The 57,671-nt window shown below is 68.5% G+C and carries 24 protein-coding genes, 1 tRNA gene and 1 pseudogene (1 of these 26 running past the window's edge); 10 read left to right on the top strand and 16 right to left on the bottom strand.

Annotation, left to right across the window (positions count from 1 at the left end; genetic code table 11):
• From ACFWO8_RS21310 to ACFWO8_RS21275, 8 genes and pseudogenes are all read right to left on the bottom strand, one after another.
• Positions 1-20, bottom strand: partial view of a TetR/AcrR family transcriptional regulator gene (locus tag ACFWO8_RS21310; protein WP_378953620.1) — the start only. 1,219 nt of this gene lie to the left of the window's left edge; only the first 20 of its 1,239 coding nucleotides appear in the window; its start codon is at positions 18-20; its stop codon lies off the left edge, out of view.
• 145 nt (positions 21-165) lie between these two features.
• The gene (locus ACFWO8_RS21305) at positions 166-1,188 is read right to left on the bottom strand and encodes an alpha/beta hydrolase (RefSeq protein ID WP_378954243.1); all 1,023 of its coding nucleotides are present in this window, start codon (positions 1,186-1,188) and stop codon (positions 166-168) included.
• 244 nt (positions 1,189-1,432) lie between these two features.
• Positions 1,433-18,586, bottom strand: coding sequence for an amino acid adenylation domain-containing protein (locus ACFWO8_RS21300; protein WP_378953618.1), 17,154 nt, complete (start codon positions 18,584-18,586; stop codon positions 1,433-1,435).
• Positions 18,583-18,708, bottom strand: a complete 126-nt coding sequence (locus tag ACFWO8_RS21295) for a hypothetical protein (protein ID WP_378953616.1) — start codon at positions 18,706-18,708, stop codon at positions 18,583-18,585. The genes ACFWO8_RS21300 and ACFWO8_RS21295 overlap by 4 nt, the downstream gene beginning before the upstream one ends.
• Positions 18,709-26,223 carry an amino acid adenylation domain-containing protein gene (locus tag ACFWO8_RS21290; protein WP_378953614.1) on the bottom strand — a complete coding sequence of 2,505 codons (7,515 nt, stop codon included), beginning with the start codon at positions 26,221-26,223 and terminating at the stop codon, positions 18,709-18,711.
• A gap of 141 nt (positions 26,224-26,364) precedes the next feature.
• A pseudogene (locus ACFWO8_RS21285) lies at positions 26,365-32,268 on the bottom strand (amino acid adenylation domain-containing protein); the annotation flags it as partial.
• A gap of 68 nt (positions 32,269-32,336) precedes the next feature.
• A complete protein-coding gene (locus ACFWO8_RS21280; protein ID WP_378953612.1) occupies positions 32,337-39,992 on the bottom strand; it encodes an amino acid adenylation domain-containing protein in 7,656 nt (2,551 codons plus the stop codon).
• 235 nt (positions 39,993-40,227) lie between these two features.
• A complete protein-coding gene (locus tag ACFWO8_RS21275) occupies positions 40,228-41,094 on the bottom strand; it encodes a M23 family metallopeptidase (RefSeq protein WP_378953610.1) in 867 nt (288 codons plus the stop codon).
• A gap of 266 nt (positions 41,095-41,360) precedes the next feature.
• Here ACFWO8_RS21275 and ACFWO8_RS21270 point away from each other — a divergent pair, with 266 nt between their 5' ends.
• Complete coding sequence (locus ACFWO8_RS21270; protein ID WP_378953608.1) at positions 41,361-42,407, top strand: NAD(P)H-dependent flavin oxidoreductase; 1,047 nt, start codon at positions 41,361-41,363, stop codon at positions 42,405-42,407.
• 71 nt (positions 42,408-42,478) lie between these two features.
• On the top strand, positions 42,479-42,871 hold the full coding sequence (locus tag ACFWO8_RS21265) for an SCO5389 family protein (RefSeq protein ID WP_378915780.1): 393 nt from the start codon (positions 42,479-42,481) through the stop codon (positions 42,869-42,871).
• Between the two features lie 175 nt (positions 42,872-43,046).
• Here the strand turns inward: ACFWO8_RS21265 and ACFWO8_RS21260 are convergent, their stop codons facing one another.
• The 3 genes from ACFWO8_RS21260 to ACFWO8_RS21250 form a co-directional block, all read right to left on the bottom strand.
• Complete coding sequence (locus ACFWO8_RS21260; RefSeq protein ID WP_378953606.1) at positions 43,047-44,681, bottom strand: long-chain fatty acid--CoA ligase; 1,635 nt, start codon at positions 44,679-44,681, stop codon at positions 43,047-43,049.
• Positions 44,682-44,792: 111 nt separating this feature from the next.
• Positions 44,793-45,173 carry an ArsR/SmtB family transcription factor gene (locus ACFWO8_RS21255; protein ID WP_378953604.1) on the bottom strand — a complete coding sequence of 127 codons (381 nt, stop codon included), beginning with the start codon at positions 45,171-45,173 and terminating at the stop codon, positions 44,793-44,795.
• A gap of 48 nt (positions 45,174-45,221) precedes the next feature.
• Positions 45,222-45,821, bottom strand: coding sequence for a TetR/AcrR family transcriptional regulator (locus ACFWO8_RS21250; RefSeq protein ID WP_378953601.1), 600 nt, complete (start codon positions 45,819-45,821; stop codon positions 45,222-45,224).
• 72 nt (positions 45,822-45,893) lie between these two features.
• On the opposite strand from ACFWO8_RS21250, the gene ACFWO8_RS21245 reads away from it, so the two are divergent.
• From ACFWO8_RS21245 to ACFWO8_RS21230, 4 genes are all read left to right on the top strand, one after another.
• Entirely contained in the window at positions 45,894-47,036 is a 1,143-nt protein-coding gene (locus tag ACFWO8_RS21245; RefSeq protein ID WP_378953599.1) for an acyl-CoA dehydrogenase family protein, read from the top strand.
• A gap of 94 nt (positions 47,037-47,130) precedes the next feature.
• Positions 47,131-47,895 (top strand): DUF1542 domain-containing protein, encoded by a 765-nt coding sequence (locus ACFWO8_RS21240; RefSeq protein WP_378953597.1) that lies wholly within the window; start codon positions 47,131-47,133, stop codon positions 47,893-47,895.
• A gap of 73 nt (positions 47,896-47,968) precedes the next feature.
• Positions 47,969-48,041 (top strand) — tRNA-Arg (locus ACFWO8_RS21235).
• A 562-nt stretch (positions 48,042-48,603) separates the two neighbouring features.
• A complete protein-coding gene (locus ACFWO8_RS21230) occupies positions 48,604-49,044 on the top strand; it encodes an NUDIX domain-containing protein (protein ID WP_378953595.1) in 441 nt (146 codons plus the stop codon).
• 59 nt (positions 49,045-49,103) lie between these two features.
• Here the strand turns inward: ACFWO8_RS21230 and ACFWO8_RS21225 are convergent, their stop codons facing one another.
• Genes ACFWO8_RS21225 through ACFWO8_RS21215 form a run of 3 tightly spaced genes read right to left on the bottom strand, consistent with a single transcriptional unit; the run spans position 49,104 to position 51,595 of the window.
• The gene (locus ACFWO8_RS21225; protein ID WP_378953593.1) at positions 49,104-49,757 is read right to left on the bottom strand and encodes a hypothetical protein; all 654 of its coding nucleotides are present in this window, start codon (positions 49,755-49,757) and stop codon (positions 49,104-49,106) included.
• A 9-nt stretch (positions 49,758-49,766) separates the two neighbouring features.
• Positions 49,767-50,912, bottom strand: a complete 1,146-nt coding sequence (locus ACFWO8_RS21220; protein WP_378953591.1) for a radical SAM protein — start codon at positions 50,910-50,912, stop codon at positions 49,767-49,769.
• Entirely contained in the window at positions 50,909-51,595 is a 687-nt protein-coding gene (locus ACFWO8_RS21215; protein ID WP_378953589.1) for a hypothetical protein, read from the bottom strand. The genes ACFWO8_RS21220 and ACFWO8_RS21215 overlap by 4 nt, the downstream gene beginning before the upstream one ends.
• 183 nt (positions 51,596-51,778) lie before the next feature.
• Here ACFWO8_RS21215 and ACFWO8_RS21210 point away from each other — a divergent pair, with 183 nt between their 5' ends.
• Both ACFWO8_RS21210 and ACFWO8_RS21205 read left to right on the top strand, forming a co-directional pair.
• Positions 51,779-53,260, top strand: a complete 1,482-nt coding sequence (locus ACFWO8_RS21210; RefSeq protein ID WP_378953587.1) for a helix-turn-helix domain-containing protein — start codon at positions 51,779-51,781, stop codon at positions 53,258-53,260.
• 38 nt (positions 53,261-53,298) lie between these two features.
• Entirely contained in the window at positions 53,299-53,793 is a 495-nt protein-coding gene (locus ACFWO8_RS21205) for a flavoprotein (protein WP_378953585.1), read from the top strand.
• Between the two features lie 675 nt (positions 53,794-54,468).
• Here ACFWO8_RS21205 and ACFWO8_RS21200 read toward each other — a convergent pair.
• The gene (locus tag ACFWO8_RS21200) at positions 54,469-54,888 is read right to left on the bottom strand and encodes a hypothetical protein (RefSeq protein ID WP_378953583.1); all 420 of its coding nucleotides are present in this window, start codon (positions 54,886-54,888) and stop codon (positions 54,469-54,471) included.
• Positions 54,889-55,045: 157 nt separating this feature from the next.
• Between ACFWO8_RS21200 and ACFWO8_RS21195 the strand changes: the two genes are divergently transcribed.
• The gene (locus ACFWO8_RS21195; protein WP_378953581.1) at positions 55,046-56,206 is read left to right on the top strand and encodes a hypothetical protein; all 1,161 of its coding nucleotides are present in this window, start codon (positions 55,046-55,048) and stop codon (positions 56,204-56,206) included.
• On the top strand, positions 56,199-56,705 hold the full coding sequence (locus tag ACFWO8_RS21190; RefSeq protein WP_378953579.1) for an endo-1,4-beta-xylanase: 507 nt from the start codon (positions 56,199-56,201) through the stop codon (positions 56,703-56,705). Before ACFWO8_RS21195 ends, ACFWO8_RS21190 begins: the two co-directional genes overlap by 8 nt.
• 205 nt (positions 56,706-56,910) lie before the next feature.
• Here the strand turns inward: ACFWO8_RS21190 and ACFWO8_RS21185 are convergent, their stop codons facing one another.
• Complete coding sequence (locus tag ACFWO8_RS21185) at positions 56,911-57,366, bottom strand: hypothetical protein (protein ID WP_378953577.1); 456 nt, start codon at positions 57,364-57,366, stop codon at positions 56,911-56,913.
• Positions 57,367-57,671 lie beyond the last annotated feature (305 nt).

Genomic DNA, 57,671 nt, shown 5'->3' with positions numbered 1-57,671 from the left:
TCACTGCGATCGGCGACCATGCACTCACTTTCCGTTGCGCGAACCGGATTGGACCAGTCAACCTAAGTTAACCACAATTCGCAAACGGTGAGGGCAGGTCGAGGAAATGGAACCGCCCCGGCAGCGAAGTGCTCGCTACCGGGGCGGTTCGGGAGAAACTGGTGTCTAGAGGCCGAGCCCGCGAGCCAACGTCGGCCACGACAGCTTCAGCTCGTCCTTCCAGTAGCCCCAGGAGTGGGTGCCGTTGGGGCGGAAGTTGAAGGTCGCCGGGATACCCAGCTCGTTGAGCCGGTTGGCCAGGTTGTGCGTGCAGTAGTTGGTGCCGGCCTCGATGATGCCACCGATGACGATCTGGTTGGCCAGGCCGAAGGCACCGGGCAGCGCGTACGGACCATCGAGGGTGTCGTACGGGCCGGGCAGGCCGTTGCCGGTGGAGACGTAGAGATCGACGCCCCGCAAACCTTCGGCATTGACGTAGGGGTCGTTCTTGACCCATTCCTCCGAGCCCTGCGGACCCCACATGTTCATGGTGTCGCCGCCGCCCCAGGTCTCGACCGTGACCTTCACGAACTCCGAACCGACGGGGTCGGAGGTCTGCGCGCAACCGCTGTACGCCGCGGCCGCCTGGTAGAGGCCGGGCTTGGCGATCGGCAGCGCGAGCACAGTGGTGCCCGAGGTGGACAGACCCGCGATGGCATTCACGCCGTTGGTGCCGAGCGCGCCGTCGACCAGCGGCGGCAGCTCCTCGGTGAAGAAGGTCTTCCACTTATTGCGCCCGAGGACCGGGTCGTCGGCGATCCAGTCGGTGTAGTAGCTCCACGAGCCACCGATCGGCTGGATGACGTTGACGTTCTTGTCGCCGAGGAACTCGAGTGCGTCGGTCTTGGCCACCCACGAGGCCGAATCCTCGCCGCCGCCCGCACCATTGAGCAGGTACAGGGTGGGGCGCGGGACCGAGGCGTCGGCGGGGCGCTGCACGTCGACGATGATGTTCTGGTCCATGGCCGCGGAGTACACGTGCAGTCGCAGACTGCGCGCGTCTTTCACCTCGGCCTTGACGATCTTGGAGCCGTCGTCGGAGACGGGGTTGGCGAGCAGGCTCTTGGAATCGATGATCGGGTCAGCTGACGCCGGGCTCGTGCCGATACCGGACATCAGTCCCGCCGCCACTGCCGTTGCCGCGATCATCGCCGCGGCCCTGGAGCCACGACGCCGGGTGGGCCGACGCATCAATTTCGCACCTTCGCTTCGTCTCGAATTCCGACTCGGTCCGTGCTCCCAACAGGGCACGAAGTTGCAACACGCCAGACCCTACGGGTTATCCGGTAGTTACAACAGGGGTAATCGTTACAACAGCGCGGTCACATCATGCCTCACCGGCACCGCTGATGTCATCGCGCCCCTGCGCAATGTGATTGCGCCCGTCGTGATGTCATCGCGCTCCGGCCGCACGGTCACCGGCGTCGAGCAACTCCGCCAGCCGTGGCCCGATCTCGGCCAGCGCCGACGGCGAAGTCATCTGATCATGCACCACCGCGACCGGCCGGTCGCGCACCGCGCCGTCGACATACGGGGCCCAATTCGCCGCCGCCGCCTCGTGTCCGAGCGCGCTGAAGTACTCGAGCCTGCCGCGGAACACCGCGGGCCGGTGCTCGGCGATCAACTCGGCCGAGCGCACCGCGCTGCGATAGATCCGGCGCACCCGTTCCGGAGTGAGCACGGCCATGTTGGCCGGGATGATCGCGTGCAGCGCGGCCAGTGCGTCCTCGCTGAGTTCGCGCACGCCCGCGGCGGGCAGCGCCGCGCTGATGTCGACGCCGAGTTCGGCGAGTGCGTCGCGGACCGCGGAGTGGAAATCGGGCACGTCGATATCGGGATGGGAATCGAGCATCGCCAGCAGCGACACCTGCTCCCCCGCCGCCTGGAGTTCGGTGGCGACGGCATGGGCGAGCACACCGCCGAGCGACCAGCCCATCAGCCGGTACGGCCCGTGCGGCTGCTGGGTCCTGATCTCGGCGGCGTAGCGGCGCGCCATCTCGGCGAGCGTGCCCGGCAGGTAGCCCGCCTCGCTCAGCGCGGGTGACTGCAGACCGAAGATCGGCCGCCGTGCCGGAATGTACTGCGCCAGACCGGCGTAGCACCAGGACAGCCCGTACATCGGGTGGATGCAGAACAGTGCGCCGCCCGCCTCGGTGCCGTGCGGTACCCGGTTGCGGATGGCCAGCAGGACACCGAGGGCGTCGTCGGATTCGAGGTCGGAGGTGAGGTCGTAGTCGCCGCCGGCGGACTGGGTGGCGTCGATCCGGGCGGCCAGCGCGGCGACGGTGGCGTCGGTGAAGAACCACTGCACCCGCACCTCCGCGCCGACCCTGGTGCGCAATCGGCTGATCGCCTTGGTGGCGACCAGGGAGTTGCCGCCGAGTTCGAAGAAGTCGTCGTCGAGGCCGACCTTGCCCGCGCCGAGCACCTCCGCGTAGACCTCGGCGACGGCACGTTGCAACGGCGTGGTCGGCGGGCGGTAGGCGCGAGTGGTGAAGGCGGGGACGGGTAGGGCCTTACGGTCGAGCTTGCCGCTGGCGTTGAGCGGCAAGGACTTCAGCGTCACCAGGCTCGCCGGAACCATGTACGACGGCAGCGCCGCCCTGGCATGGGCGAGCAATGCCGATTGATCGAAACCGGCAGTGGTGGCGCCGCTTTCGATCGAGTAGCCCTCGGGGCGAGCCGACGCTCGAGTTTCCTCGAGCGGCGCCTCGGCAGGCACCACATAGCCGACCAGACGGTCACCCGTCGGGCCGTGCACCAGCGCGACCGCGGCGTGCCGGACGCTGTGGTGGTCGCGCAGGACGGCCTCGACTTCACCGAGCTCGATGCGCTGACCGCGCAACTTCACCTGGAAGTCACTGCGGCCCAGGTATTCCAGGCTCTCGTCGGCTGTCCAGCGCACGACGTCGCCGGTGCGATAGAGCCTGCCGCCACCGGGATGGGCGACGAAGCGTTCGGCGGTGAGCGTGGGCGCACCGAGGTAGCCACGGGCCAGCTGCACGCCTTCCAGGTACAACTCCCCCACCGTGCCGGGCGGGACCGGCCGCAGTTGACGATCCAGCACATGGACGCGCGTATTGGCGACCGGTACGCCGATCGGAATACCCACGGCAGGCCCGGCTTCGACCGGCGCCGCGGTCACCACGGTGGCCTCGGCGGGCCCGTACCAGTTGACCAGCGACGCCGCGGGTAGCACCTGAGCGAACCGGCGGGCGGTCGAGGACGACAGCGCCTCGCCCGCCGCGAATACCCGCCGCAGCGAGGGGAATTCGCCGCTGCCGCGATCGGCGAGGAAAGCATCGAGCATCGACGGCACGAAATGCACGGTGGTGACGGCGCGTTCGGTGATCACCTCGGCCAGGTAGGCCGGGTCACGGTGACCGTCGGGGGCGGCGATCACCACGGTGGCGCCGGTGTGCAACGGCCACAACAACTCCCAGGTGGAGATGTCGAAGGTGACCGGGGTCTTGTGCAGGACCACGTCGCCGGGGCCGTGCGGGTAGGTGCGCTGTGCCCAGCGGAACTGGTTGACCAGCTGACGATGGGTGAGCATGACACCCTTGGGCGTTCCGGTGGACCCGGAGGTGTGGATGACGTAGGCGAGATTGTCCGCCTTCGGCATCGCGAGATCCGCCACTTCGCCACTGACAGCGTCGATCTCGATGATCGGCGGGCCCGAGGTGGAGGTGAATCCGGCGGTGGCGAGCACACAGATCGGGGCCGCCGCGGCCAGCACCCGCTCGGTCCGTTCGGCCGGATGGTCCGGGTCGACCGGAACGTACGCCGCCCCGGTCCGCAGCACCGCGTAGATCGCGGTCACCAGATCGATTCCGCGCCGCATGGCGACGGCGACCAGCGTCTCCGGCCCGGCGCCACGTGCGCGAAGACCGGCGGCGAGCTGGCGCACCCGTTCGTCGAATTCCGTGTAGGTGTAGTTGGTTTCACCGTCGACCAGCGCGGTGGCGTGCGGGGTGCGCTTGACCTGCGCGTCGAACAATGACAGCAGGGTGGCCTCGTCGAGCAGTTCGGGCGCGTCGGTGGCATTGACCGTCGCCAGGGTCGCGCGCTCCTCCGCGAGCAGCACATCTATCTCGGCGATCCTGGCCTGCGGGCTGGCGGTGAATCTCGCCAGCAACATCGAAAAGCGTTGCGCCATGGCATTCGCGGTGTCCTCGCCGAACACATCGCGCAGGTACTTCACCGATACCCGGAGCTGGCCGTCGGCGACAACCTGCACGGTGAGCGGGTAGTGGGTGCCGTTGGCGGCGTCCATCCCGGTGACAGCGGCCGATCCGGACGCGGCCTGCGCGAGCCCCGCGCGGTCGACCGGGAACGACTCGAAGACGACGAGCGAATCGAACAGCGCGTCGATACCGGCGATCTCCTGGATCTCACCGAGACCCAGATAGTGATGATCGAGCAGCGCGGCCTGCTCGTCTTGCAGCCTGCGCAGCAGCTCGGCGACGGTATCGCCGGGACGCAACCGCACCCGGACGGGAATCGCGTTGAGGAACAGCCCGACCATCCGCTCCACACCGTCGAGCTCGGCCGGCCTGCCCGAGACGGTGGCGCCGAACACCACGTCGTCGCGATCCACCAGCCGGGCGATGAGCAGACCCCACGCCGCCTGGACCACGGTGTTCACCGTGACGCCGAGGCTCGCGGCGAGCTCGCTCAGTGCGGTGGTGTCGGCGGGTGAGAGGGCGAAGCCGGTTTCACCTGTGCCCGTGGCGATCTCGCGGCCCTGATCGACGGGCGCGAGCGGAGTGGGCTCGGCCAGGCCGGTGAGCGCGGTGCGCCATGCCGTCCTGGCGGCTTCGAGATCCTGATCGACGAGCCAGGCCAGGTAGTCGCGGTAGGGCGCGACCTTCGGCAACCGCCTGCTCCGACCGCCGACCACGTACGCGGTGAGCAGTTCCTGCAGCAGCAGCGGCGTCGACCAGCCGTCGATCAGGATGTGGTGGCTGGTGACCAGCAGATGCGCGGTCCCGGCGGTGCGTACCAGGGTGAACCGCAGCAGCGGCGCGGCGGCCATGTCGAAGTGCGCGGCCAGATCGGCGGCGCGAATGCGCTGGTAGGCGGCGTCGTCCGCGTCCCGACCGGCGGGCTGGGACACGCTAGCGGAGCGTGACCACGCAGGGCCCTCGGGAGGGGCGCCATCGAGCACTGTGTCGATGACCTGCCACGGCACGTCGATGTCGTCGAGCACCACCTGCAGCGGGGTGCCCGCGGCGTCGGTGGCGAACGCGACGCGCAGGTTGTCGTGCCGGTCGAGCACGGCCTGCGCCGCCTCGTGCAGTCGCTCGGCGTCCACGGACAGGTCGAGGTCGAGGACGAACTGGGTGATGTAGGGGTCGACCGAGTTCTCCGCGAGCAGCGCGTGGAACAGCATCCCCGACTGCAGCGGGGTTACCGGCCACACGTCACCGATCAGCGGGTAGCGGCGGGCCAGTCGCGTCAGCTCGGTCTGACCGAGCCGCACGAGCGGGAAGTCCGACGGCGTGAATCCACCCGCACCGGGCCGTAATCCGTGTTCGGCGAGTCCGCCGAGCGCGCGGATCCAGTGTTCGGCAAAGGTTTTGACCGCGTCCGCGGTGAGTACGGCGGTGGCGTAATCGAATCGGGCGACCAGCCCGTCATCGGTGGCGTCGACGGTGAGTGCCAGCGCCAGGTCGTCGGCGGCGACATCGGTGTGCACCCGCGCCGGGCGCAGGTCGCGCAGGCGCACCGCGAATCGGCCGCGGTCCAGCGTGCGGACGCTGTCGGAGGTCTCGGCGTCGAGGTAGCGGAGCAGACCGAAACCGGCGCCGTGGGCGGGGACCGCGCGGCGCAGTTCCTTGATCTGGGCCAGGGCCGCCCCCGCGGCGGGACCGCCGACGAGCGCGTCGGCGACGTCGACCCCGTCCAGGCGCAGTGCCAGCGGGTAGTCGGTGGTGAACCCGCCGACCACGTTCTCGGCATCGGGCCGACCGAGCAGGCGCTGGTCGGCGCGCAGCCGCACCACCGTGCCGATCACCCGTGCCGCGGCGGTGTCGGCCGCGGTGTGCAGGGCCAGCGCGGCGGCGGTGAGCAGCACCTCGTCGACGGTGGCGCGGTAGGCCTCGGCGACCGTGCGCACCGCGGTGGTGCCCTCACCGGTGATGCTCAGTGAGACCCGGTTGCGCTGGTGCAGATCGGCGGATTCACCTGCCCTGGACCGGATCGCGCGGTGCCAGTACTCGCGTTCCCCGCGCGCCGCGGCCGTGGCCGGATACTCGGCGAGTCGACGGACCAGGTCGCCGAGTCCGGCATCGGGCGCGGCGGGTGCGGCGTGGCGGCCGCGGCTCCACGCCGTGGTGAGCTGGTCGACAACGGCGCGCCACGAATTCTCGTCGAGGACAAGGGCATTCGCGACGACGACCAGGGTGGTCGAGCTACCGGCGTCGCCGGTGAGCACGAAGTGGATATTGCGGCCCTCGTCCGGGTCGAGCGCCGCGGCGGCCGCGGCGACGATGTCGTCGACGGGCAGCGAGGACTCCCCGTCTTCGGAGTCGAGCCTGCGGAAGGCGCGGCCGGTGCGTTCGTCGACCGGCGGGATACGCAACACCGGGGTATCGCCGGTGCGGTCGAGCAGCGCCCACAGCATCGGATGCTGATTCATCACCGTGGCCGCGGCGGCCGCCACGGCCTCGTCCGGGCAGTCGGCAGGCACCTCGAGCACCACCGCCCGGGGTTCCACCGCGGTCTCGCCCGCTTCGATGAGCCCAGCGGCGGTCGCGGTGAGCGGGAGCGAGGCGGACGGGACGCTCGGTTCGACGGTGACTTCGGCGCGTTCGGCGAGCGCGGCGACGGTGCGCGCGTCGAACAGGTCACGCGGTCGCAGGGCGACTCCGGCCGAGGTGGCCCGTGATACCACCTGGATGGCGGTGATGCTGTCGCCGCCGAGGGCGAAGAAGTCGTCGTCGAGTCCGACCCGGTCGTGGCCGAGGACGTCGGCGATCACCCGTGCGATGGTCTTCTCGGCGAGGGTGCGTGGCGGGCGGTATTCGCCGCGGACGGCCGCCGGGTCCGGCAGCGCGCGCCGATCCAGCTTGCCGACGGGGGTCAGCGGAATCTCGTCGAGGACGACGATCGCGGCGGGCACCATGTAGTCGGGCAGCACCTGTGCGGCGAGCGCGGTGAGCTCGGCGGTGTCGAGGTCTCTGCCCTGCTCGGCCATGACGTAGGACACCAGCATGGTCGAGCCGGTGCCGTTGTCGCGGCCGAGCGTGGTGACCCAGGCGACGCCGGGTGCGGCGGCCAGCACCGCGTCGATCTCACCGAGTTCGATGCGCAGACCACGGATCTTGACCTGGAAGTCGTTGCGGCCCACGAACTCCAGGGTATCGCCACGTCGGCGAACGAGGTCGCCGGTGCGGTAGAGACGAGCGCCTGCGGGCCCGGCGGATAGTGACCCAGCGGCCACCGGACCGAAGGGGTCGGCGATGAAGCGTGACGCGGTGAGAGCGGGGCGCCGGTGGTAGCCACGGGCGAGCTGGATGCCGCCGAGGTAGAGCTCGCCGGTGACGCCTTCGGGGACCGGGCGCAGGCGTTCGTCGAGGATCAGGGCGCGGATGCCGCGGATCGGCCCGCCCATGTGGCCGGTGTCGCCGGGGTGCAGCGCGTCGCTGATGGCGGTCATGACGGTGGTTTCGGTGGGCCCGTAACCGTTGTGGAAGTGCCGCTGGGGCAGCGTATTCCAGCGCGCGACCAGCTCGGCGGGTACGTGTTCGCCGCCGACGATCAGGGCGCGCAGACCGGGGACGCCGTCGGGGTCGAGGGTGGCCAGTACCGAAGGCGTCAGGAAGGTATGGGTGACGCCCTCGGTGCGGATCAGCTCGGCGAGTTCGGTACCGCCGACGAATCCGGCGGGCGCTACCACGAGAGTGCCCGCGCCACCGATGGCGAGCAGCAGTTCCAGCATGGACGCGTCGAACGATGGTGAGGCGAAAGCCAGTGCGCGCGTAGCGGAGTCGAGGCGGTAGCGCTGCTTCTGCTCGGCGCAGAAGTTGGCGAGTCCGGCGTGGGTGACGACGACACCCTTGGGCAGTCCGGTCGAGCCGGAGGTGTAGATCATGTACGCGGCATTGCCGGTGTTCGACGGGGCGAATAGTTCGATTTCGCGCAGGCCGACGGTCGCGCACCCGGCGATCTCGGCGGTGAACGCCCGGTCGTCGAGCGCGACCCAGCCGCCGTCGCCGGGCAGCGCGGGCAATCCGGCGAGTTCGGCGGCCAGGGTGATGCCGAAGACAGCGCCAGAGTCGCTGACCATGTGACTGATCCGCTCGGCGGGGTAGCCGGGGTCGATCGGCACGATCACCGCGCCGGTGCGCGCGATCGCCCACACCGCGAGCACCGATTCGACCGATCGCCGAATCGCCACGGCGACAGCGACTTCCGGACCGGCGCCACGGGCGATGAGACCGCGGGCCAGCTGGTTGGCGGCGGCGTCGAGCTCGGTGTAGGTGAAGCCGCGACCGTCGCCGCGCAGGGCGATGCCGGTCGGATTCGCGCGTACCGCGTCGTCCATCAACTGCGCGAGCGTGCGTTCCGGCTCGGCCACCGGGCCCGCGAACGTGGTTTGCGCGAGGAATTCGGCGGGGTCGAGCAGGTCGATATCGCCGACGGCGAGGTCGGGGTCGGCGGCCACGGCGGTGAGCAGACGGACGAACCGCCGACCGAAGCTCCGCACGGTGTTCGCATCGAACAAGTCTGTCGCGTAACTGAATTCGGCGTGCATACCGCCGTTGTCCTGCTGTTCCCGCACGGTGAGCAACAGGTCGAACTTGGCCTCGGCGGTGCGGGCATCCAGTGCGCCGACCGTGATCCCCGGCAGTTCGAACGCGACCGGGGCGAGGTTCTCGAACGACAGGGCCACCTGGAACAGCGGATGCCTGCCCGCCGACCTCGCGGGCTGGATCGCGTCGACCACCCGCTCGAACGGGACGTCGGCGTGGGCGAAGGCGCGCAGATCGGTGTCGCGGGTCTGCGTCAGCAGCGCGGTGAACGGCTCGCTCTCGGTGATCCGGCTGCGCAGCACCAGGGTGTTGACGAACATGCCGACCAGATCGTCGAGTTCACGGGCACCGCGGCCCGCGATCGGGGTGCCGATGGCGACGTCGTCGGTGCCGCTGAGCCTGGCGAGCAGCACCGCGAGCGCGGCCTGCACGACCATGAACACCGTGACGCCCTGTGTGCGGGCCAGTCCGGCGAGCTCGGCGTGCAGTGCGGCATCGATCTCGAAGGTGCTGGTGGCACCGGCGAAGGACTGCATCGCCGGGCGTGGACGGTCGGCGGGCAGCGCGATTTCCTCGGGCAGACCGGCGAGCTCGTCGTGCCAGTAGGCCAGCTGTGCGGCCGCCGTGGAGGCTGGGTCGGCTTCGTCGCCGAGTGAGCCCCGTTGCCACACCGCGTAATCGGCGTATTGCAGCGGCAGCGGCGACCAAGCGGGCGGCGCGCCTGCCGTGCGCGCGGTGTAGGCGAGGACGAGGTCGCGGGTGAGCGGCCCCATGGAGAAGCCGTCCGCGCTGATGTGGTGGGCGACGAAGACAATGACGTGGTCGTCGGCGCCGACGCGCAGCAGTCGCACCCGGACGGGAGGTTCGGCGGTGACGTCGAATCCGATGGCGACGATGCCGCGCACCTCGTCGAGGATGTCCTCGGGGGCAAGGTCGACGGGCGTCAGGTCGACCCGCATCCCGTCGGGTGCCAGCACATCCTGGAACGGCATATCCGCACGAGCTCCGCGATCCGCGGAGCCCTCGAATTCTCGGTCATTCGAGCCGACGATCCCGGTCGACGAGGCGGAGCCCGCCGGGACCGCCGAACTCGCGCGCGACCGGGTAGCGGTCCCTGCGCCGCTGACCACCGGGTAGCGGGTGCGCAGTACCTCATGGCGGGCGAACAGGTCGGCGACGGCCAGGCGCAGAGCGCGCAGGTCGAGGGCGCCGGTGAGGCGGATCGCGGCCGGGATGTTGTAGACGGTGGCATCGGGATCGAGCCGGTTGAGCAACCACATCCGCTGCTGTGCCAGCGACAACGGCACCCGCTCCGGGCGCGGTCCGGCGAGCAGCCGCGGCGTGGTGGCCTCGTCCGATCGGTGCACGCGCAGTGCGAGATCGGCCACCGTCGGCGCCTCGAACAGCAACCGGACGCCGACCGCGCGATCGAGCGCCGTCCCGATCCGGGCCGCCGCCCTGGTGGCGAGCAGCGAGTTACCGCCGAGGGCGAAGAAGTCGTCATCGGCGCCGATGGAGGCGACACCGAGGATCTCACCGTAGACCTCCGCGACCAGCTGTTCGGTGGGGGTCGCCGGGGCACGGAAGGTAGCGGCCTCGAATACCGGCGCGGGCAACACCTTTCGATCCAGCTTGCCGTTGATGGTGTAGGGCAGCTCGTCGAGAACAACGAAGGCGTCGGGCACCAGATACGTCGGCAGCTTGTCGCGCAGCACGGACTTCAGCTGTGCGACATCGAGATCCGCGCCGACCACATAGGCGACGAGCCGATCACCGAAGTGAGCGTCGGTGCGGGCCAGCACCGCGGCCTGAGTCACCCCGGGCAACCCGAGAAGGACCGCTTCCACCTCACCGGGCTCGACCCGGAACCCACGGATCTTCACTTGGAAGTCACTGCGGCCCAGATAGATCAGCTCGCCCACGCCGCGCGCATGACCAGGCTCGCCCGGTATCGGAGCGACTGCGGCGAACCCTGTCGCTTCGATCGCGGGACCACCCGTGGTGCGGGCGACGAGGTCGCCCGTGCGGTACATGCGCGCGCCGGGCTCGAAGGGGTCGGCGACGAAGCGTTCGGCGGTCAGGGCCGCCTTGCGGAGGTAGCCGCGAGCCAGCTGGACGCCACCGAGGTAGAGCTCGCCCCTGATACCGGGAGCGACGGGACGTAGGCGCTCGTCGAGGACGTACACGCGGCTGTTCCACTCGGGTGCGCCGATCGGCACGGTCAGCACATCCGCGGTGGTGACACGGTGGTCGGTGATCGAGACGGCGGCCTCGGTGGGGCCGTACAGGTTGTCGATCCTGGTGCCGGGCAACGCCTTCAGCAGACGCTGAGCCAGTGCGGCGGGCAGGGATTCACCGATCGCGAGAATGCGGGTCAGCGGGGAGCCATGCGACTCCCAGTAGCCCGACAGTGCGTCGAGCAGGGACGGCACGGCGGTCAGGGTGGTCACGCCCGCATCGGTGATGAGAGCGTCCAGGTAGGCCGGGTCGCGGTGGCCGTCGGGGGCGGCGATCACCAGGCGACCACCACAGACGGCGGCGGACCAGAATTCCCATACCGACAGGTCGAAGGTGGCGGGTGTCTTGAGCAGGAAGACATCGGCCGCGGTCGTCCCGAATTCGCCACGTAGCCACTGCAACTGGTTGATCACCGCCGCGTGCGGTACCGCCACGCCCTTGGGGCGACCGGTGGAACCCGAGGTGAAGATGACGTAGGCGGTGTTCTCCGGGTGCAGCGGTGCGCGGCGGTCGGCATCGGTGATCGGGCTGGGGTCGGCGGAGGCGATCACCGGGTGGTCGACCCGCACCACGGGCGCGGCATCGGTGCGGAAGCCGTTGGTGAGTACACAGATCGGGGCGGCCGTGTGGAGGATGTAGTCGGTACGATCGGCGGGCTGATCGGGGTCGATGGGCACGTAGGCACCGCCCGACCTGGTCACCGCGTACATGGCGACCACGAGATCGATCGACCGCGGCAGGGCGAGCGCGACCAGCGACTCCGGGCCGACCCCGATCGAGATCAGGTGGCGCGCGAGCCTGTTCACCCGTGAATCGAACTCGGCGTAGGTGAGTTCGAGGCGACCCTCTGGCAGGTCGGCGACGAGCGCGACGGTCTCGGGGCGAGCGACCAGCGGCAGCTCGGCGAGTGTGCCACCGGGAACAGCGAGATCGGCCGCACCGCTGACATTTTCGGATGCTCGCTCGGCGGCGGTACGCAGGTCGACGTCGCCGACCACCACGGCGGGTTCGCGCACTACCGCGTCGAGCAGCAGCGTCAACCGGTCGGCGAAGGCCGTCACGGTCGCTGCGTCGAAGAGATCGGTGGCGTAGGTGAAGAAGCCCTCGATGCCGGTGGGCGCGCCGTCCGCGTCGTAACCGTCGCCGACAATCAGGTGCAGATCGAATTGCGACACCGCGAGTTCCGCGGTGACCGGCGCGATCCGCAAGCCGGGCAGCTCCAGTTCGGCACGGTCCACGTTCTGGAAGGACAGACCCACCTGGAACAGCGGATGTCGCGCGGTGGAGCGCGGCGGATCGAGCACCTCGACCAGCCGCTCGAACGGAATGTCAGCGGCGGCGAACGCGGCGAGATCGCTCGTGCGCTGGGCGGCGAGCAGATCGGCGAAGGTGGCGCCACCGTCGTAGCGGGTGCGCAAGACGACGGTGTTGACGAACATGCCGATCAGATCGTCGAGTTCGCGCTCACCACGCCCGGCGACGGGAGTACCCACCGCCACCTCGGTGGTGCCGGAGAGCCGAGCCAGCAGCACGGCGAAAGCGGTGTGCAACACCATGAATACGGTCGCGCCACCAGCACGCGCGATCCGGGCGAGCGCGGCGTGCGTATCGGCATCGATGCGCACCGGCACCCGCCCACCCGCGAGGGAGGCGACAGCGGGACGCGGGTAGTCGGCGGGCAGTTCCAGCAAGTCCGGCAGATCCGCGAGTTCGGCACGCCAGAACGAGAGCTGTCGGGCAGCCGCCGAATCCGTATCGTCCTCGGTGCCCAGCCGATCCAACTGCCACAGCGCGTAGTCGGCGTACTGCACCGGCAGCGCTGCCCAGTCCGGGGCATGACCGGCGGCCCGAGCGAGATAGGCGGTGGTCACATCGCGCACCAGCGGCGCCATCGAGGAGGCGTCGGCGGCGATGTGGTGCACCACCACGGCGAGCACGTACTCAGTGGGCGCGTCCGGCTCGATCCCGGTGACGTCGAGCAGCTGGACCCGCAGCGGCACCTCGGTCGTCACATCGAACGCTGTCGACGCGAGCGCCGTCACCTGCTCGATCAGCCCGGTCACCACGGCCGACGGCCCATCGAGCGGCGCCACTGCCGAAGGCTGGTCCAGGTCGATCCCCGCCGAGCGGCCCGGACCGATCCTGCGCACAACGAGATCGAGGTCGACTTCCTCGACCGGCAGGATCTGCTGGATCGGGCCGTCGGCGGTGTCGGGGTAGATCGTGCGCAGGACCTCGTGGCGGGCCAGCACGTCGCGCAGGGCGGTGGTCAGGGCCGCGACGTCGAGGGTGCCGGTCAGGCGTAGCGCGAAGGGCAGGTTGTAGGCGGCCGCTCCGTCGTCGGCGCCCTGGTCGAAGCGGTTGAGGAACCACATGCGGCGCTGGGCGGGCGAGAGTGGCAGCTCGCTGGGACGAGGCAGGGTGCCCAGACCGCTGGTCGGTTCCGGCACCGCATCGGGGTCGAGGACTGCGGCGAGTCCGGCGACGGTGGAAGTTTCGAAGACGGTGCGTACGGCGACGCGCCCACCGGTGGCGGCACCGAGACGGGCGACCAGGCGGGTGGCGATCAGGGAGTTGCCGCCCAGCGCGAAGAAGTCGTCGTCGGCGCCGATGTCGTTGCGGCCGAGCACTTCCCCGAACAGATCGGCGACCAGCCGCTCCTGCGCGGTGCTCGGTGCGCGGAACGCCCGTGCGGTGAAGCTAGGTGCGGGTAGCGCCTTGCGGTCGAGCTTGCCGCTGGCGTTGAGCGGCAGCTCACCGAGCACGGTGATCGACGCCGGAACCATATAGACCGGAAGGGTTTTCGAGGCCACCGCCTGCAACCGAGCCGGCTCGGCGTGGTAGCCAGGGGCGGGCACCACGTAGGCGACCAACTGGTCGCCCAGTTCGGTCGAGACGACCAATGCCACTGCCTGGCTGACGGATTCGTGCGCCAACAGCGCGGTCTCGATCTCGCCGAGCTCGATCCGCTGACCACGGAACTTCACCTGGAAGTCGATGCGCCCCAGGTAGTCGAGCCGGTGGGGCGCGTTCGAGGTAGGCCGACGCCACACCACCAGGTCGCCGGTGCGATACATGCGCGCGCCCATCGCGGGGCTGGATCCGGCACCCCTGGCTGACCCGCTGCCGATGACCGGGGCGAACGGATCGGCGACGAATCGATCGGCGGTCAGGCCTGGTCGCGCGACGTAACCACGGGCGAGCTGATCGCCCGCGAGATAGAGCTCTCCCGCGATGCCGGGGGGCACCGGCCGCAGCCGCTCGTCGAGGACGTAGACGCGAGAGTTCCACTGCGGCAGCCCGATCGGCACCGAACGCTCGCCCGGTCGCGCGGGCCAGTAGGTCACCGAGACAGCGGCTTCGGTGGGGCCGTACAGGTTGTGCAACCTGGCCGAGCTGATCGCGGCCATGGCGTCGACGGTCTCCGCGGGGAGCGCCTCGCCGATGACGAAGATCTCGCGCAGTGACTCCAGGCCCGCGTGGCCCTCGGACCCGGAGTCCGCTGCTGCCTGCGCGGCGAACATCGTGAGCATCGACGGGACGAAGTCGGTGACGGTCACCTTGTGCTTGCCGATCAGATCGATCAGGTAGGCGGGGTCACGGTGGCCGTCGGGCGTGGCGAGCACCAGTTTCGCGCCGACGCGCAGCGGCATGAAGTAGCCCCACAGCGACACGTCGAAGGTGGTGGCGGTCTTCTGCAGGTACACATCACCCAGTGCGAGCGGGTATTTCGCCAGCATCCACACCAGCTGGTTGTGGATGGCGGTATGCGAGATCGCGACACCCTTGGGCTTGCCGGTGGAACCCGAGGTGAAGATGACGTAGGCCGGGTGGTCGGGGTGCAGCGGGGCGCGCAGTTCCGAGGGAAGGACCGGATCACCCGGTACCCCGGCGACATCGAGTTCGTCGAGCAACAGCAACGAGGTGCCGGGCGCGACACCGATGGCGTCGGCGCGGGTGCTCAACACGCACGCGGGCCGGGCGGTGTCGAGGATGTAGGCGATGCGCTCGGCCGGATGGTCGGGATCGAGCGGCACGTAGGCGCCACCCGCGGCGAGCACCGCGTACATGCCGATCACCAGTTCGGGCGAACGCCGGATAGCCAGGCCGACAAGGCTTTCCGGGCCGACGCCCTGCTCGATCAGCAGCCGGGCGAGGGCATTCACGCGCTCATCGAACTGCCGGTAGGTGAGCTCGGTGTCCGCGTAGACCAGCGCGGTGGCGTCCGGATGCGTCTGCACCGCACGGCGATACGCGTCGAGCATCGGTTCCGGCGGCACCGGATGACCGGTCTCGTTCCAGCTCACCAGGGTCTGCGCCCGCTCGGCCTCGGTGAGCAGGTCGATCTCGGCGATGGCGAGATCGGCGTCGGTGGTGACCGCGTCGAGCAGGCGGGTGAACCGGGCCGCCAGGGTTTCGATGGTGTCGGCATCGAACAGATCGGTGGCGTAGTTGAACGACGCGGCCATCGGTTCGGCCGGATCGGCGCCGGGCACGATCGTGAGCTGCAGGTCGAAACGTGCTACCGCACCATCGAATTCGACAACGGTGGCGTCCAGGCCGGGTAGGCGCAGGCTCGGCAGGTCGAGGTTCTGGAAGAACAGGGCAACCTGGAACAGCGGGTGATGGGCCTGCGAGCGAACCGGATCGAGCAGTTCGACCAGGCGCTCGAACGGCAGATCCGCATGGGCGAAGGCGGCGAGGTCGGCGCGTTTGGTCGCGCGCAGCAGTTCGGCGAAGCTCGCACGCGGGTCGAGGTGCGAACGCAGCACCAGCGTGTTGACGAACATGCCGATCAGGTCGTCGAGTTCACGGGCTCCGCGCCCGGCTACGGGGGTGCCGATGGCGATGTCGTCGGTGTGCGCGACGCGACCGAGCAGCACCGCGAAAGCCGCGTGCACGACCATGAATTCGGAGGTGCCGCTGCGCTGGGCGAGCCCGGCGAGCGCGGTGTGCACCGCCGCCGGGATCCGGAACCCGAATTCGGCACCGCGGCCGGTGAATACGGGCGGGCGGGGGCGATCGGTCGGCAGGTCGAGACGGTCGGGCAGACCGGCGAGCGCGCTACGCCAGTGCGCGATCTGGTCGGCGGCAACCGAATCCGGGTCGTTCTCGGAACCGAGCAGCTCGCGATGCCACAGCGTGTAGTCGGCGTACTGCACCGGCAGCGCCTGCCATCTGGGCCGCGAACGGTTGCGGCGCGCGAGGTAGGCGCCGAGCAGGTCACGCAGCAGCGGTGCGACCGAAGCGCCGTCGGCGGTGATGTGGTGCAAGGCCACGGCGAGCACATGATCGTGCGGGCCGAGCTCGCCCAGCGCCACCCGGAACGGCACGCCGGCGGCGACATCGAACCCGGTACCAGCGAATTCGGCCAGCCACAGCGGCAATTCGTCCTCGGTGAGCGAGTCGACCAGCACATCGGGGACAGCCTCGGCCATCGGGAGGACGACCTGGTGGCCGACACCGTCGACCACGGCGCCGTCATCGCCGGAGCGCGCGGCACGCTCGTCGGCGGTGTAGACCGGGTACCACGTGCGCAGGGATTCATGCCGGCTCACCAGGTCCGACAGCGCCGCGTGCAGTGCGCGCGCGTCGAACGGTCCGGACAGGCGCAGCGCGAACGGGATCGTCTCGGCCGTGGAACTCGGATCGAACTGGTTGAGGAACCACATCCGCTGCTGTGCCGGCGAGAGCGGGATCAGCTCGGGACGGCCGCGAGGGACCAGCGGTGCGTGCCCGCCCGCACCCTTCAGCGGCTCGAGCAGCACGGCAAGTCCTGCGACAGTGGGACTTTCGAAGACGTGACCCGCGGGCACCCGCGCCGAGAGCTCCGCCCCGAGGCGCGCCGCCGCCCGCGTGGCGAGCAGCGAATTGCCGCCGAGGGCGAAGAAGTCGTCATCGGCGCCCACCGGGTTGGCCGGCGCGAGCAACTCGGTGAAGATGTGCGCCACAAGCTCTTCCATCGCACCCGAGGGCGCCCGGAATTCCTCGGCACGCAGGGTCGGTGCGGGCAGCGCGGCCCGATCGAGTTTGCCGACCGGCGTCAACGGAATGGTGTCGAGCACGGTCAGCGCGGTCGGCACCATATGCGCGGGCAGACCGGCCCTGGCGTGCTCGAACAGCTGGTCGGTGTCGATTCGCGCGCCGGGTGCGGCGTGCACATACGCGGCGAGAATCGTTGTGCCGTTGTCGAGTTCGTGACCCACGGTCACCGCGAAGTCGACAGTGCCGTGCTCGGTCAGCACGGTGTCGATCTCACCCAGCTCGATCCGGAAGCCACGCACCTTCACCTGGAAGTCGTTGCGCCCCACGAACTCGATCGCACCGTCTACCCGGCGACGCACCAGGTCGCCGGTGCGGTACATCCGCCCATCGCCCCCGGCGAACGGATCGACGACAAAGCGCGACGCGGTCAAACCAGGCTGACGGTGATAGCCACGCGCCAACCCGTTACCGGCGATATACAGCTCGCCGATCATCCCGTCGGGGACCCGGACCAAGCGCTCGTCGAGCACGTACTCGGTCACCCCACGCAGCGGCGCCCCGATGTTCATCGTGTCGCCGACCACCAGCGGCGCGCTGATATTCGTCACGATGGTGGTCTCGGTCGGCCCGTAACAGTCGTGGAACCGGCGTGCATCCGTGGCCCAGCGCCGGATCAGGTCCGGCGGGCACGCCTCGCCACCGGTCGTGACCACGGCCAGCGCGTCCAGCCCGACCGGATCGAGCGAGGCCAGCGCGGCGGTGGTGATGAACATGTGCGTGACGGCTTCCCGACGCAGCACCTCGGCCAGCTCGGCGCCGCCGAGAATGCCCGCGGGCACGAGCACCATCGTGGCCCCGGCACCCACCGCCATCAGCAATTCGAGGACGGCCGCGTCGAACGAGGGCGACGCGAAATGCAGGGTGCGCGAGGTCGGCTCGATCGCGTAGTGCGCGCGCTGCTCGGCGCAATACCCGGCCAGCCCGGCGTGGGTCACCACAACGCCCTTGGGCAGGCCGGTGGAACCGGAGGTGTACACCACGTAGGCGGGGTGCTGTAGCCGCAGCGGGCGCACCCGGTCGGCGAAGGTCACCGGATCACCGGGCTGATCGTCGGTGGCGCGACGCACGGCGTCGTCGTCGAGGCACAACCAATCGAGCGCACCGGGCAATCGGTCGACCGCCGCACCGACCGCGACGCCGAGCACCGCACCGGAATCGCCCAGCATGTGACGCACTCGCGCGGGCGGGTAGTTCGGGTCGACCGGCAGGAACGCCGCGCCGGTCTTGGTCACCGCCCACATCGCCAGCACCGATTCCGGCGAACGCGGAATGCCGAGGGCCACCACGTCCTCGGGCCCGACACCACGGGCGATCAGCAGCCGGGCCAGCCGGTTGGACCGTTCGTCGAGCTCGGCATAGGTCCACTGCACCGGCGCGGACACGCCGTCGTCCCACGACAGCGCGAGGCCGCCGGGGTTGGATTCCACCGCCACGGACAGCAGTTGCGGCAGCGACTTTCCGCGCTGCCGGGCCCGGGCGCCGGACGCCCTGTTCGCCCGGGTCACGACAGGTCCATCCGATCGTCGGAGTCGACTTGCCGTTGCCCGGTCATGCACACCTCGTACCGATATCGACGCGCACTGCCACGTTCGCGCACCGCGCGCGGACCAGTCAGTGTTCGTTCCACCTATCCATCCATCCCGATCACCGTGCGCCGCTCGTGCGGCTGCCCGGCGTTGCCGATCATCTCACTGAGCGCGACAATCCTCGCACCTGTCCCGTCTCCGGGTTCGGCGACGGCCACCGCGGACTCGGTGAACACGTGGCTCACCTCGTCCGCACCCCCCTGGTCTGCCCCCATCACCAGCGTCGCGCCCGCGATCGCGGCCGCGACGATCTCGAGCACGCCCGCCACCGAATCCGGTCGGCCCGCCGCTCGCGTCCGTGATTCGAAGTTGAGCCCGGTGCGCTCGGCGACCTGCTCGGCCGCGGTCGCCAGCTCGTCGTAGCTCAGCGTGCGGCCACCGCCGACGAAGGCCACATCGTCACCGCGCAGGGCGCGGGTGCGGTGGGCGTAGCCGATCGGGCGCGGTGATTCCGCGGCCAGTTCGGCGCGCAACGCCGGATCGGCGAGGTCGTACCAGTCCAGGCCGTCGGGTGCGTCGAGGATGTCGATGGTCAGGCCGAGTTTCACCTCGAGGCTGCCCGGCAGGCCCGCGTCCATCGTCATCAGCGGCACCACCGCGGCACCGGCCTTGAGCACCGCCCAGGTCGCGATCGCCGCGTCCACCCCGCGGTCGAGGCGGATCGCGACTCCGGTGCCGGGCCCGGCGCCGCGGGCGATCAGCGAGCGTGCCAATTGCGAGGAGCGGGCATCGAATTCGGCGTACACGATCTCGGATTCACCCAGATCGAGAGCGGGCGCGTCCGGGTCCTCCTCCACCGCCGATGCCAGTTCCTGCGCCAGCGCGGCACCGTTGGCCGACGGTGCGGGCGCATAAGCCGCGGCGGTCAGTTCGCGTTCGCGTTCGCTGGCGTCGCGCAGGTCGATATCGCCGACTCGCACCGCGGGATCGGCGACGACCGCGGTGACGATCTCGGTGAGCCCGCGTGCGAAGGCCGCGACGGTGTGCTCGTCGAAAAGGTCGGTGGCGTAGGTGAACACGACGCCGATCTCGTCGGGTTCGCCGGTCGCGGACAGGCGCGGTTCGACATTGACCTGGAGGTCGAACTTGGCCGGCCGGGCCGCGAGGTCCATCGCCTCGATGGTGAGGCCGGGCAGGCGCAGCACGGGTGTCTCGTTGTTGTGGAACGAGAGCACCACCTGGAACAGCGGGTTGTGCGACACGGTGCCGGTCGGGGCCACCTCCTCCACCACGCGCTCGAACGGCAGGTCGGCGTTGGCGAACGCGGCGAGGCCGACTTCGCGGGCGGCGCTGACCAATTCGTCGAACCCGTGTCGCGGGTCGACTTCGGTGCGCAAGGTCAAGGTGTTGACGAACATGCCGACCAGGTCGTCGAGTTCGGGTTCGCCGCGGCCTGCGATCGGGGTGCCGATCGCGATATCGGTGCTGCCGGAGATCCGGGCGAGCAGCACGGCCAGTGCCGCGTGCACGACCATGAACAGCGACGCGTTGTGCCTGCGGGCGATCTCGGCGAGGCCGACGTGCACGTCGGCGGGCAGAGTGGTGCTCACGTCGGCGCCGCGCAGCGAGGCGTGCGAGGGGCGCGGATGGTCGTGCGGGAGTTCGACCGCGCCGACCTGGCCGGACAGGGTGTGCCGCCAGAATCCCAGCTGCCTCGCGGCGGTGGAGTTCTCATCCGATTCCGAACCGAGTACCTCGCGCTGCCACAGCGCGTAGTCGGCGTACTGCACGGGCAGTGGCGCCCAGGCGGGTGAGCGGCCTTCGACGCGGGCCCGGTAGGCGATCACGAGGTCACGGGCCAGCGGAGCAAGGGAGGCACCGTCGGCGATGATGTGCTGCACCACCACGGCGAGCACATACTCTTCCTCCGCGAGCGGGTCGTCGGCGGGAGAGGTGAACAGCCCGGCGCGCAGGGGAACTCGCTCGGCGACGTCGAAACCGCCCGCGAGCAGGCGGATTACCCGCTCGCGCGGATCGTCGCACTCCTCGAGCGCGAGGCCGGTCGGCAACACGGCGCTCACGGGCAGGATCTCCTGGTACGGAACGGCTTCGGCGTCGTCGGCCGGGAAGCGGGTACGCAGCGCCTCGTGCCGTTCGAGCACATCGGCGACGGCGTAGCGCAACGCCGAGGTGTCGAGCGCGCCGCGCAGCCGCAGGACCAGCGGGATGTTGTACGCCGGTGAGTCGGGGTCGATGCGGTTGAGCAGCCACATCCGCTGCTGCGCGGGCGAGAGCGGAATGACGCCACGATCCTGCGCCGGGATCAGCGGCGGTCGTGGCGCGGCCACCGAGCCCGGGCGCACGCGGGCGGCGAGCGAGCTCACGGTCGGCGCCTCGAACAGGTCACGCACCACCAGATCGGTGCTGAGCGCATGGTCGATGCGGGCGACGGCCCTGGTGGCAAGCAGCGAGTTGCCGCCGCGGTCGAAGAAGTTGTCGTCCAGGCCGATCTCGGGCACGCCGAGCAGGGTCGCGAATACCTCGGCGACGCTGAGTTCGATGGGCGTGGTCGGCGCGCGGAAGGTGGTGGCGGCGGTGAACTCCGGTGCGGGCAGTGCGGCCCGGTCGAGTTTGCCGTTGGCGGTCATCGGCAGTTCGGGAACCACCACGACGGCGTCGGGAACCATGTAGCCGGTGAGGAATTCGGCGACCGCGGCACGCACTTCCAGCGGGTCGAGAGCGGTGGCCGCGGCGTCTTCGCCGGTGGACTCCGCACCGCCGTCGCCCCGTCCGAAGCGTGCCCCAACCGGGCCCTTCGCCCCGGCGACATCGTCCACGGCACCTGTCGCCGCGACGACGTAGGCGATCAGGCGGTCACCGGCGTGCTCGTCGGCGCGCACGATGACCGCGGACTGCCCGACGCCGGGGACGCGGAGCAGGGCGGCCTCGATCTCGCCCGGTTCGACACGGAAACCACGCAATTGGACCTGCTGGTCGCCGCGGCCACCGTATTCGAGGGTGGGGGTGCCCCGGAAACCGATCCAGCGGCCGAGGTCGCCGGAGCGGTAGCGGCGGGCGCCCGGCTCGCCGAACGGATCTGCCACGAAGCGGGTGGCGGTGAGACCCGGCTTGCCGAGGTAACCGCGCGAGAGTTGGTTACCCGCGATGTAGAGCTCACCGGCGACGCCGAAGGGCACCGGGCGCAGACGGTCATCGAGGACGACCACCGACAACCCCGGCAGCGCGCGGCCGATGAGGCTGCCGGGTAGTTCGGCGGCATTGTCACGCGGCGCTACCTCCGCGTCCGCGTGGTCGGAGTTCGCACCACTTCCCGCCCGGTCGGCCACGATGTCCGCGGTCCGCGAGGTCAGCACCTGATGGGAGACATGGACGGTCGTCTCGGTGATGCCGTACATGTTGACGAGTTCCGGTGCGCCCGCGCCGTTTCCGTAGCGGTCGTACCAGCGGTTGAGCTTGCGGGGGTCTAAAGCCTCGCCACCGAAGACCACGTAACGCAACGGTAGCGGCGTGGCGCCCGCGGCCTGCGCGGCGCGGTCGGCCTCGTCGAGTTGGGCGAAGGCGGTGGGGGTTTGACTCAGCACCGTCACGTGTTCACGGGCCAGCAGTTCGCGGAATTCGATCGGCGAACGGGAGGTGAGATGGTCGACGACGACCACCGACGAGCCACCGGCCAGCGCGCACCACAGTTCCCAGATCGAGAAGTCGAAGGCGAAGGAGTGGAACACCGTCCACACATCGTCCTCGTCGAAGGAGAACAACATCTGGGTGTTGGCGAACAGCTCGAGCACATTGCGATGGGTCACGCCGACGCCCTTGGGCAGACCGGTGGAACCCGAGGTGTAGATGACGTAGGCGAGGTGATCCGGACGCAGCGGGGCGCGGCGTTCGCCGGAATGCAGGGGGGCATCGGTGTAGACGGGTTGCTCGTCGAGCAACACCACGGGCAGGCCCGCGAGAGGCGGCAGCAGTTCGCTCTCCGCCGAGGTTGTCAGCAGCACAGCGGGTTTCGCGTCAGCGACGATGTAGTCGAGGCGCTGCGCGGGGTAGCTGGAGTCGATCGGCAGATAGCCCGCACCTGACAGGAGCACCGCGAGCAAGGCGACCGGTAGCTCCTCGGTGCGCGCAACAGCAACGGCGACCAGGGTTTCCGGGCCCGCGCCCTGCGCGATGAGCGCGCGGGCGAGAGCCGATGCCCGGCCGAGGAGGCCGGCGAAAGTGAGGGACCGCTCCCCCGCCCTGATCGCGATCGCCTCGGGCCGCTGTCGCGCCTGGGCGGTGATCAGGTCGGCGAGCGTCACCTCTGGCACCGAGATGCCGGGCGAAGTGCCTTCGCGCAGCACGAGTTCACGCTCGCCGGGGGCGAGCACGTCGATATCGCCGACCGGCTTCGCCGGCTCGGCCACCACCGCGGCGAGGACCCGCGTCCAGCGGTCGGCGAAGTCGGCGACCGTGGCACGGTCGAAAAGGTCGGTGGCATAGACGAAAGTGGCCGCCATGCCCTGCGGTGCGCCGTCGGCGCCGATGTGTTCGGCGAGCTCCACCTGCAGGTCGAACTTCGCCAGCGGCACCGTGAAGTCGGCGGCGGACACGGCGAGGCCGGGCAGCGCGAGATCGGTGCGGGCCAGGTTCTGGAAGGTCAGCATCACCTGGAACAGCGGGTGCCGTGCGGTCGAACGCACCGGTTCCAGCAGATCGACGAGCCGCTCGAACGGCACGTCGGCGTGCCCGAAGGCCGCGAGATCACGGGATCTGACCTCGGTGAGCAACTCGGCGAAGTTCGCCGCCGGATTCACCTCGGTGCGCAGGACCAGCGTGTTGACGAACATGCCGATCAGGTCGTCGAGTGCCTGTTCACCACGACCGGCGACCGGGGTACCGATCGCGATGTCGCGGGTGCCGGAGAGCCGGGCCAGCAGCATGGCCAGCGCGGTGTGCACAACCATGAACAGGGTGGCGTTGTGCTCGCGGGCCAGCGCGGACAGACCGGCGTGCACCGAGGCGGGCACCTGAACGCTCAGCGACCCGCCTGTCCGGTTCGACACGGCGGGACGCGGCCGGTCGGTGGGCAGTTCGAGCTGTTCGGGCAGGCCGGACAGAGTCTTTCGCCAGAAGGCCACTTGCGCGGCGAGCAGCGAATCCGGGTCGTTCTCGGCGCCGAGCAGTTCGCGCTGCCACAGCGTGTAGTCGACGTACTGCACCGGCAGCGGCGGCCACTGCGGCGCGCCGCCACCGCGGCGTTCGGCGTAGGCGGTGAGCAGATCCCTGGTCAGCGGCGCGAAGGAGAATCCGTCGGCGGCGATGTGGTGCACCACGCAGACCACGACGTGCTCGTTGTCCGAGATCGCCAGCACCCGCACCCGCACCGGCGGACCGGCGGTCACGTCGAAGCCGGTCAGCGCCGCGGCCCCGATCGCCTCGGTGAGCCCGTCCTCCGCCACCTCGACGACCTCGAACTCGGGCACCGCGGCAGGGTCGCCCGCCGCCAGCACCAGCTGGTGGCCTTCACCGTCGAGCACCGCGCCGTGCCCCGCGGAACCGACGCCGTCGGATACCGGATAGACCGTGCGGAGCACTTCGTGGCGCGCGATCAGGTCGTCGATCGCGGCGCGCAGGGCGGGCAGGTCGAGGCGGCCGGAGAGGCGGACCGCGACCGGGATGTTGTCCACGGCCGAGGCAGGATCGAAGCGGTTGAGGAACCACATCCGCTGCTGGGCATAGGACAACGGCACCAGCTCGGGGCGCGCACGCGCCGTCAGCGGGAGCGCGTGCGCCGTCAGCCGTTGCTGCTCGGCCCGATTGGCGAGTGCGGCGACGGTCGGCGCTTCGAAGACCGCTTGCACCGGTACCCGCACGTCCAGCGCGGCACCGATGCGCGCGACCGCCTGGGCCGCGAGTAGCGAGTCGCCACCCAGTTCGAAGAAGTCGTCGTCGGCGCCGACCCGGCCCGCGCCGTCACTCAGCAACAGCGCGGCGAACACATCGGCGACCACCTGTTCGGCCGGGGTGGCGGGCGCGCGGAAGCCGCGCGCGGTGATCACCGGCGTCGGCAGCGCGGCACGATCGAGCTTGCCGACCGAGGTCAGCGGCAGCGCGTCGAGGACCATGATGACCGACGGAATCATGTACGCGGGCAACGATTCCGCGAGGAACTCCGCCACTGCCCCGGTGTCGACCGGCTGGCCGGCGCGCGGCAGCACATAGGCGACCAGCGCCGTCGCGCCCGATTGCATCGTCTTGCCGAGCGTCACCGCGTAATCGAGGTCGGGGTGGGCGGTGAGCGCGTTGTCGATCTCGCCGAGCTCGATCCGGAACCCGCGCACCTTCACCTGGAAGTCGGTGCGGCCCAGGTATTCCAGCGTGCCGTCGTGTTCGAATCGGCGCACCAGGTCGCCGGTGCGGTACAGCCTGCCCGGGCCGAACGGCGAGGCGACGAAACGTTCCGAAGTGAGTCCTGGCCTGCCGAGATACCCCTGTGCGAGCGCGGGGCCGGACAGGTACAGCTCGCCGACCACCCCGGCGGGCACCGGGCGCAACCGCGCGTCGAGCACGTACAAGCCCATGCCGGGCACCGCGTTGCCGATGGTGATCGGCGCGTGCGCCCGCAGCGCCGCGGTGCTGGTGGCCAGGATCGTGGCCTCGGTGGGCCCGTACCCGTTGTAGAACGCACGCCCACCGGTTGCCCAGCGGCCGACCAGCTCCGGACCGAACCGGTCGCCCGCGACGATCACGGTCGCCAGATCCGGCAGCCCGGCCGGGTCGACCGACTCGAGCGCGCCCGGGGTGATCAGCAGGTGGGTGATGCGTTCGCGGCGCAGCAGGTCCGACAGTTCGAAACCGCCGAACACCCGCGGCGGCGAGATCACCAGCGTCGCACCGACACCGAATGGCAGCAGCAGCTCGAGCACCGACACATCGAAATTCGGTGAGCAAACATGCAGCACATGCGAATCAGGCTCGACGCCATAGTGTTCGCGCTCGGCGGCGACCAGCGTGGCCAGCCCGGCATGGGTCACCACGACGCCCTTGGGCTTGCCGGTGGAGCCCGAGGTGTAGATGACGTAGGCGGGATGCAGTTCGTCGATCGGGCGGACCCGGTCGGCGTAGCTCACCGCGTGCGCGGGCCGCACGGCGATGCGTTCGGCGACCACGGGGTCATCGAGTTCGATCCAGTACGCGGTGGTGCCGAGGCAGGCGCGATGGGCCGCGGTGGTCAGGCCGATGGTCGCGCCGGAGTCGGCCACGATATGGGCGATCCGGTCGGCCGGGTAGGCCGGGTCGACCGGCACATACGCGGCGCCGGTCTTGGCGATCGCCCACACCGCGAGCACGGATTCGATCGAGCGGGCGATCGCGATCGCGACGACATCGCCCGCGCCCATGCCACGGTCGATGAGTTCACGTGCCAGGCGCGAGGACTGCTCGTCGAGCTCGCGATAAGTGAGGTTCTGTTCCGCGCCGGGCATCCCGGTCGGGTTGTAACGCAGCGCGATCGAATCGGCCGCGGACTCGACGGCGGCCGTGAGCAGCTGACCGAACAACGGTGCACCGGGAGCACGTCGGCGGCCGGTACGGCCCGTGCGGCGGGGGGTTTCCACAGACCAATACACCTCTCGCGTCCGGCGGCCGAGTCGGACACAGCATAGCCACACCTATATAGCTACTGCCGACCGTCGCCGAGGTGTGCGCCACGACACACCAACTCTATCGCAACAGGATCGTAATGCCCATGGAGTCCGTTACGGACGTGTATCGCCGGATCCGTCCACACCCGCGACGACCTGCGCAATTACCGGTCCGGACGTGGCTATCGACACAGCGTCGAGCAGCTGCTGGTGGGTGGCATCGACCGGGTGGTCAGCAATGATCCCGCTGACGAACGGCCGCCATCGCGAGGCGCCGTCCCCCAGCTTTTGGGGGGTCCGCATGGCGGTGAAATAGGTGAGATCGCCCTCGAATCGGGCGTGTTCGAGCTCGGTGAGTAACGCCACCGAGTGCAGCGCGCCGCGGTACATGCCGACGAATTGCGCGCGCGAGATCGGCGCGTCGCCCGCCAGCGCGGCGTGCAGCGATTCCAGTGCCGCATCGCCCAGTTCGGTGAGCTGGTCGGGTAGCTGATGCTCGGGTAAGCCGAGTTCGACCAGCACATGCCGCAATTCGGTACCGAAATCGGCCAGTGCGGCGCCGGGGAGGCTGTCGAGCATCGTCAGCGACGCCACTGTCTCACCCTCGGCTTGCAGGCGGGTCGCGACCGCCTGCGCGAGCACACCGCCGAGGGACCAGCCGAGCAGCTGATAGGGGCCGTGCGGTTGGACGCCACGGATTTCGGCCAGGTAACGGTCGACCAGTTCGCCGGCTGATGTGGGCCGGAATTCCGGGTCGCTCAGCGCGGGTGACTGGATGCCGACAACGGGCTGGTCGTCGGGCAGATGCGGCACGAGGCCGGCGTAGGCCCATGCCAGGCCGGAGACCGGGTGCAGGCAGATCAGCGGCGGGCGGGTGCCGCGGCGGGCGATCGGGAGGACGACCGCGAGTGCGGCTTCGAGGTCGGTGTCGGTGGCCGGGCCGTCGCTGATTCTCGTTGCGAGACCGGCGACGGTCGGGTCGGCGAAGAACGCGGCGACGGTGAGTTCGACGCCGGTGTGTTCGCGTAGGTGGTGCACGACACGGGTGGCCAGCAGCGAATTGCCGCCGAGAGCGAAGAAGTCGTCGTCGAGGCCGGGGGTTCGCGCGCCGAGAACCTCGGTGAAGAAGGCGGCTACGGCGATCTCGTGCGCTGTCTCGGGTGCGCGGTAGCGGCGCGGTTCGAGTACCGGCTCCGGGAGTGCGGCTCTGTCGAGTTTGCCGTTCGCGTTCAGCGGGAGGTGGTCGAGGACGACGAAGGCGGAGGGCACCATGTAGGACGGGAGTACCTGCGCCACTGCGGCTTTGGCATCCGCGGCGGTCAGCGTTGTGTCGGGCGCGGGGACAACGTAGGCGACCAACCGGTCGCCGAGTCGCGGATCCGTCGTGGCGAGGACCGCTGCCTGGGCGATCCGCGGTGCGGCGAGTAAGGCAGCTTCGATCTCGCCGAGTTCGATGCGGAAACCGCGGATCTTCACCTGGAAGTCGGTGCGACCGCGGTATTCGAGTTCGCCATCGGCGGTCCAGGCGACGAGGTCACCGGTGCGGTACATGCGTGCGCCGCCGTGTTCTCGGCCATCGGGGTTCGGAGCCACGGAGTCGTATGGCCCCGCAACGGGCTCGTCGGCCGATGCGCCGAACCCGGCGAAGGGGTCGGCGACGAAGCGGTCCGCGGTGAGGTCGGGGCGGGCGAAGTACCCGCGAGCGAGCTGCGCGCCCGCGAGGTACAGCTCACCCGCGACACCTACCGGAACCGGGCGCAGCCGGGCGTCGAGAACGTAGACGCGGCTGTTCCATTCGGGTCGGCCGATCGGAACCGTGGTCCGATCGGCGGTGGTGACGCGGTGGTCGGTGATGGAGACCGCGGCCTCGGTGGGGCCGTACAGGTTGTGCAGTGCCGCCGAGGTTGTCGCCAGGAAACGCTGGGCGGTCGCGGCGGGGAGGGCCTCGCCGATGGCGAGGACGCGGCGCAGCGAATTCGGCAGAGCGCCTGCGGATTCGGTGATCAGCGCATCGAGCATCGAAGGCACTACATGCAAGGTTGTCACCGAGTGCGCGGCGAGCACGCGGAGCAGGTAGGCCGGGTCACGGTGGCCGTCGGGGGCGGTGATCACCAGGCGGCCACCGCAGATCGCGGCCGACCAGAATTCCCAGACCGAGAGGTCGAACGTGGCGGCGGTCTTCAACAGGACCGAGTCGTCGCGGCCGAGACCGAAAGCGGCTGTCTTCCACAGCAACTGGTTGACGATCGCGCCGTGCGAGACCGCCACACCCTTCGGCTTGCCGGTGGAGCCGGAGGTGAAGATGATGTACGCCGTGCTCTCCGGGCGCAGCACGCCGATCCGCTCGCTCGCCGCGATCGGCGCGGTCGAGACCGCGGACACGTCGATGGTGTCGACGACGATCACCGGCACCGACGCGCCGGTCACGCCATTGTGCGCGAAACCGTCGCGTACGGTGGTCAGGACACCTGCGGGGGCGGCCGTGTCGAGGACGTGCGCGATACGGTCGGCCGGTTGATCCGGGTCGACCGGAACGTAGGCGGCTCCGGCCTGGGTCACCGCATACATCGCGACGACCAGGTCGGTGGAACGTCGCATCGCCAGGGCAACGCGGTCCTCGACTCCCACGCCCTGCGTGATCAGGTGTCGCGCGAGCTGATTCACGCGAGCGGCGAGATCACGGTAGGTGAGCTGTGCGCCCTCGGCGTCGATCAGCGCGAGGCCATCCGGATTTGCCGCCGCGGTATCGGCGAACAGCGAGGCCAGCGTCGCGGACGGGCAGGGGTAGTCGGTCGCGTTCCAGTCGTGCAGGATTCGTTGCCGCTCGGCATCGGAGAGCAGGTCGAGCTCGTCGACGGGGCGCTCGGGCGCGGTGGCGATCGCGGTGAGAACCCGGGCGAACCGATCCGCGTAGGCCTGGGCGGTCGACGCGTCGAAAAGGTCGGTGGCATAGGTGAATACGCCGCTGATCCCCTGCGCGACTCCGGCACTGTCGTAGGCATCGGCGACGATGGCGTGCAGATCGAACTGGGATACCGCCAGGTCCACGTCGACGCCCTCGACCGCGGTCTCGCCGAGTTCGAGGCCGGTGCGGCTGAGGTTCTGGAAGGACAAGCCGACCTGGAACAGTGGATGACGGGCCGTGGAGCGGGCGGGGTTGATCGCCTCGACGAGTCGCTCGAACGGGAGGTCCGCGTTCGCGAACACCTGCAGGTCGGTATCACGTTGGCGGGCAAGGAGTTCGGTGAACGACTCGCCGGCGGCGAGGGTGGTTCGAAAGACCAGGGTGTTGACGAACATGCCGATCAGGTCGTCGAGCGCGGCCTCGCCGCGGCCGGCGATGGGAGTACCGACGGCCAGATCGTCGGTACCCGCCAGCCTCGCCAGGGTCACCGCGAGGGCGGTGTGCACGACCATGAACAGCGTCGCACCATGCTTGCGCGCCAAAGCCAGTAGGGCGCGGTGGGTTTCGGCGCCGACCTCGATCGGGACGCGACCACCGGCGAAGGACTGCACGGCGGGACGCGGCCGGTCGGCGGGCAGGTCGAGCTGGTCGGGCAGCCCGGCCAGCGCATCACGCCAGTAGGTGAGCTGGGCCGAGGCCAGCGACTGCGGGTCGTCCTCGCTGCCGAGCAGGGCCCGCTGCCACAGCGCGTAGTCGGCGTACTGCACGGCCAGTGGCGCCCACTCCGGCGCGCTGCCCGCCGAGCGTGCCGCATAGGCGAGCATGAGGTCCCTGGTCAGCGGCGTGAGCGAAGAACCGTCACCGGCGATGTGGTGCACGACCACCGCGAGCACCGATTCGTCGGCGTCGAGCTCGAACAGCGCGACCCGCAACGGCACCTGGCCACGCACATCGAATCCCGACGAACCGAACTCGCGCATGGCGGCGGTGAGCTGATCGGGCGCGATCGAGCGCACCTCGAGCCGCGGCGTCGCCTCGGTCTCGGCCAGGATCTGCTGGATCGGGCCGTCGTCGGTCTCGGGATAGATCGTGCGCAAGGTCTCGTGCCGGGCGACGAGGTCGGCCACGGCCGCGCGCAGCGCCTCGACATCGATGGCGCCGTGCAGCCGCACCGCCATCGGGATGTTGTAGGCGACCGATCCCGGGTCGAACTGGTTGAGGAACCACATCCGCTGCTGGGCCAGCGACAGCGGGATCCGCGCGGGCCGCTCCCCCGCCGTCAGCGCGGGACGGGCACCCGCGCCGGCGGATTCGGCGAGTCGCCGTGCCAGTGATGCCACCGTCGACGCCTCGAACAGCAGCCGGACTCCGAAGTCGGTGTCCAGTGCGGCGCCGAGGCGGGCGGCGACCTGGGTGGCCATCAGCGAGTTGCCGCCGAGGGCGAAGAAGTCGTCGTCGAGGCCGAGCTGGGTGTCGCCGAGGCCGAGTACCTGAACAAAGGTGCCCGCCACGATCTGCTCGACCGGTGTGGTGGGAGCACGGAATTCGGCATGTTCGAGGATCGGCGCGGGGAGCGCCCTTCGGTCGAGTTTGCCGACCGGGGTGAGCGGGATGGTGTCGAGCTCCATCAGCACGGTCGGCACCATGTGCGCGGGCAGACTGCGCTCCGCGAAGGCGGTGAGTGCGGCGGTATCGATGATCGCACCAGGCGCCGCATGCATGTAGGACACCAGAATGGTTGCGCCGCTGTCGAGTTCGTGGCCGACGGTGACAGCGAAGTCGAGACTTTCGTGCGCCGATAGCACCGCGTCGATCTCGCCGAGTTCGATCCGGAAACCACGGATCTTGACCTGGAAGTCGTTGCGGCCCACATAGTCCAGCGCACCGTCGGCGGTCCAGCGGGCCAAGTCGCCGGTGCGGTAGAGGCGAGAACCGGCCGGGTCGAACGGATTCGCGATATATCGCGAGGAGGTGAGGCCGGGGCGGGCGTGGTAGCCGCGGGTCAGCTGGGCGCCGGTGATGTAGAGCTCGCCGGTGACGCCGGGCGGAACGGGGCCGAGCCGGTCGTCGAGAACATATTCGGCCACGCCGTTGATCGGGCCGCCGATGGTCATCGGGTCACCCGGTTTCAGCGGCACACTGATGTTGGTGACGATGGTCGTCTCGGTGGGCCCGTACACATTGCGGAATTCGCGCAGGGTCCCGTCGGCGAGCGGAATCGCCCAGCGCCGCACCAGATCCGGCGGAACAGCCTCAGCACCGACCGCCACCACCCGGAAGTCGTCGAGCCCGTCCGGGTCGATCGAGGCCAGCGCGGCCGGCGTGATGAAAACGTGGCTCACCCGCTCGCGCCGCAGCAGGGCGGCCAGATCGTCGCCGCCGTACACGCTCGGGTCGACGATCACCATCGTGGCGCCCGCGCCGATCGCCAGCAGCAGCTCGAGCAGCGAGGCGTCGAACGAGGGTGAGGCGAAGTGCAGAGTGCGCGAGCCGGATTCGACACCGAGGTGCCGCTGCTGTTCCGCGCTGAATCCAGCGAGCCCGGCCTGGGTCACCGCGACACCCTTGGGCAGGCCGGTGGAGCCGGAGGTGTAGATGAGGTAGGCGAGGTCCTCGGCTCGAACCGGACGAAGCCGGTCTGCCGAGGTGATCGCCTCGCCGGAGAGATCGTCGAACGGCTGGCCGGCGTCGAGTTCGAGCCATTCCACCTGTGTGGGGAGGCCACCGGCGACAGCCGCGACGGTCAGTCCGAAGACCGCGCCGGAGTCGGAGACCATGTGGGCTACGCGGTCCGCGGGGTAGTTCGGGTCGACGGGGACGAAGCCCGCACCTGTTTTGGTGACGGCCCAGATCGCAAGGACCGACTCGATCGAACGCGGGATTCCGATGGCCACCAGGTCGCCCGCGCCGATGCCGCGGCCGATCAGCAGGCGGGCGATGCGGTTGGAGCGGGCGTCGAGTTCGGCGTAGGTGAGGCTGCCGATGGTGTGGGTGGCGTCGGCGAGGACGACCGCGAGACCGTCGGGGTTGGTCTCGACCGCGGTGGCCAGCAGCTGCGCCAACGCGGTAACGCGCGGGCGACGTGTACGTACCGGTCGGGTTCTCGCCGGTCGTGTCATAGCTGTTCCACCTCACCCATCACCGAAACTTGTTGTCCCGCAGCGGGCCCCGAGCACGGGGCTCAAGCCACCGGAGCGCGCAGATCGCCGAGTACCAGCACTACCCCGGCCGCTCCCGGGTTGCCCGGTGCGGCATCGTCGGCGATCAGCGCCTGCAGATCGCCGAGCTCGGCGGTGTCGACCGCCTCGATCCCCGCCTGATCACCGAACAAGTGGGTTACCCACTCCTCGGCCAATGCCGCCGACAATCCGATGCCAGCACCAGCGGCGATCCCTGTGTCCGAGGGCCCATTCGGAGCCCGGACCGCCGACGCGCCTGCGACGCCGACGGCAGACACCTGCGCCGACAACGCATCCGCACCACCCGCCGACCGCACAGCCGCAGGCCTGCCAGCCGACAACCGACCGTCCGCGACACTGGGCACCAGCACCATCGACGCACCCGCAACACCCGCGGCGACCGGCTCGACCAGCGCGGCGAAGGTGTCGACAGCGCCATAGCCGAAGGTTCGCGCTTCGAAGGTCAGGTCGGTGTCGGCGCGCACCTGCGCACCCGCCGTGGCGAGTTCGTCGTAGCTGCGGGTGCCGTCGGCGCCGGCGAAGGCCGGATCGCCGCCACGCAGGGCGCGGGTGCGATCGGCGTAGGTGACCGGGCGGGCGGACTGGGTGGACAGTTCGGTCTTGATCGCCGGGTCGTCGAGTGAGATCCAGTCGACCCCGCGGGGTTCGCCGACGGTGATACCCAGCTTCGCGGCGGGGTCGGCAGGCAGCTCGGCGCCGGTCACCGGGACCACGGTCGCGCCTGCCTTGAGGATCGCCCAGACCGCCGTTGCCCAGTCGATGCCGCGCGAAAGATCAACGGCCACCGCGTCTCCTGGTCCGAAACCCCGGCCGATCAGCAGGCGGGCCAGGCGGGCGGAGCGGGCGTCGAGCTGGTCATAGGTCAGCGCGTCGTCGCCCCAGACGAGGGCAGGGCCGTCGGGGTCGTCTTCAGCGGCGGCGGTGAAGGCCTGCGCGAGCGTGGTGCCGCCCGACGGGGTGCTCGGCGCGGGCGCCTGTGCCGCGCCGGCGAGCAGCCGGGCACGTTCGGACTCGTCGAGGATGTCGATATCGCCGATGCGGATCTGCGGGTCGGCGGCGACGGCGGTGAGGATGCGGGCGAAGCGGGCGCCGATGCTGCGCACGGTGGCCTCGTCGAACAGGTCGGTGGCGTAGTTGAACAGGGTGACCAGCTCGTCGGGATCACCGGCGGCGGTGAAGCGCGGTTCGACGTCCACCTGCAGGTCGAACTTGGCCGCGACCGCGGTTTCCAGCGCGTTCACGGTGAGGCCGGGCAGTTCGAGCGCGGCCGCCTCGTTGTTGCTGAAGGTGAGCGCCACCTGGAACAGCGGGCTCTGAGCACTGCCCCGACCCGGCGCGACGACCTCGGCGACCCGCTCGAACGGCAGGTCGGCATTGGCGAACGCGCCGAGATCGGTCTCGCGGGCCACGTCGACGGCCTCGTCGAAGGAACCGGCCGGATCGAGTGTGGTGCGCAGCGTCAAGGTGTTGACGAACATGCCGACCAGCTCGTCGAGCGCCCGCTCACCCCGCCCCGCGACAGCGGTGCCGATGGCGATGTCGGAGGTGCCCGACAAGCGGCCGAGCAACACGGCCAGCGCCGCGTGCACGACCATGAACAGCGACGACTTATGTTCGCGCGCAAGGTGATTGAGCGCTGCATGCACCTCGGCGGGCAGGCGCAGCTCGGCGGTGGCACCGCGCAGGGTCGGCACCGCCGGACGCGGGCGATCCTGCGGCAGCTCCACAAGCGGTGGCACGTCGGCCAACTGGTTGCGCCAATAGTCGAGCTGAACGGCGGCAGGCGATTCCGGCTGCTCGTCGTCCCCGACGGCCGCCCGCTGCCACAGCGCGAAGTCCGCGTACTGGACTTCCAGCGGCGCCCACGCCGGGCTCTGCTGCGCAGCACGGGCCACGTAAGCGGTCATCAGATCGCGCGCGAGCGGTGCCAGCGAGGCGCCGTCGGCCGAGATGTGGTGCACCACAACAACAAGCAGCCAGTCGGCCGAGCTGCCGTCGGTGAGCAACCGCGCGCGCAGCGGAACCTCACGCGTCACGTCGAAGCCCGCGCCTGCCAGTTCGGCCGCACGAGTGAGGATGTCGGTGGTCGTCTCAATCTGGAGCCCACCGGGCAGCGCATCGGCCGCGGAGAGGACCACCTGGACAGGCATCCCATCGGCCACCACGACGCCACCCGCTGCGGCGTCACCACCGACTGGTCCACGACCGGCGTCACCGGATGTGACACCGTCGATCCCAGCGCTACCGCGTGCGGGCTCGTCTCGCCCGGAACCCGCGGAGACGGCGACGCCGTCCGAGGATGCGCCGCCATCGGCCACGGCCACGCCTTCAGCATCGACGTCGACTCGACCGGCGCCACCCCGGGAAACGGCGTCACCGGCCACCGGGAAGAAGGTGCGCAGGGACTCGTGGCGGCCGAGCACGTCGATAACCGCGGCGTCGAGCGCGGTCACGTCGAGCTCGCCGGTGAGGCGGATCGCGAAGGGGATGTTGTAGGAGCCCGAGGTCGGGTCGACCTGGTTGACCACCCACATGCGCTGCTGTGCCAGCGACAGCGGAATCCGTTGCGGGCGTTCGGTAGCGACCAGCGGCGGCCGTGCGGCGGCACCGCTCGCACCACCGATGCGCGCGGCCAGGGCCGACACGGTGGGTGTCTCGAACAGGTCGCGGATGGCGAGGTCGGCGTCGAGCGCCTCGTTGATGCGGGCGATCGCGCGGGTGGCGAGCAGCGAGTTGCCACCGAGGGCGAAGTAGTCGTCGTCGGCGCCGACCCGGGCCATGCCGAGCAGTTCCGCGAAGACCCCCGCGACGATCTCCTCGGCGGGGGTGCCGGGCGCACGGAACTCGCCCGCGGTGAAGGCCGGGGCCGGGAGCGCCTTGCGGTCGAGCTTGCCGCTCGGGTTCAGCGGGAAGCTGTCGAGCACCGTGACGACGGTCGGAACCATGTAGGAGGGCAGCGATTCCGCGACGGCCGTCCGCAGTGCCGCGGGGTCGGGCTGTTCGCCGGGGCGCGCCACCACGTACGCGACCAGATGCTGACCCGATGCGGTGTCGAGCACCAAAGCCACGGACTGGCTGACCACGTCCTGCGCGAGCAGGGCGGTCTCGATCTCGCCGAGCTCGATGCGCTGACCGCGGAACTTCACCTGGAAGTCGGTGCGGCCCAGGTATTCCAGCGCGGGCCCGGCCGACGATCCACCCCAGCGGACGAGGTCACCGGAGCGGTACATCCGCGCGCCGGGCTCGAAGGGGTTGGCGACGAACCGATCCGCGGTCAGACCGGGGCGGGCGACATAGCCGCGCGCGAGCTGGTCACCGGCCAGGTACAACTCGCCCACCACTCCGGCGGGCACCGCGCGCAGCCGCGAATCCAATACGTAGACACGGGTATTCCATTCCGGCACGCCCATCGGCACCGAACCGCGATCGGAATCGCTTGCGGGCCAACGCGTCACGGTGACAGCAGCTTCGGTAGGTCCGTACAGGTTGTGCACCCGCGCCGTGCAGACGCGGGCCACGTCGGCCACGGTCTCGGTGGGCAGCGCCTCACCGGCGGCGAACACCGCGCGCAGACTCGGAATCGAACCGGCGCTGGTGTGCGCGGCGAACACCGAGAGCATCGACGGAACGAAGTCGGTGAGCGTGACACCCTGCGCCGCGATGGTTTCGGCGAGGTACACCGGATCGCGGTGTCCGTCGTGGGTCGACACGACCAGCTTCGCGCCGGTCCGCAGCGGCAGGAAGTAACCCCACAGCGACACGTCGAAGGTGGCTGGCGTCTTCTGCAGGTACACATCCGACGGGCCGATCCCGTACTCGGCGCCCATGTACGCCATCTGGTTGACGATCGCCGCGTGCGACACCGCCACACCCTTGGGCCGCCCCGTGGAACCGGAGGTGAAGATGACGTAGGCCGGATTCCCGGGCCGAACCAGCTCGGTCAACTCGACCGGCGCGGCCGAGAACTCCTCGAGCGCAACGGAATCCACCAGGATCACCGGCACACCAGTGGGCACCTCGATCGCATCCGCGGTGGTGCTCAGGACAGCGGCGGGCGCGGCGGTATCGAGAATGTGCGCGATGCGATCGGCCGGATGATCCGGGTCGATCGGCACATACGCCCCACCGGCGGTCACGATCGCGTACATCCCGACCACCAGGTCGAGCGAGCGCCGAACGGCGAGCCCGACCAGGGATTCCGGCCCGACGCCCTGTGTGATCAGCAGACGGGCGAGCCGGTTGACCCGCTCGTCGAACTCCCGATAGGTCAGCTCGGCGCCCTCATAGGCGAGGGCGACGGCATCGGGATATTCGGCCACGGCACGCCGATAGCCATCGAGCAGCAGTTCCGGCGCGAGGTCGTGGCGAGTGTCGTTCCACTGCACCAGAATTCGGTCCAGCTCGGCAGGCTCCAGGAGCTCGATCGCACCGAGCGGCTCGGCCGGTGCGGCGACGATCCCGGCCAGCAGCCGCTGGAACCGATCGGCGATCCCGGCAATCGTGTCCGCGTCGAACAGATCGGTGGCATAGGTCAGCCCGACCGCGATGCCGTGCGGCGCACCGTGGCGATCGGTGTCCTCCACCATCTCGAACTGCAGGTCGAACTTGGCGAACGGCATGGTCAGCTCGACGCCCGCGACGGTCAGTCCGGGCAGTTCGAGTGCGGTGCGTGCCATGTTCTGGAAGGCGAGCATCACCTGGAACAGCGGATGCCGGGCGGTCGAACGGGCCGGGTCGAGCAGCTCGACCAATCGCTCGAACGGCACGTCGGCGTGGCCGAACGCCGCGACATCGACCGCGCGGGTCTGGGCGAGCAGCTCGTCGAAACCGGCTGCCGGGTCGACCTCGGTGCGCAGCACCAGCGTGTTGACGAACATGCCGATCAGGTCGTCGAGCGCGGCGTCACCACGACCGGCGACAGGAGTGCCGATGGCGATATCGGTGCTGCCGGACAGCCTGGCCAGCAGTGCCGACAGCGCCGCGTGCACCACCATGAACAGCGTCGAATTGTGCGTGCGCGCAAGCTGATCCAGCCCGGCATGCACCTGCGCCGGAATCCGGAAGTCCAGGCTCGCACCACGGTAGGAGGCGGTCGCGGGTCGCGGCCGGTCGATCGGCAGCTCGAGCTGGTCGGGCACACCGGCGAGCTGGGTGCGCCAGAAGTCGATCTGCTGGGTCAGGATCGACTCCGGGTCGTCCTCGGTGCCGAGCACCGCACGCTGCCAGAGCGTGAAATCGGCGTACTGAACGGCCAATTCGGGCCAGCCCGGCGCGCTACCCGCGCTGCGCTGGACGTAGGCGGTCATCAGGTCGCGAGTGAGCGGGCCCATCGACACACCGTCGCCGGCAATATGGTGCATCACGCAGACCAGCACGTGCTCGGTCGCGCTCAGCCGCAGTAGGCGCAGCCGCAGCGGCGGGGCGACGGTGACGTCGAAGCCCGCGCCGACGGTCTCGGTGACCAGGGCGGCGATCGCGTCCTCGCCTGCGTCGTCCGCCGCGAGGGTGGGCACGGCGCGCGGGTCCGACAGCGGCAGCACCAGCTGCGTGCCGACCCCGTCGACCGGCGGGTACATCGTGCGCAGCACCTCATGGCGCGCCACCAGGTCAGTGACCGCGACACGCAACGCCTCGACATCGAGCGCACCCGACAGGCGCACCGCGATCGGCATGTTGTTCACGGCACTGGCCGGGTCGAACTGGTTGAGGAACCACATCCGCTGCTGGGCGAACGACAGCGGGATCGAATCGGGGCGCTGCTGCGCGACCAGTTCCTGACCCGAACCGGTGCCGATATGGCGCTCCACGCGTTCGGCCAACCCGGAGACCGTACTGACCTCGAACAGCAACTGCACCGGCACGCGGGTGTCGAGTGCGGCCCCGATGCGCGTGGCTGCCTGCGCGGCCAGCAGCGAGTTACCGCCGAGCTCGAAGAAGTCGTCGTCGGCGCCGACCCGGATCTCCTCCGGCGCACCGGCGGTCAGCAACTCGGCGAAGACACCGGCCACCACCTGCTGCACCGGGGTAGCGGGCGCACGGAACTCGCGCACCGCGAAGACGGGTTCGGGCAACGCCTTTCGATCCAGCTTGCCCACCGGCGTCAGCGGGATCCGGTCCAAGACCATGATCGCGGCCGGAATCATGTAGCCGGGCAACGATTCCGCGAGGAACGCGTCGAGCGCGGCCACATCGACGGTGGCACCGGAACGAGCCATCACGTACGAAACCAGCGCTGTCACACCGGAAGGCAGGGTCTTGCCGAGGGTGGCCGCGAAGTCGATGTCGGGGTGCGCGGTAAGCGCGTTGTCGATCTCGCCGAGCTCGATCCGGAAGCCACGGATCTTCACCTGGAAGTCCGAGCGCCCCATGTACTCGATGACACCGTCACCTGATTCGCTGCGCCGCACCAGGTCTCCGGTGCGGTACAGGCGCGCGTTCGCGTCACCGGATTCGGTGCCGAAGGGGCTGGCGACGAAACGTTCCGCGGTGAGCGCGGGCCGGTTCAGATAACCCTGTGCCAGTGCGGGACCCGACAGGTACAGCTCGCCGATCACGCCCGATGGCACCGGCCGCAGCCGCGAATCCAGCACGAACGCACCGACACCGGCGATCGCGGCACCGATCGTCACCGGCGCGGCCGGATCCATCGGCGGGGTGCTGGTGGCCAGGATGGTGGCCTCGGTGGGGCCGTAGCCGTTGTAGAACTCACGCTCGCCGACAGCCCAGCGACCGACCAGTTCCGGGCCGAACTTGTCGCCGGCGACGACCACTACCCGCAGGTCGTCCAGGTCGGTCGGATCGACCGATTCCAGCGCGCCCGGGGTGATGAGCATGTGCGAAACCTGTTCGCGGCGCAGCAGATCCGCAAGCTCGAAGCCACCGAACACACCGGGAGGCGCGATCACCAGGGTGGCGCCCGCGGAGAAGGTGAGCAGCAACTCCAGCACCGACACGTCGAAGTTCGGCGAACACACGTGCAGCACGCGCGAGTCGGCGGCGACGCGATAGTGCGCGCGCTCGGCGGCGACCAGACCGGCCAGACCGGTGTGGGTCACCACGACGCCCTTGGGCTTGCCGGTGGAACCCGAGGTGTAGATGACGTAGGCCGGGTGCCGCTCGTCGAGGGTGCGGATCCGGTCGGTGTAGGAGATCGGGTGCGCGGGCTGGGCCGCGATGTGGGTGTCCGTCTCGGCGTCGTCGAGCTCGAGCCAGGTCAGCGCCGTACCGAGCACCTCGCGATGAGTGGCGGTGGTGAGCCCGAGCACCGCGCCGGAGTCGGACACGATGTGGGCGATGCGGTCGGCCGGGTAGTTCGGGTCGACCGGAACGTAGGCGGCGCCGGTCTTGGCGATCGCCCACACGGCGAGCACCGACTCGATACCGCGGGCGATGCCGATGGCGACCACGTGGCCCGGGCCGATGCCGCGGGCGATGAGCGCGCGGGCCAACTGTGAGGACTGCTGGTCGAACTCGGAGTAGGTGAGCTGACGCTGATCGGCGGGGTCACCGGATGGGTTGAACCGAACCGCGACCCGATCGGCGGCCGATTCGACGGCCCCCGTCAGCAACTGCCCGAATGTCGGACTGCTCGATCGGCGACGGCGGTTACCGCGGGCAGAACGACGGGCAGTTTCCATTCGGGTTCATTCACCTCTCATCGAGCCTGTACGCGCGCGGCGATCCCGCACCGTGCAGATCGAGCCATCATATAGACCGGCTACACATCAGCCGAGTCAGCGTGCCCCCAGGGCTCGGGGCCAGAAGGAGTATCGGACCGGCCCGCGAACGTGTTGCCGCTTCAACAGCAAAGTGACGGGGTTCATAAGAACCACCGTCACTCGCTCTACGGAGAAAGCTCCGCGCTCACCCCGCTCAGTGCGCGGAAGGGCCCCACTCCAGCGGCACGCCCTTGGCTGCGAGGTACGGAATCGGGTCCATCTTGCCGCCGGCCTGATCCCAGATCTCGAGGTGTAGGTGCGGGCCGGTGGACTGGCCGCGGTTGCCGACGGTCGCGATGACCTGGCCCGCGTTCACCCGCTGACCCTCACTGACCAGCATTTCGTTGACGTGGCCGTAGACCCCGGTGGTGCCGTCGTCGTGCAGCACCCGCACCCACAGGCCGAAGCCCGACGCCGGGCCCGCCTCGATCACGGTGCCGTTGGACACGGACTTGATCGGGGCGCCGATCGAGTCGGCGAAGTCGAGGCCGTAGTGCATGGCACCCCAGCGGGCGCCGTAGCCGGAGCTGATCGGGCCCGCGACCGGGCGCGCGGACTGCGGCGGCGCGACCTGGTGCTGGATGCCCTGGAGGATGTCCTCGACCTGCGACAGCGGGCCGGCGATCTCGGGGGGCAGGTTGCCGATGCCGAACGGCGCGGCCACGGGGGCGGCGATCGGCGCGGCGACCGCGTCCACCGGCGCGGGGGTCTCGACGTGCGCGGAGACCTGCTGCGCGGCGACGAGGGCGACATCCTGGCGGGCCGACTCGGGGACGACCGATTCCTTGACGCTGTCGTCGTGGGTCGGCAGCAGCGGCGCGGCGAAGGCCAGCGCCGGGGCGATCTGGGCAGTGACCCCGACCAGCGCACCCGCGGCGACCGCGGCGCTGGCGGCGACCCGCACACGATCCGAACGCGACGATTCGGCGCGGTGCCTGCTCCTGCTCGGGCTCCGGCCATCCGCGTTCGCAAGCAGAGCCTGCACGGAGATGGATTCGGGACCCACACGGTGCTGCGACAAGATCTCGTCCTAGCGTCCGACAACAAGGAAACGAAACCGGTCTGCGACCGGCCCGGAGACCACTTGCGCGATCCCCACTGCCGATCCGTGTGTAACGGTTCGGCATACGTTGTGACGGGAACTCTACCCCGCCGTGACCATTCCGCAACCTTCCGCCACGAAATCGCAGGTAGATGACGTGCCGCACAGTAACAATCACTGTGTCCAACCGGTCACACGCGCTGTCACCGGGCCTGAACACGGCCCCGACCGACCAGACTCGACCCATGGTGATCGAGACCCTGACTGCCCCCATCGTCGCCGCGCCCATGGCGGGCGGCCCGTCCACACCCGAGTTGGTGGTCGCCGTGGCGGCCGCGGGCGGGTTCGGGCAGCTCGCCGCCGGCTACCTCGGCACCGAGGCGGTGGCAGCGCAGATCGAGGCGACGAGGGCGGCCACCGCGGCGCCGTTCGGCGTGAATCTGTTCGCGCCGGGAGTGGTGGCCGATCCGGCCGTCTACGCGACCTACCTCGCCGAACTCGGCGCCGAGTTCCCGCTCGGCACCCCCGAGCACGACACCGACGGATGGGCCGACAAGCTCGATCTCCTCATCGCCGATCCGGTCGCGGTGGTCTCGACGACCTTCGGCTGCCCCACCGCGGTGGAGGTGGACCGGCTGCACGCGGTCGGCTCGGAGGTGTGGGTGACGGTCACCTCACCCGACGAGGCCCTGATCGCCGTCGACGCGGGCGCCGACGTGTTGATCGCCCAGGGCGCCGAGGCGGGCGGGCATCGCGCGAGCTTCCTCGACGACCCCGCCGACGATCCGACCGACCCGCCCGGCCTGCTGACCCTGCTCCAGTTGCTCACCGCGGTCACCTCCCGTCCGCTCGTCGCGGCGGGCGGGATCGCCACGGGCGCCGGGGTGGCCGGGGTGCTCGCGGCCGGTGCGTCGGCGGCGCAGATCGGCACCGCGCTGCTGCGCTGCCCGGAAGCAGGCACCAACGCCGTGCATCGCGGTGCGATCGGCACGCCGCAACCGACGATGCTCACGCGTGCGTTCACCGGACGTCGCGCCCGTGGGATCCGCAACCGCTTCCTCGTCGAACACACCGCCGACGCGCCGGCCGCCTACCCCGAAATTCATTACGCCACAGCCCCGTTGCGGGCCGCCGCACGGGCAGGCGGCAACACCGACGAAGTGAATCTGTGGGCGGGGCAAGCTCATTCACTGAGCACCGGGCAACCGGCAAGCGAACTGGTGACCGACCTGGCCGCCGACGCGAAAAGCGCACTCCGAAAAGCACTTTCGGAACGAATCCAGGGTTATTGACAACGGATATCGTTTAGACTCGGTCCTGGCATCGCATCCCGCCGACCACCCCCAAGCAGGAGGAGAGCGCCATGTCCCTCGATGTTCCCGCCGCATTACTCGAACGCGCCGAACAGGGCGATATCGACGACGCCGAATTCGTCGAATGTGTCCGTATCTCGCTGCCGTACGCATGGGAGGTGGTGAGCCGGGTCGCGGACGACCTGCGCACCGGCACCGATGAATACGCCGACAACCGGGTGCCGCCGCCGGACGAGGTGGCCCGCGGACAGCTGCTGCGCGCCTTAGCCTCCGATGCCATCCGCGGCGGCCTGGAACGGCATTTCGGCGTGAAGCTGGCCTTCCAGAACTGCCATCGGGTCGCGGCGTTCCCGCTGTCGGCCGTCGGCGGGGAAACCTACACCCGCTACATCAGCCCCCGCGCCCAGCTCCTGAACCAGAGCCCGGAACTGCGTAACTGCTGATCAACGAAGAAGGCGGGCGCGGAAGCAATTCCACGCCCGCCTTTTTTGCTCCTCCTACTACGTCATCGCGGCCCGCCCGATTCTGGACTGACTGGAGGGTGCGACGAAGGAGTACCCGGAGGGAGGGAAGAATCGGGGCCCGAAGGGCCGCGACTCGAGCGCGCCAGCGCTCCAACTACACCGTGATGACGTCGAGTTCGCCCTCGGCGTACTGGGCGCGCAGGCGCTTCTTGTCGAACTTGCCGACGCTGGTCTTCGGGACCTCGGCGATGAAGGTCCAGCGCTCGGGCAGCTGCCACTTGGCGAACTTGTCGGCCAGGAAGTCGCGCAGTTCGGCGGCCTCGGCGGCGGCGCCTTCGGCGAGCACGATGGCGACCAGCGGGCGCTCGTCCCACTTCTCGTCGGGCACACCGATGACCGCGGCCTCGGCGACGGCCGGGTGGCCCATCACCGAGTTCTCCAGGTCCACCGAGGAGATCCACTCGCCACCGGACTTGATGACGTCCTTGGAACGGTCGACCAGGGTGAGGTAGCCGTTGGGGCTGATCTTGCCGACATCGCCGGTACGCAGCCAGCCGTCGTCGAACTTGTCCGGGTCGATCTCCGCGCCGGTGGGCGAGTAGTAGGAGCCGGTGATCCACGCGCCGCGGACCTCGAGCTCACCGAGCGACTCGCCGTCGTTCGGGACGACCTTGCCGTCGTCGCCGACCAGCCGGGCCTCGACGTTGGCCGGGAAACGGCCCTGGGTGTAGCGGTACTCCCAGGCCTCGTCATCGCTGACACCGGCGGGCGCGTGCGCGACGCTGCCCAGCGGGGAGGTCTCGGTCATGCCCCACGCGTGCAGAATGCGCACGCCGTGCTTCTCCTCGAACGCGCGCATCATCGCGGGCGGCACGGCGGAACCACCGACGACAGCGGTGCGCAGGTGCGAGATGTCCTGCGGTGCGGCGGAAAGCGCGGCCAGCACGCCACCCCAGATGGTGGGCACCGCGGCGGCGAAGGTCGGCTTCTCGGCGGCCATCATCTCCAGCAGCGGGGCGGGCTGCAGGAAGCGGTCCGGCATCAGGATGTTGGCGCCCGACATCAGCGCCGCGTACGGCAGGCCCCACGCGTTGGCGTGGAACAGCGGCACGATCGCCAGCACGTAGTCCGAGCCCTGGAAACCCATGCCGTTGGGCGAGTTCACCTGCATGGCGTGCAGCCAGTTGGAGCGGTGCGAGTAGACGACGCCCTTGGGGTCGCCGGTGGTGCCGGAGGTGTAACACATCGCGGCGGCCGAACGCTCGTCGATGACCGGGAAGTCGAAGTCGGCGGACTGGGCGTCGAGCAGCTCGCGGTAGGAGTGCACGGTGACGCCCTCGGGCGCGGTGAGCGCGGCGGCATCGCCGTTGACGACGATCACGTGCTTGACGGTCTTCAGATTCGGCAGGTACTGCGCGAACAGCGGCAGCAGCGTGCCGTCGACGAGCACGACCTTGTCCTCGGCGTGGTTGGCGACGAAGACCAGCTGCTCAGGGAACAGGCGGATGTTGAGCGCGTGCAGCACCGAGCCCATCGCGGGCACCGCGATGTAGGCGACCATGTGCTCGTTGTTGTTCCACATGAAGGTGCCGACGCGGTCGCCCTCGTCGATGCCGAGCCCACGCAGCGCATTGGCCAGGCGGGCGGAATCCGCACCCAGCTCGCGGTAGGTCATGGTGCGAACACCGTCACCGGTCCATGTGGACACAGTCGAATCGCCCTGGAAAGTCGCGGCATAGTTGAGCAGTTTGGCCAGTGATAGCTGGTCGTCCTGCATGGTGCTCAGCATCGGTGCTCCTTCAAGTCCCTGCCGTGGCATGAGCCACGTCACAACGGATGCTACCGAAAGGTTTGAACCTCGCAATCGTTTCCTCCGACAACATTCCTGCAGGTCGGCTGGTCATCGGGAACCAGGTGGCTCCGCGTGCGGGGGCTGACCATCGGGGCCACTATGGTGCGACGGCACGCCGGGACCGGCATGTTCGGCGTTGTGTACCGCGTCGACGACCAGGCTGCGGACGTGATCGTTGTCGAGGCTGTAGTAGATCGTGGTTCCCTCGCGACGGGTGCGCACGAGCCTGGCCATGCGCAGTTTCGCCAGATGCTGGGACACCGAAGGGCCCGGCTTGCCGACCCGGCTCGCCAGTTCGTTCACCGAGAGTTCTTGATCGGCCAGCGCCCAGAGCACCTGGACCCTGGTCGGGTCGGCCAGCATTCGGAACACCTCGACCACCAACCCCACTTGATCCTCGGCCAGGGGCGAACGAGCATCTGCATTCATGCGCAGATAATAGATCGCCGACGGTGGGTGACGCCACGATGGATCCGCTCAGCGCAAAGCGATCTCGGCGAGCGCGGTCCAGTCGGCCAACACCTGTTTGCGACGAACGCGGTCACGGCCGACCATCTCGTCGAGAGTGGCACCACGGACCAGGTTGATGGTGAGCCAGAAGGCGCTCTCCAAGCGCTCACCGGTGATGGCGGGGTTGATCAGCCCGGCACAGCGGTCGAGCAGCTCCACGGTGAGTTCATGCTGCACCCGCAGCATTTCGCGGCGCAGTGCCGCATCGTTGGCGATTCCCACATACAGCTCCACCGCAGCACGACCGAGCTTGCCCGCGAAGGTAGCGGTAACCAACTCGACCAGCACAGCGCCCGCCGACCTGCCGTCCGGCACCGCTTTCACCTTGCGCAGCATGGCTTCTCGCTGACGATCGGTGAGATGGCCGATGGTTTGAGCGATAAGTTCACCGCGCGTGTGGAACTGATGCAGCTGCGCGCCACGCGTCACCCCGGCCCTGGCCGTGATGTCGGCGATGGAGGCACCCGCGTAGCCGACCTCGGCCAGACTCTCGATGGCGGCATCGAGCAGCAGCGTCCGGGTCCGCAGACTCTTCTCCTGATGCTTGTTCGGCGGAAGCGCAGGCATAACTACAGTATAGGGGTACAAAATTACATGTTGTATTGCACGTAATTCAGTGCTCAGCGTACTGTGACGAGCATGGCTGTTGACCGGATGCTGCCCACCGACGAGGCGCGCGACCTGATCGAACTGACCCGCGATATCGCCGACAAGGTGCTGGAGCCGAGGGTCGTCGAAAGCGAGAAGACCGGCGTCTTCCCCGACGGCGTGTTCCCCGCGCTCGGCGCGGCCGGGTTGCTCAGCCTGCCGTATCCGGAGGAATTCGGCGGCGGCGCGCAGCCCTACGAGGTGTACCTGCAGGTGCTCGAGGAGATCGCGAGCCGCTGGGCGGCAGTCGCCGTCGCGGTGAGCGTGCATGGCCTGTCGTGCCATCCGCTGTTCACCTATGGCACCGACGAGCAGAAGCAGCAGTGGCTGGAGGGCATGCTGTCGGGCGAAACCATCGGCGCCTACAGCCTTTCCGAGTCGCACGCCGGCTCCGACGCTGCCGCGCTGCGCTGCCGGGCCACCCCCGTCGACGGCGGCTACAACCTCAACGGCACCAAGGCCTGGATCACCAACGGCGGCCGCGCCGACTTCTACACCCTGTTCGCCCGCACCGGCGAGGGTTCGCGCGGCATCTCCTGCTTCCTGGTCCCCGCCGACACCGAGGGCCTGAGCTTCGGCAAGCCCGAGGAGAAGATGGGCCTGCGCGGCATCCCCACCACCACCGCCGCCTACGACGACGCGTTCCTGCCCACCGAGCGTCGCATCGGCGAAGAGGGACAGGGACTTTCGATCGCCTTCAGCGCGCTCGACGCGGGCCGGCTCGGCATCGCCGCCGTCGCCACCGGTGTCGCCCAGCGCGCACTCGACGAAGCGGTCGCCTACGCCAAGGAACGAGAAGCCTTCGGCCGCAAGATCATCGACCACCAGGGTCTCGGCTTCGTCCTCGCCGACATGGCCGCCGCCGTCGACACCGCCCGCGCCACCTACCTCGACGCCGCCCGCCGCCGCGACGCGGGCCTGCCGTACTCCCGCCAGGCCTCGGTCGCCAAACTGGTCGCCACCGACGCGGCCATGAAGGTGACCACCGACGCGGTCCAGGTCTTCGGCGGCTACGGCTACACCCAGGACTTCCCCGTCGAGCGCTACATGCGCGAAGCGAAGGTCATGCAGATCTTCGAGGGAACCAACCAGATCCAGCGCCTGGTAATCGCCCGCCACCTCGCCAGCAGCTAATTGACAACGCGCTGATCAACACGGGTCAGCACGTTTGGGCAACCGTTCAGTAAACTGGACAGCATCTCGAGACCTCGACGAAATGAGGCACGCGATGTTGTGGTGGTTGGTCGTGATCGTGGTTGTGTGCGTCGGCGCTCTGCTGTACCTGCGCGCCGAACAGAACAAGCGCAACGCGCGCGAACTCGAGGAGGCACAGGCCGACGCGAGGGCGACGATCGAGCAGCTCGGCGGGCAGGTCTACCAGCTGACTCCGCGCAACGAAGCCGCCCGGCAGTCGTTGGCCGACGCGTCCGAACGGTACAACGCCGCGGGCGGCCAGATCGACCGCGCCGGCTCCCCCGCCCAAGCCCGGCTGGCCAAGCAGTCCGCCACGGAGGGCCTCTATTACATTCGCGCCGCCCGCACCGCGATGGACATGGATCCCGGCCCGCCGATCCCGGCCATCGACGGCCAGGACATTGCCGGTCAGGTCGACGAGCAGCGCACCATCGCCCACAACGGCCGCTCGATTACCGCCTCCCCCGCCCCCTCCGCCGGGACACCGAATTTTTTCCCCGGCGGCCGCGTGGCAGGTCGCCCCGTCCCCGCCGGGTGGTACTCCGAGCCGTGGTGGAAGCCCGCGCTGATCGCCGGAGCCTGGGGCGCCGGCTCGGCACTGCTGTTCACGACGCTGTTCGCCGGAATGGGCGGGGTCGGCTACGACGCGCAAGCCTTCGAGGACGGCACCGGCGAAGCGGGCGCCGATCCCGGCTACGACCAGGGCGGTTTCGACCCCGGCGACACCGGCGGCAACGGGGGTTATGACACCGGCGGAGGTTTCGACAGCGGTGGCGGCGGCGATTTCGGCGGCTTCTGACCCCGCCCACCGGGCCTCTGCCACCGAACCCGACCCCACGCTATACTCAGCTCGGCCAGCCCAGCCTGGCCACGCCTTCGTAGCTCAGGGGATAGAGCAACCCTCTCCTAAAGGGTAGGTCGCAGGTTCGAATCCTGCCGAGGGCACGTAGAACATGGGCAACCGACGTAGCGGATTCCCGTGGCGTATCGGGTTGCCCAGTACTGCTGGCGCCGTGCGCTGGTAGCAGTACTGGCCCTGGTTCGCGGGTGTAGTGGGGTTCTTTGTTCCGGCGGCTGTGGCGGCGGCGGGGAGTGTTTCTTCGGTCAGCGTGGCAAGGCGCTGAGTTCGAGGTATATCGGAGCCCCGATGATCCGGTGCCGGTGTGGACGCAGTCCCAAGAGTCGGTGGTGTCCATCTCACTCCATGTGGTGGCGGCCAGAGTTCGTCGCGAAGTCCTGACGGTGATAGCCGACTCGCTGATATTCGGGGAGGCAGGCATCGCGACGGCCGCGCCTGGCCGCTGCACCGAAAGTGATGATCGCGCGGAAGCTTTCGGGTGTCTGGCTGGGGACAACGAGGAGCTGGCCTTCGCTGCGATGGAGAGTGGTTCGGTGCGACATGGGTCTCCGATTCCGATGCGGCGGACCAGGTAGTACATGGCCGCCGATGGCTTATGGTCGTGCTCGCGTTCATGTCGAGCGCATCGAGAGAGAGGTAGAAATGGCTGTGGCCAGGACTGAAAGGCACACCCTCATCGGTGATGTGCACCTGCTGCTCACCGACGATCAGGGTCGGATTCTGTTCGGTCGACGAGCGGGTACCGGGTACGCCGATGGCGCGTTCCACCCGCCCTCGGGGCATCTCGAGGCCGAGGAGTCGGTGGTCGAGGCGCTGCGGCGTGAAGCCGCTGAGGAGATCGGTGTGCAGATCGCGCCCGAGGACGTCGAGTTCGCGCACATCATGCACAACAGCTCGTCCGGCGGTCGCGTCGCGTTCTTCTTCCAGGTCCGGCAGTGGGAGGGCGAGCCGACGAACATGGAACCCGACAAGTGCGATGCGCTGGAATGGTTCACGGCCGACGCGCTGCCAGCGGACATGATCCCCTACTGCCGGGAAGCACTGGGCCACATCGCTTCCGGCACGTCACTGTCACTGTTCGGCTGGTGACAGGTGACGGCGGGGACCGTGACCTCTCTCGCACCGGTCCCCACCGTCGCTAGACCTCGTCAGATGAGCTGCCACTCATCGAGCGAGGCGATCAGTTCCTCGAGGCGCTGCGGGGACATGCGTTTCTCCGCAGCGTCTTCGAGGGATTCCTTCGTGGCCCCGTATTGCCACCAAGACTCGCCGTTCTTGGCGTCCATGACCAGGAACCGGTCCTTGATGGCAGGGCCGCGCAGCACCAGCGACACGGTGCCGGGTTCGGCGACCACGGCGTGAACAGCGCTGTGGTGCAGCGCGTAGCTGGCCCCGACTCGTTCCTGGCGCACGTGCACCGCGCGCAGGCTCGAAACATCGATCTCGGTATCGAGTTCGACGTCGCCGTAGAGCCGGTGCCGGTATTCACCGCGCAGGATGTGGCTGGCGTAGGTCCAGCGGTGGTTGTGCGGGCGATCGTGGTATCCGGGGCCGAAGATGTGCAGGCGCAACCGGATCCCAGATTCGAGGTCGTCGTGCAGGACGATCTTGTCGAGAATGTCGTAGTGCTCGCACAGGGCGGCGAGATCGGGGTTGTCGGGCAGCGTGGTCAACTCGCGGCGCAGCAGGTACTTCTGGGCGGCGAGCATTTCGAAGGACTTGCGGGTTGCCGACTCGACAGCCTCCACGTTGTTCCAGTCGAGCGAGCGCAGCGGTTCGATGACGGTTTCCATGGTGTGCATTGGGGTCTCCTATTCGGGTTTCGCGCTGGATTTCCACAGTCGGCAGACCGGCACGATGTCCGGGTAGGCCGAGCACGACGAAGCACCCATGACCAGTTCCTCGGCCGGGCAGCCACCCATGCACGCCGATTCCTTGCAGCCGCCGCAGGCGCTGCCGACGAGAGGTTTGGTGAACAGATCGAACTCGTTGACCTCGCTGTCGCGGTTGAGCAGCACCTGGCCGTCGCGCATCTTGGCGTAGTAGGTGTCGGTATCGAACAGGTAGCTGCACACGTAGCAGCGGCCGTCGGGGAAGATCGAGATCCGGTCGAGGGTGCGGCCGATACAGCCCTGGTAGCCCTCCCCGGCGTAGCGGTCGATCTGGTCGCGACGGACGTAGGTGGGCTGGAACCACACCCGCGACTTGTATTCCGGCGCAACCAGTTCGAGCCTGGCGCAGAAGTTCACCCATTCCAGGGGATTCATCGCCATGTCGGCGTTGCCGTGGCCGGTGCCGATAGTGGAGAACACGTGGAACTTGACCAGGCTCGCGCCAATGTCGTCGGCGATATCGAGCAGGCGCAGGACATCACCCTCGTTCGCCTTGTTGACCGTGCAGATGATGCGAGTGTCGAACCCGCGCTCGCACAGTTCGCCGCTGGTCTGCATCGCCTGGTCGAAGGTGCCCTCACCCCGGACCGTGTCGTGGGTGGCCGCGCTGCCGCCGTCCATGCTGACCTGGACGTAGGCGAAGTCCTCGGGGGTGAGCTGGGCGAACTTCTTGCGGGCGATGGCCTGGGCGTTGGTGGTGGTGATGACGTGGCCGTAGCCGATGGTCCTGGCCGCCCGGACGGCGTCGATGTACCAGGGGTGCAGGGTCGGCTCACCGCCAAGGATGGTGAGCTTGTCGCCGCCGAGCTGCCGCCAGGTGGTGAGGGTGTCGACGATCTGCTGCGGGGTCATTTTCAACGCCCGCTCGAGCCGTTCGCCCATGTAGCAGTGCTCACACCGCAACTGGCACGCCTCGGTGATGTAGAGGTAGACATTGCGGAACCGGCCATAGGAGACCTTGTCGACACGATGTGGTTCGCGCTGCCCGGCGTTGCGCGGCATCCGGGCGTGGCCGTAGGTGTCGGGCCGGAAGGTCGGCAATCCCAGAGGGGTTGTGCTGGTCATGCGGTAGTGCTCCTCACGATGAGCAGGGGCTCGACGATTCGTGCGAGGGTCGCGGCGTCGTCGGCCGCGTCGACGGAGTTGGTGGGGATGCCCGCACGGTCGAACGCGGTACGCACGTCCTCGACCGTGTCGTCGTGGCGTCGGGTGCGGGCGGCGAACAGCGACGGAGCGTCGCCTCGCCGCGGGTGCAGCAGTGAGCCACAGTTCCCGCAGGTCCATCCGCCGAACGTCGATGCGGAGGCGGGCAGGCGCGGATCGGCGGCCGGATCGCGCTCACATCGGTGGCAGACTCGACGTGCTCGCGCCCTCTTGCGTCTGGCCGGCGCGTCGAGCACGAGCTCGACCGGCTCGACGGCACAGCCAGGTGCGAGCTCCCGCGCTATGTCGAGCAGCGCCTCGACCTGCTGGCCCGTGCCGGGATAGTTGTCCAGGAGCACCGTGTGGATCCGGGAATCGGTGGCCACGGTGCTCAGATACTGGCGCACCGCCGGATTAACGACGTCATCGTCGATCCAGCCGAGGTCTCGCGGGCCGTGGCTGGCGGTCTGTCTGACCACCTCGGGCGGCACGTGTTCGCGCAATCTGAACACGTGCCGGTCGAGATTCTTGCCCAGCGCCAGCGTGAGCGTTGTCTTTCCGGATGCCGGTGGCCCGAGGATCGGCACCAACAGTGATAGCGCCATGTCGCCCCTTCCGCAGGATTGATATCGGACACACCGACGATCGCCGCGTCGATAGCGAATTGGCTATACACACAACGAGTCTCGGGAATTCCGGTGTATGCAGAAGGCGCATATGGGCTGGGTAGAGCTGGTGGTACCGTCGGAAAAACCGTTGGGGACGGCCATGATCGCGGAACGGGGCGGATGATGCGGACGACCAACTACGCGCGCGAATGCCCGATGTGCGGGACTCGGTTGTCCCGATTCAACACCGGCACGGCATGCAGTAGTTGCGCGCGAGAAGAACCCGCTGTCGGCGCACCGGTGATGCCCGCCGAATTCTGGGCCAGCGATCACATGCGCGACGCCCTGGCCTCCTGGCACATGGGCCGGGTGATCTTCGCCTTCCGCACCCACCCCATGCACAAGTCCCCGATCACCCAACTCGACGTCGCGAACTGGCTCGACATGTCCCAGGCGACCCTGAGCCGGATCGAGTCCCGCGAAGCTCCCGAAAAGATGTCCAAGCTGGTCCAATGGGCAACAGCTCTGCACATCCCCGAGGAACTGCTGTGGTTCCGGCTCCCCCGGCAGAACGCGGCAACAGAGGTCGACCGTCGACAGCTGCTCGTCCTCGCGGCAGCGGCCGTCGCCTCGGCAACCACCGAAGACATCCTCCCCAGCAGCAGCCCCGCCACCGACGACTTCGACGCCTCGGTGCCCGCCATCGAAACAGCATTCTGGGCAGCAGGCAACATCGGAAACGATCAGCCGGTCCGCGAGATCGGCGAACTCGTCGCGCTCGCCCGACGCATCACCAAACTCCAAATGGCCTGCGAATACGCGAAACTCGGCCCCTTGCTGGCACCGGCGATCACCGATCTGTACCGCCAAGCCCACAGCGGAAAGCCCCGAGACCGCCGCGCCGCGTGGGATGCGTTGACCCAGGTCGCTTCCGAGACCTCGGTGGCACTGCGCGCACGCGGCTATTTCGCCGTCGCCTGGTCAGCCGCGCAAGCAGCCGAATCCGCTGCCAAACGGATCGACAGCAGACAAGGCATCGCCTCGGGTGCCTACGTGCGCAGCCAGGTACTCCTCGCCCGACCCGAGTCCCTCAAGGCTGCCCTGGACTGCGCCGTGCACACCGCCGCCCAGGTCGGACCCGACGCGGACACTGCCCCCGAGATACAAACGGTCGGAATGCTCCACCTCCAAGCCTCTTTGGTCACCGCCACCATGGGCGGCAGCCCCCACGATCACCTCGCCCAGGCCGCCGAGTACGCGGCTCAACTCGACCGCTCGACCATCGGCGATCCCACCACGATCGTCGGCAACGTCTCCTTCGGCTCGGCCAACGTGGCGTTGTGGAACATGACCGTGGCCATGGAAGAAGGATCCCCGGAACGAGTGCTCGATCTCGCCCACCGCCTCGACCCTCGATCGTTGCCGACCGTCGGCCGCGCCGCACAGTACTTCGTAGAAGTCGGTCGTGCCGCCGCAGCCCGCGACGACCACACCATGTCCCTGGACGCGCTGTTACGGGCGGAGCGCATCGCGCCTCAACAGGTTCGAAACATGGACACGGTGCAGGAACTGGTGGGCCACATGATGATCAAGGCCGGACGCGACCTAGTCACCGGTGACCTCGGCAAACTCGCTTCCCGGGTGGGTGCCGTGGCGCTGTAGGCGAAGACGCATCACCCATCGCCTGCCATGATGGAGGCATGGGTGAGCGCACTAGAGTTCTGTACGCGATCGTGACGGGAGCCGGTGGTGCCGGGGACGTCGGGGAACTGGTGTCTCTCGCGCAGGCAGACGGTTGGGACGTGTGTGTTCTGGCCTCCCCCAACGGCGCTCGATTCATCGACGCCGAAGCACTCGCGGCACAGACCGGGTATCCCGTTCGGTCGGAGTTCAAAGTCCCCGGCACCAAAGACCTACTCCCGCCACCCGACGCGGTCATCGCCGCGCCGCTGACGACAAGTTCCATGGCGAAATGGGCGGCAGGGATCGGCGACACGTTGCCATTGGCGCTGCTGGTCGAAACGGTCGGAGCTGGGCTACCAGTCGTAGCGGTTCCGCACGGACGAGCAGCTCAATTCCAGTTCCCGCCAGTCGCCGCCGCACTGTCCAACCTCACCGACTGGGGGGTGCGTTTCATCCGGGTCAACGAAGGCGAACCGGTGCCGTGGGCGTCAGCTCTGAAAGGCCTCGACTGACTAGGTCCAACATCGGAAGGCCGGAGCGCCCGTAGCCTGGCCATATACTCACGTAGGGCGCGCATCTGCGCGTACACCACGGACTTACCCGCCCGCTCGCCGCCCCACTACCGCGAGACCTCCTGGGGTATCACATCAGCGGCGTTGCGATAGTTGATGTCGAGATCCGGCCCGAACAGCACAGGTGCGGTAAGCCGCCGCGCGATAGCAGCAAACGCGCGAGCCTCGGCTGTCGTAAGATCCCGTCCCAGGACTCGCTTGTCGCGATAGCTCAGCCACCTGCGCAGCACCTGGAAGCCGCCGATCTAGTCCCATACTGCCCAGCCACCCCACGCCAACGCACCTGCTCGTTGAGGTAGATGTCGAGCACCTCGCCGCCCAGGATGCCCCGCCCTTTGTCATTCAGCCCGACGCTTTTTGTGGCTGAACGTTCGCGAAACATCGTACTTCCCAGCACCGGCAACAGGGCCTCCTCACGCCCACCACATCGACCGTACCTGAGCCCGGGTTTCGCTGGTGGCATGTATGGAGCTACCACGCAACGCCGCGAACGCCTCCCGACGCTGGCACGCGGTATCGGCCGGGCTCAACCACTCGCCAACTCCACCACCCTCATAGCACCCCACACAACAGAGTTCACGACGGCAGCTCACCTCGCGCGATGAGCTGCCGTCGCTATTCGTCTTGCCGACCGAAGGTCTCGTCCACGAAAAGTTCTAGGGGCAAGTCCGACTTTGCCATGACCTGCACTTCACGGCCTTCGAGACCACGACGGCGCATGTTCATCTGAAACGTGTGCGTCATCTCCTGCAAGATTGCGAGAGGTTCGACGTCGTGAACCTTAAACTCTGTCACTTGAACCGGAGCTCCGGCTTCAAGGTTCTCCCACACGTCACGGGGAGCTGCATACACCATCAGGTTAAAGCCGCTCTCGCCTCCACTGATGCTGAATCCGACCACCTGCCACCCTACGTTGTCGAGCTCGACTCTCTGCGCGAGCCCTTCCCACGGCCCTGTTTTCCGCTCATCGAGCTGCGCCGTTCCTTTCCAGTCGGGATATGTGACGCTCGCCTCTCCCCAGACCTCTTCGCCCATGCCCTCACCTTCCCGCCGTGTGCTTGTGCACCGACGATATGGGGAGGCTGCGACAACCCCGGTGAAGCACGCCCACGTGTCTCGAAGGTCCTCAAGTTTCACATGTTCCTGGTCAAGTTCCCCACGGCCGCAGGAGGGCTCGACTACCGTATGTTGAGTGCCCCATGACGATCACGACACCGAGGTCATCGCTGCGATGCGCCTGGCGGGCCATCGCTTCAACACCAAGGGCATGCCAGCAGACTCACTCGTCGAAGTTGCGGCGCTTGAGGACATCCTGCGTTCGCTCGTCCGTCAGTTCTGGCAGGAACGCAATCCATCACGACAGCGAGTTCCCAAGGGCTACGACGCCGAGATCACGCTGCGGCTTACGTACATCGATCAGGGATCGGCAGTGCCAGTCCTCGAACATGATCCAGACCTTGGCATCGGCGACCTTTTCCGTGGTGACGAGGTCAGGCAGGATTACGCCCGAGCACGAGATCTGCTCCAGCAGTTCATCGAGCATGCACAAACCGGACAAGGCCAGATCCCGCCGGAGATTCGCAAAATCCCATCCTCGAAAATGAAGAAGTTCGGTCAATCGCTTCGGCGTGACGAATCAATTCAGATCGCATCCATGAACCTTACAGACTGGGGTCCGATAACCCCTTACACACCGGCGACACGAACCAGCGCACTGTCCAATCTGCTTGGCGAGTACACCGAACGGGTCACCGTTGACGGCACTGTTACAGCGATTACTCCTATCACCGGAAAGCTGACTGTCAGGGACCGGGAAAGAAAGACATCTGTACAGGTGCCATACCTACAAGCAGGCGTCCATGTCAGCATCGAATCGGCCGAACAGATCTTTGAGTGCCATGTCGAAGGAATCGGAGAGTTCACTGCCGATGGACGCCTCACCAAGCTCGACAATATTAGCACGCTGGATATTATCGACGTAACCGAAGATGCACGCGTCATTCGCCAATTGGTAGGCAGCCTTGCAGCCCTGGAGACAGGGTGGATAGATGGCGAACTCGGCGAACCGATATCACCCGAAGTCATTGACCGGAGTCACGCGGTAATCGATGCCATGATCGCGCTGGGGAACATTACGCGCACCGTTTTTCCGACAGAGGAGGGGGGTGTCCGTTTTTACTGGCCCGATGCCGAAAATCAACTGTCCATCGAAGTAGAGCCGCACGTCGCGCTGTATATTCACACGACTGACCCGTCCGCCGGAACGTTTGCAGATGAGTCCGTCCCTCCCGACGAGACCAACCTGATTGACCGTCTAGATTCATGGCTCGCGGAGGAACATAACAGTGACTGAATTTGAAGAACCTCACCGTGAACGTATCGGCGATGGCAACGAACAGCTCCTGCGTCCGATCATCTCCCGATGGGTAGTAAATGGCGTGGTGGCCCCGGACGCATTTCTACTGAGCACCGCCGACAAAAAGGACTCCAACCACCTGTCGATAGCTCGGGGCTCGGCTACCACACCAGAGGTGGCATACAAGGCGCGGGCCGAAAGTATCCAGAAGCGATGTGCAGCTGAAAACAGGGAGTACACCCCGCCGATTGGGGTTCTCTCATTGTCGGTTACCGAAGTCGAATCCGTCGAAGTAGAGTCAGCCGAAGGCTCGACCCGGCAGCCACTGACTGTGTGGGATGACTCCATGAACGAGGGCATACCTGAAGATCACGGCCATATCGACTACAACGAAGTCCCACCCAGCGACAAGGGAGCCCACATATTCGCAGCAAAAACCCTCGCGCTGCGAGCACAGGCGAACGGTTGGAAGTATGGACCCTTCTCGAACACGTAGGTTTCCCACAGCGACACCGATGGGAACCTACGTTCGATTATCCATTGATCGACCACCCACTCCCAGAGCGGCCTTCCCTGTGTGCCTGACCAACGTGCCTGTCATTTGATAAGGACATCGGTCATCGAGTACGAGCGGCATACGGCAGATACATGCGCACGACTCCGCCCGCCGAGACTCGGCTGTGGAAAGTAGAGCGGTCGGCCTACTTCTCTTCGCATCGACGGTCAAACAGTCGCCAGCCGTGCCGCAGGCACGACATCGACAACGAGTACCACGCTGCAAGTTCAGCCGCGTGGCCCCCAGTGACGCCCACCGCCAGGCCCGAATTCTTGTCTGTCGCAGAGAATTTAGCGCGGGTCGCGATACCCCATGAGTTGACGTGAGCGTCGGACGATAGCACGTTCCACGCCAACCGCAGCCCAGCCTGACGCTTACGGTGCTCGGGAAAGACCTCCGGTGCGACATCCCGGAACACGTCAGTAAGATTGAGACTGATCAGTGCTGGCTGGACAGCCGTCAACGCGCCCTGACGAGCCTTGATCCACTCGATCTGCTTCGCTATCTGCTGCTTCTCGGTGCGCGAATATCCCAAATGCGCCGCCAGGTCCAGAGTCTTTTGGTGGTACTTGCGCAGCTGTTCGTATGACTCTGCAATCACCGAGTGCCCCCGCTGACGCCTGGTCGTTCGATCCCCTGGAGCCAGAACCCACACCGCTTGGGCCGCACCGACAAGCGCACCCCGCACAGCTGTGTGCTGAGCCGAGGTGTACAGATTCTCCTGTTGCAGCCCGTCCCAGACCAGACGCAAGTGCTCCCCAGCAGAGATCAAGCAGATGCGAACGGACTCACTGATCAGGTAGTAGGCGAAGGGCCTTGACCCCGGAAACTGGACACGGGGGTTTGTGATTACGCGGCTTGAGCCATGTTATCGGGCGCGTGAGCGGATTCGTAGTCGGCAGGGCT

The organism is Nocardia sp. NPDC058480, from assembly GCF_042720495.1.
In the GTDB taxonomy this organism is placed as follows: Bacteria; Actinomycetota; Actinomycetes; order Mycobacteriales; family Mycobacteriaceae; genus Nocardia.
This window is presented reverse-complemented; position numbering and strand designations above follow the sequence as displayed.

Excerpts from the sequence above, each read along its gene's own strand:
- ACFWO8_RS21260 (WP_378953606.1), bottom strand. The coding sequence starts at position 44,681 with ATGCTGAGCACCATGCAGGACGACCAGCTATCACTGGCCAAACTGCTC.
- ACFWO8_RS21245 (WP_378953599.1), top strand. The coding sequence starts at position 45,894 with ATGGCTGTTGACCGGATGCTGCCCACCGACGAGGCGCGCGACCTGATC.
- ACFWO8_RS21225 (WP_378953593.1), bottom strand. The coding sequence starts at position 49,757 with ATGCACACCATGGAAACCGTCATCGAACCGCTGCGCTCGCTCGACTGG.
- ACFWO8_RS21255 (WP_378953604.1), bottom strand. The coding sequence starts at position 45,173 with ATGAATGCAGATGCTCGTTCGCCCCTGGCCGAGGATCAAGTGGGGTTG.
- ACFWO8_RS21210 (WP_378953587.1), top strand. The coding sequence starts at position 51,779 with ATGATGCGGACGACCAACTACGCGCGCGAATGCCCGATGTGCGGGACT.
- ACFWO8_RS21250 (WP_378953601.1), bottom strand. The coding sequence starts at position 45,821 with ATGCCTGCGCTTCCGCCGAACAAGCATCAGGAGAAGAGTCTGCGGACC.
- ACFWO8_RS21305 (WP_378954243.1), bottom strand. The coding sequence starts at position 1,188 with ATGATCGCGGCAACGGCAGTGGCGGCGGGACTGATGTCCGGTATCGGC.
- ACFWO8_RS21205 (WP_378953585.1), top strand. The coding sequence starts at position 53,299 with ATGGGTGAGCGCACTAGAGTTCTGTACGCGATCGTGACGGGAGCCGGT.
- ACFWO8_RS21200 (WP_378953583.1), bottom strand. The coding sequence starts at position 54,888 with ATGGGCGAAGAGGTCTGGGGAGAGGCGAGCGTCACATATCCCGACTGG.
- ACFWO8_RS21265 (WP_378915780.1), top strand. The coding sequence starts at position 42,479 with ATGTCCCTCGATGTTCCCGCCGCATTACTCGAACGCGCCGAACAGGGC.
- ACFWO8_RS21240 (WP_378953597.1), top strand. The coding sequence starts at position 47,131 with ATGTTGTGGTGGTTGGTCGTGATCGTGGTTGTGTGCGTCGGCGCTCTG.
- ACFWO8_RS21215 (WP_378953589.1), bottom strand. The coding sequence starts at position 51,595 with ATGGCGCTATCACTGTTGGTGCCGATCCTCGGGCCACCGGCATCCGGA.
- ACFWO8_RS21270 (WP_378953608.1), top strand. The coding sequence starts at position 41,361 with ATGGTGATCGAGACCCTGACTGCCCCCATCGTCGCCGCGCCCATGGCG.
- ACFWO8_RS21220 (WP_378953591.1), bottom strand. The coding sequence starts at position 50,912 with ATGACCAGCACAACCCCTCTGGGATTGCCGACCTTCCGGCCCGACACC.
- ACFWO8_RS21280 (WP_378953612.1), bottom strand. The coding sequence starts at position 39,992 with ATGGAAACTGCCCGTCGTTCTGCCCGCGGTAACCGCCGTCGCCGATCG.